We start from the raw sequence: 57671 nt of genomic DNA on the forward strand, positions 1-57671 counted from the left end.
TCCAAAACAGCCAAACAAATTTATACAGCAGAAATTAGAGAACTTATTGAAGCTAGTGGTCTAGGTTTCTCAAAAGTTGTGCTATGAATAAAACAGCTAAATGTCTGGCAGTGATCCCTGCACGGGGGGGATCGAAAGGATTGCTTCGAAAAAATATAAGAATTCTTGGCGGAAATCCGTTAATCAAATATACCATTGAAGCTGCTCTTAAAAGCAGATGTATGGATGGAGTAGTTGTATCCACAGATAACAATGAAATAGCGAGCATAGCGAAGTTGGCTGGGGCTGATGTTCCTTTTCTTCGTCCGGAAGAGCTGGCTACTGACCAAGCAGCGAGTATTGATGTTTTACAACATGCAGTTCATTTTTATGAGCTTAAACTGAATCTTCATTTCCAATATATTATGTTGCTTCAGCCTACCTCTCCGTTACGAAATGATTACGATATCCGTGAGGCCTATAATTTATTTATAACCCAAAAGGCGGATTCATTACAAAGTGTTACGTTAGCCGATACCCATCCCTATCTTTTAAGGGAATGGAATCAGGGAATAATTCAACCTTATTTGAAAGATCAAGTCGAAAACCTTAGAAGGCAGGAGTTGCCTGACCTTTACATGTTAAATGGAGCAATATATATAATTAAAAGAGATCTGCTGATGATTGAAAACTTGATGATAGGTCCAAAGAATATCGGCTATGTCATGCCAAAAGAACGATCTGTAGATATTGATGATGAAATGGATTTAAAGTGGGCAGAATTTCTTATGCAAAATCGAGTGTAATATAATTCATATAACGATGTATCAATTTGATAGAGAGGAAGTATACATGAATGGGCAAATATTTATCAAAAATTAACGCTGGTTCGGTGTATATTATTGCAGAAGTAGGGGTGAATCACAACGGAACTTTGGAACGTGCGCTTCAGTGTGTGGATCAAGCTGCGATATGTGGGGCAGACGCAGTTAAGTTCCAAACGTTTGACAGCAAAAAACTAGTAACTAGGCATGCTCAAAAGGCAGAATACCAAGCTGAAAACACAGGGATTTCAGGCAGCCAATTGGAGATGCTACAAAAATTGGAGTTAAGTCATTCCGAATTTATAGATATCAAAAATTACTGTGACAAGAAAGGAATTGATTTTCTTTCAACCCCTTTTGATGAGGAAAGTGCTCAATTTTTAGATTCTATTGAAGTGGATGCTTTTAAAGTCAGCTCTGGCGATTTAAATAATACTCCCTTTCTCCAGCAACTTAATCAGTATGGCCGACCAATTATACTTTCTACTGGTATGTCTGATATGAATGAGATAAGGGAATCAATAAAAATTTTTACAAAAAGTAATGTTTCTTTGCTCCATTGTACATCAGATTACCCTGCTCCTTTAGAGGACGTTAACCTACTTGCAATGAAAGCAATGGCGGATGAATTTGGCAGAATCATTGGTTACTCCGACCATACAGATGGTATTGAAGTGGCTGTTGCTGCTGTAGCAATGGGTGCAAAGATTATAGAAAAGCACTTTACATTGGATCGTAGCCTTCCTGGCCCGGATCACCTAGCATCTTTGGAACCATCAGAGTTCTCTACTATGATCGAGGCCATTCGAAGAGTGGAAAAGGTACTGGGTAATGGAATTAAGCGTTGTATGCCATCTGAAGAAAACACTAAGGCAGTTGCAAGGAAAAGTCTTGTTGCAGGCCGATCATTACAAGCGGGTGATACACTTCAAGAAAAAGATATTCATATTAAGCGTCCTGGAACAGGAATTGAACCTAAATTTTATACTGAATTTATTGGTAAGAAACTCACCAGGGATATTGTTGAAGATCAATTATTATCATGGGAAGATTTTCGATGAAAAAAATTGTAGTGGTTACCGGAACTCGAGCCGACTATGGCATTTATTATCCTGTTTTAAAAGCGATTAATGCAGAAGAAACCCTTGATCTGCATCTTTTAGTAACGGGCATGCATTTGTCTCCACAGTTTGGTAATACCGTGGAACAGATAAGACAAGATGGATTTCAAATCTCAGCACAGGTGGATTGTCTGCTGCAAGGCTCCTCACATGCCAACATGTCTCGTTCTATAGGATTGGCTATTATCGGAATGACTCAAGCGTTGGAAACCATTCAGCCAGATGTGGTTGTAGTGCTGGGAGATCGGGGAGAAATGCTTGCAGCAGCTATCGTGGCTTCTCATACTAATATTCCCCTCGTCCACCTGCACGGGGGGGAAGTGACAGGCACTATTGATGAATCCGTTCGCCACGCGATCAGTAAATTGGCACATATACATCTGGTCGCTACCGAAAAGAGTGAAGAAAGATTAATTAGACTCGGTGAGGATCCATGGAGAATTCAAGTCGTAGGCGCCCCCAGAATCGAAACGATAATGAATACTGTACTTCCTAACTATGAGCAAACCGCAAATAAATACAATATTCACCTAAAAAGTAAATATGTTTTATTTGCATATCATCCTGTCACTACCCAATCAACAAATTTGCAGATGTTGGCTAGGATGCTGCAGGTGTTGTTGAACCAGGGATACGAGATTATATGTATTATGCCCAACTCAGATGCAGGATCAGATGCACTAGTTGATATTTATAATCAGTTTGTTGGAAATCTTGGTGTGCATCTTATAACCAATTTTGAGCCGTTGGATTATCTGGTGATGCTGAAGCATGCAGAGATTTTAGTAGGGAACTCATCCTCAGGAATCATTGAAGCCGCCTCATTTAATAAACCAGTTATTAACATTGGTGTTCGACAAGGGCACAGAGAACGTTCTTCTAACGTGATTGACATTCAAGAGGACGATATTGAGCTTCAAATGGCACTGGAAAAAGCAATATCACCAGACTTTCAGAAGGATATCTCTGAAACAAAAAATGTATATGCTAAAGAGAATACAAGCAGTCTCATCGTCAATATTCTCAAGAATATTAGTTGGTCTGAACAACTGATTCAGAAAACAATTACGTATTAATTGTGAATGGCACTCCGTGGTATTTGTATTTTAGCATGAATAAGGAGGTCTTTTTCTGGGCTATATTATCTTTGGTGCGGGTGGTCACGGAAAGGTAGTGTTGGATAACCTACATTCATGTGGTGAAAAAATCATTGGAGTTATGGATGATCATATGAGAGGGACTGATTGGAGGGGAATCCCGTTGCTCGGTGGATTAGACCGGCTAGAAAAGATTAACCTTAAGTATCCACAAAGCCTCTATATCATAGCAATTGGGCATAATGCTACAAGAGTCAAACTAGCTAACATTTTTGAACAGAGCAATGTTCAATTTGGAAAAGCGATACACTCAACTGCGATTATAGGATCTAATGTTGTCATAGGCGATGGAGCCGTTATTATGGCTAATACAGTAATTAATGCTGATGCTCACATAGGTAGACATGTTATTGTGAATACGGCTGCTACGGTTGATCACGATTGTCTTATAGGTGATTTCGTCCACTTGTCACCTGGTGTTCATCTGGCTGGTGGTGTGGAGATCGGTTATTCTGCTCATGTTGGGGTTGGTGCGAGTATAGTTCCACAAGTTAAGGTTGGTAGAGGGACTATTGTGGGTGCAGGAGCTGCTGTTATTCAAAGTCTTCCTGAGCAAGTATTGGCTGTAGGGTGCCCAGCGAAAATCAATAAATATTTCAAAAGCAAGGGATGAAAAGCACATGTCAGAGCGTAATCGTATTTATTTGGCCTCTCCCCATATGAGCGGGTTGGAACAACGATATATCAATGAAGCATTTACGAGTAACTGGGTTGCACCGCTCGGACCCAACGTAGATGCTTTTGAACAGGAACTGGCTGATTATGTTGGTAGTGCAGGAGCCGTTGCTTTAAGTTCCGGAACGGCTGCTATCCACCTGGCTTTAGTTCTACTTGATGTACAAGCAGGAGACATTGTTTTTTGTTCTTCTTTGACCTTTATCGCTAGTGCCAATCCAATCTTATACCAAAAAGCAAAACCTGTATTTATTGATTCTGAACCTGATAGCTGGAATATGTCTCCACTTGCTCTGGAGCGTGCCATGAAGGCTTATGCATACAAAGGTCAGAAACCTAAAGCGGTCATTATAGTGAACTTGTATGGGCAGAGCGCAGACTATGATTCACTGAAAAGAATATGCGATGAGTACGAAGTACCCATTATTGAAGATGCTGCGGAATCTCTTGGTGCTACATATAAGGGGCAAATGAGCGGAACCATTGGTAAGTTTGGTGTGTACTCGTTTAATGGTAATAAAATCATAACCACCTCAGGTGGTGGCATGCTTGTTTCAGATGATGTTCAGAGCTTGAATAAAGCAAGATTTTATGCTACTCAAGCAAGGGACATAGCAAAGCATTATCAACACAGTCTGATTGGTTACAATTATCGGTTGAGCAATGTGCTCGCAGGTATTGGACGTGGGCAGCTTCAAGTGCTAAACGAGCGAATTGAACAGAAAAGAGCAATTTTTGACCGATACTTTAGAGAACTCTCTGATATTGGTACTTTTAATTTTATGCCAGAAGCTAGTTATGGAAGCTCAACTCGTTGGTTAACAACAGCTATAGTCCGTAACCATAAAAAAAATGATATTATCGAGTCACTTATTAATCATTTGGAAAAAAACAATATTGAGTCCCGTCCTGTATGGAAGCCGCTTCATTTGCAGCCGATTTTTGAGGGTACCGATTATTATTGTCATTACGATAATGAAGATGTGAGTAAAATGTTATTTAACTATGGGATTTGTCTGCCCTCAGATACCAATATGGGAGAGGAAAATCAACACTTTGTTATAGATCAATTAAAAGAGATAATAATTTAATAACTTTTGAAACGCACAAAAAAAGTTTACTTGAAGTGAGGGGCATTGATGGAGATGAAAAAAGTTGTTTTATTCGGAGCGGGAGATGGGGGCCTACGTGTCAGCTACTCCTTAATTGGGGATTTTGAAGTTATAGCTTTTGTGGATAACGACTCTAATAAACAAGGAGAGACTCTGCTAGGAAAACCGGTATTAAGTCCGGAAAAATTATCGGAAATTGACTATGATTTTATTATAATTGCTAATATTCATGGTGATGCTATCTATGAACAGCTGACCATGGATTTGGGAGTTAAAGCAAGTAAGATCATAGATTATTATAATAATCAAATATTTGATTCAAGATTAGCCGTTTTACGGCAGGTAGCGGATGAAATTTATTATAATAACATTTCTGGAAACGTAGCGGAGCTTGGTGTTTTTCAAGGGGAGTTTGCTAAATATATTAATAAAACTTTTCCTGATCGTAAGCTTTTTTTGTTTGATACATTTAGTGGTTTTGATGAGAGAGATATAGTTGTTGAAAAAACTAAAGGGTTTTCTAATTCCCAGACTGGTGAATTTATAAACTCTGACATTGAAATCATATTAAAAAAAATGACAGTAAAAGAGAATTGTATCTTTAAGAAAGGATACTTTCCTGAATCCGCAATTGGTATTGAAGAAAAATTTGTGTTTGTAAGTATAGATGTTGATTTATACATGCCTATCCTAGAAGGGTTAAAATATTTTTATCCACGTTTAGAAGTGGGTGGATATATATTTGTACACGATTATAACAGCACTCGTTTTTTTGGAGCTAAACAAGCTGTTAGAGAGTTTTGTCTAGAAAATGGGGCGAGATTCGTACCAATAAGTGACCTGTGTGGTAGTGCTGTTATAGTAAAATAATTCATAGGCTCGATGGAGGGGAGAAAAGTCATGAATAAACAGAATATGATTATACTTTCTGATACGAACGTAAATCCACTTATTCGGTTTTTATCAGGAAGTTTCCAAGGTTTGTCTTTAGAAGTGACAGAAGGACCCTATGATCAAGTTTACCAATCCCTCATGGACACATCTCATTCTGTTTGGAATAAACCTGCAAACATGTTATTTTTATGGACCGTTCCTGAAAAAGCAATTCCTTCTTTTAATAAATTAATTGATTTTAGAAGTGAGTTTAATATAAATGATATTTTAAAAGAGGTAGATTTTTTTTGCGAGCTCGTTTTGAAGCAGAAAAACAAATATAAGCATATATTTATTTCCTCTTGGTCCATTCTACCGGATTTAAGATGGATCCAAACACTTACTTGTAAACATAATAGAGGGTTAAGCAATATACTAATGCAAATGAACTTACGTTTAGCAGAAAGATTGGGTGATAGTGATCATATCATCATATTAGATACCCAATATTGGTATGCCTCACTTCAAAAAAAGAGTTATGATGCTAAAATGTATGCTTTAGGAAAAATTCGCTATTCTAGAGATTACTTTGAATTGGCTGGAAAAGAAATTCGTAGTATTATTTCTGGTTTATACGGACAATCTAGAAAGCTCATTATATGTGACTTGGATAATACTCTATGGGGAGGGATAATAGGAGACGACGGTATATCAAACATTAAGTTGGGAGGGATAGACCCTGTTGGAGAAAGCTTCCAACTATTTCAAAAAGAATTACTATTTTTAAAAAGACGTGGAATTATCTTGGCTATATGCAGCAAAAATAGTCAGGAAATTGCTATGGAAATGATAGAGACACATCCTGAAATGATACTTAGGAAAGAGGACTTTGCAGCTCTGAAAATAAATTGGGAAGATAAGGCGGGAAACATTTTAGAAATAGTGAAGGAACTCAATTTAGGCTTACAATCGGTTGTTTTCCTGGATGATAATCCCACAGAACGTGAACGAATAAAGCAAATTTTCCCTGAGGTGCTAGTACCTGAACTTCCGATAGAATTCACTCGTTATCCAGAGTTTATCCAACGTTTAGATTGTTTCGAATCTCAAGTGGTCACCAAGGAGGATCTCATTAGGACTGAGTGGTACGGCCAAGAAAAAGAAAGAGATTTAAATAGATTAAAAGTAGATTCTTTGAATGAATGGTTGCATTCCTTAGAAATCAATTTAACCGTTCATAAGCTTGATGAAACATCACTCAAAAGAGCGGTTCAGCTGTTAAACAAAACGAACCAATTTAATATGGCAACTCATAGGTATTCTGAGAAAGAGTTCTGGACTTGGAGTCTGATACCTGGGAATTTTGTTTTTATTTTTGATGTGAATGATAAATTTGGAAGTTCTGGCTCTACAGGCCTTATCTCTGTTAAACTACAACCCTATAATAAAGTGGAACTTCAGGATTTTGTAATGAGCTGTAGAGTGATGGGGAAAAACATAGAAGAGGCAATGTTGGCATACATTTGTAAGTACTTCAACACTTCAAACATAATAGCAAACTATATAGAAACGCCTAAAAATCAACCGTTTAACATTTTTATTTCTAATTGGCTAGAGATTAATGAAGAAGAACAAAAATTGTTACTTGCCGAATTGAAAATGCCAAATTATATAGCATTAATAGAAGGAGTAAATATAGATGGATAAATTTAATCGTGTACGTGAAATTGTTTCCAAAATACTGGAGGTTCCTATTTCTGAAATAAATATAGATTCTAAAAAAGAAGATTTTGAAAAATGGGACTCCTTGAACCAATTGAATTTAATAATGGAATTAGAAGCAGAATTTGCAGTGTCAATACCGATGGAGGAAATTGCAAATATTAATTCTTTAAAAGCAATATTAGGTGTTATATAAGCATGTAACAAGTGTTTATTATCATTCTGACTAGGACTAATTATAATTTAAGGAAGAAGTGACTGGAATGGAAATTATAAATTATAACGATGCGTGGTATGAAAAATTGGTTTCTTTTCTTAAGGTGAACTGGTCAGAAAAACATGTTATATACAATCAGGAGTTATTTAATTGGCAATATAAAATTCGAAATACTGAAGAATCATCATCATTACTCCTTGTGAATAATGGAATGATCGTTGGATTCCTCGGTGTTATTCCAAGTTTATATGCAGTTAATCAACGCTACGTTAATGGAGCAGGGCTTGCGATGTGGATTGTAGATGAAAAATATAGAAATAGCGGTATAGGAATTTTATTACTAAAGGAAGTAGAGAAAAACAGCTTATTAACGCTGACTTTGGGTTGTAATCTACAAGTAGCGCCTATGTATCAAAGAATGGGCTACTCTTACTCTCCGAATTTAAATAGATATGTGTACCCTCTTAAACTTGAAGGTTATGTCAGTCTGCTGCCGAAAAAAATAGACAATTCAGTCATTTATGAATGGATTCAGGAGAATCTTCTGACCCAATCCGAAATGGTCGAACCCAATGAGTTTAATGATCTGAAGGAGCTTGAAAATCTATATTTAAATAGTATTGCAAAAAAATTTTCTTTATCTCAGGTACGTGATGCTTTATTTTGGAAATGGAGATACTTGGAAAATGAGGGATATAGCTATATCATGTTTGGAGATCCTACACAGGAAGGTCTTATTGTAACTCGTTTAGAAAGTGTATATGCCCCTGAAAATCCAAAACTGGATGATTTGAAAGTATTGAGAGTTATTGAAATAATTCCTTCTTTAAATACTGTGTGGAATGGATATATTGACGAAAAATTAATTAAATTGATAAAGGGAGTATTAATTTGGGCTGAGGGTAAGGGGTGTGTGGCTGCTGATTACCAACTTAGCTCAAATCGACTGGAACATATACTATTAAAAGTAGGATTTCGATTACAAAATGCTGATTATACTCCAACTGAGTGTGGGATAGCCGGACTATTTCAGCCATTTAGAAATCTTGTGAATCCTATTAATCTTGTTTGGAAATGTAACAATGACACGGAGAATTCCATAGATATTAATGATACTTATTTAGTTAAATCGGATGGCGATATGGATCGGCCTAATATATGGCCCTTACCTGAAAGAGGTGCTAAGCTTGAATAATGTGGCCGTTATGTATCATTATGTTCGTGAGCCGGATCATTGGAATGGTATAGTACCTTTATCTCCTAAACATTTTGAGGATCAAATCGATTATATAAGTAGAACTCATAACATTATTTCTGTAAATGATATTAGAAGGAAGCATACCAAACCATGGTGCGTACTAACATTTGATGATGGGACAAAAGATCAATATACATTCGCATTTGATATTTTAAAACGCAAGGGGATTTCTGCATATTTTACAGTTATGTCAGGGCCTGCAATAAGTCAAGATATTCCGCTTGTGCATCTTGTTCACTCAGTTCTGTCATTCATATCGGATGAAGAAATGTGGGAAAGAATAAATAATAAGTTCGATACCCGAGGAGTAGAAGGAGAAAGTCAGATTTACAGCTATGAAAAAAATATTCTTCGTAGATATAACAAATATATGCTTAATTTCAAATTATCTGAGACAGAGGTCGGAATGTTTCTTAAAGATATATTTAATATTCACTTTCTTAGTAAGGAAGAGTTTATTAAGGATTTTTATTTAAATGCTGCAGAAATTAAAGAAATGCATAATGCCGGTATGGAAATTGGAATACACGGCAATCGACATTTACCATATAATCTCGATCCGCAGACGTTTTATCGAGAAGAAATTGATACATGTAAAAAATGGCTATATTCAATCGGTATAGAACCTCGTTGGTATACACCTCCATTCGGTGGAGGTAAGAACTTTCATGATATGAGAAATCAGTTAACTTCGATCTTGATTAGTAACGGTATCAATGGTGCATTTACTACACAGAAGGGTTTTATTTCTGACAATCAGGATTTTTGGATGAATCGTATTGATTGTAACCAAATTAAACAATTAATTTAATTCTACAATTGAGAAAAAAACGATAAATTAATGTTTTATAGTCATGAATTGTAATGTGAAGTATAATACATGCTGGAATAACGGCGCGATCATGTTGTTTGTCAGTAGTCTTCATATACTATGGTGTAAGGTTTTCTTCATCTTGAGTAAAATAAAGACCGTATTTGGCGTCTGGTATCCACAACGAAGTGTGGATGACAGCCAACTAATTTCTTTTTCTTTCAGTTCCCCTACAGGTAATTGATTCTCTTGAGCATCTACATGATCGGTTGGAGTAAATCTCCAATCACAAAATTAAAAGATTGACGGTATAACATAGGAGTCCAATTTAGGCTTTTAAAGTGGGTAAAAGTTCATGAATAACAACCTTTTCCTAATTTGATTTAGTAGTCTGGTTGATATGTTGAAACATCCTTTACCATTACTATCTTGGAGAAATTATTTCAACGGAGACACAAAGAGTGCGGTTATATATTGAAACTATTAAAGACCAATCTGATCTTAAAATGGCTAAAAATAGACTTATCAACCCGCCATTTACCTGATATATTCAAGATATCCCACCTTTCAACACAATCCCCAATTAATCTACAAAAAATTCCAAGAAAACATTTACTTTTCCAATTGACAATGGATAACTTTGGATGGTATTATCTGAATTGTGGGCAGAGGTTAAGGCCGAAAGCTTCACTTCATTTGATGACGAAGGGAATGTTAGTGCATGCAAGGTAAAGTAAAATGGTTCAACGCAGAAAAAGGTTACGGTTTCATTGAGACTGAAGATGGCGGCGACGTATTCGTACATTTCTCCGCAATTCAATCCGAAGGATTCAAAACTTTGGAAGAAGGTCAATCCGTAGAATTCGACATCGTCGAAGGCGCGCGTGGACCGCAAGCAGCTAACGTAATCAAATTATAATCATCCGGACAATCCGACCTACATATATGGTTAGATGGTTACCAAATTGAATTATCGCTAGCATCAGACTCCGGTACTTTCCGGGGTCTTTTTTTGTTTCAATAGATGAGAGATTTGAGAATCATCCGAGGAACATTTTTCTATTGAATTTAATAGATTTAAAAGATAGATTGAAGTTCATTTTACATATTAGATTGAGCTGGCCCAAAAACGGTTAAATACATCATCAAGCGCCTAATAATTCATACCAAGTAAATATTCGATTATGGCTGAATATGATGAAATATCGCGAAATATGGCGTTATGCCTACGTTGGCAGATGTGGCTTGAACAGATGTCATTATTCGGTCACCGGGAGTTTTTACATGGCGCTTACATTCGTGTTATAATGAAGTGGCAAAGGAAAAAGGAGGAGTGCCCTATGAATTTAAGTATTCGAGGTCAACAAATCGAGGTTACTGATGCTTTGAAGGATTATGTCGACAAAAAGTTGAGTAGACTCGAGAAGTATTTCGATGCACCCCTTAACTCTGACGGTGCTGTTACATTGAGCACGACGAGAGGTTTGCATACGGTAGAGGTGACGATCCCTTTGAAAGGCATTGTGCTCCGCGCCGAGGATGAGAGCGACGATATGTACGCATCGATTGACTCCGTGGTGGACAAGCTGGAACGTCAGATCCGCAAACACAAAACAAAAATTAACCGTAAGTTCCGCCAGGAAGGCAGCCTGAAGACACTCTTCGTTGAAGATCCAACAGGTACTGTAGCTACAGCTGAACTGGATGCGGACACGGATGACGATGATCTGGAAGTTGTACGGACGAAACGCTTTATGTTGAAACCAATGGACGTGGAAGAGGCCATCCTCCAAATGAACATGGTTGGTCACAATTTCTTCGTATTCTCCAACATTGACAGTGAAGAAGTTAGCGTTGTTTACAAACGGAACGATGGTAAGTACGGATTGATCGAACAAGGTTAATCTTAACGTACAGGATCATCGGATCGAACTTGCATATGAATATCTAATAATAATGAAGACAGGGACTGTAGTTTCCTGGATTAGACTTAACAAGAGCTTCCATCCCTTAGGGATGGGGCTCTTTTGTGCGTAGAGGAGCTGGGAAATAACCTTTGGAAATAAAATGGTGAAACTATTCCCTATGCTGCTGCGTCTAATAGATAGTAAGAATAATCATAATTGGTACAAGTTTATCACCAGATTCGGATGTTTACGAAAATATTCGTACGCCTACATTCGAGAACTGGATATGAGATTTCCATCCAAATTCACCATCAAAATTCGTTGACAGAGCTGTCTAGCCTGCAAAACGAAACATGACAATCGGACGCTTCCGCTAACGACTATGATTTTTTGCACTTAAACTCCATTTGATATGTCTCATAAGTTCAAAGAAGTGTGCCGTGGCGTGTTGCGGCGGCCCTTACAAACTGTTACAATTTATGCAAAGAGAATCATTGTCCTGATGAGGAATTGTCAACGAATGATCGCTAATCACAATCAATGACAGGCACAGCACCATGAACATGATTCGCAAGGCTCGGGCTTCGGCTAGTTTTTAATAACCGAACCCGTTTGAATACCGAATCAGCTTCATGAGGAACCCTTGGCAAGCCTGGAGTTGATTCATCTATATTACTTTTTATATTGTTTGTCACCCCCGGGCAAGTGGATGCAACATCCATCCGATGGTGTCGCGTGGCGGCAACAGGGGGTCTATTCTGTTTTGCACGAAAGGGGTATACCATGCTAGGACTTGTCAAAAAGATCTTCGGCGACATGAATGAACGTGATGTTAAACGTCTGATGAAGACGGTCGATGTGATCAATAAACTTGAACCACAATTTCAGGCGTTGTCTGATGAACAACTGAAAGGTAAAACGGACGAATACCGTGCTCGTATTGAAAAGGGAGAAACGACAGATGAACTTCTTCCAGAGGCATTTGCAACCGTACGTGAGGCATCACGTCGTGTACTGGGCAAACGTCACTACGATGTACAGATGCTGGGCGGTATCGCTCTGCATGAAGGCCGTATTTCCGAGATGAAAACGGGTGAAGGTAAAACGCTGGTAGGAACACTTCCAGTATATCTGAACGCGTTAATGTCCAAAGGTGTACACGTGGTCACAGTCAATGACTATTTGGCACAACGGGATAGCCAGGAAATGGGACAAATCTATGAGTTCATGGGCATGACGGTTGGGGTTAACCTCAGCGGTATGGACCATGCGTTGAAACAACATGCATATGCATGTGATATTACGTACGGAACGAACAATGAGTTTGGTTTTGACTATCTGCGTGACAACATGGTGCTTTACAAAGAGCAAATGGTACAACGTCCATTGTTCTTCTGTATCATTGATGAAGTAGACTCCATCCTGGTCGATGAGGCGCGTACGCCACTCATTATCTCTGGACAAGCTCAGAAGTCGACGGATATGTACTATGCAGCAGATCGTTTTGTGAAACGTTTGGTGCCGGAAGAAGACTTTACGGTAGACATTAAGGTGAAATCCGTAGCGTTGACTGAGGCGGGCGTGGCAAAAGCAGAGAAAGCATTTGGTATCGAGAACTTGTATGATCATGCCAATGTAACTCTCAACCATCACATTGTACAGGGCTTGAAAGCTAATGCAATCATGCGTCGTGACGTGGATTATGTTGTCAGTGATGAGGAAGTCATGATCGTCGATGAATTCACAGGTCGTCTGATGTCCGGACGTCGTTACAGTGATGGATTGCACCAGGCGATTGAAGCCAAAGAAGGCATTGAAGTACAAAACGAGAGCATGACGCTTGCTACGATTACCTTCCAGAACTATTTCCGGATGTACCGTAAACTTGCGGGTATGACGGGTACAGCGAAAACCGAGGAAGAAGAGTTCAAAAAAATCTACGGTCTCGAAGTACTGCAAATTCCAACCAACCGTCCGAATAAACGCGATGACATGGCAGATGTCGTGTATAAGAGCATCGATGGCAAGTTCAATGCCGTTGTAGAAGAGATCGTGGCACGCCACAGTAAGAATCAACCGATTCTGGTAGGTACAGTGTCCATTGAGAACTCTGAACGCCTGTCTGACATGCTTAAACGCCGTGGTGTCAAACACCAGGTACTGAACGCCAAGTACCACGCGGAAGAAGCAGAGATCATCTCAGGAGCTGGTCAAGCGGGTGCAGTAACGATTGCAACCAACATGGCAGGACGGGGTACAGATATTATCTTGGGTGATGGTGTAGCTGAAGTAGGCGGCCTTCATATCATCGGTACAGAGCGTCACGAATCACGCCGGATTGATAATCAGCTACGTGGCCGTGCGGGACGTCAAGGTGACCCGGGTTCAACACAATTCTACCTGTCACTGGGTGATGAATTGATGAGACGTTTCGGTGCAGACAATGTATTGAACATGATGGAGCGTCTTGGTTTTGAAGAAGACCAACCGATCGAGAGCCGGATGATTACCCGTGCAGTAGAATCAGCGCAGAAGCGTGTTGAAGGTAACAACTTTGACGTGCGTAAAGTCGTTCTCCAATATGATGATGTAATGAACCAACAACGTGAAATTATATATAAACAGCGCCGCGAGGTACTGGAGTCCGAAAATATCAAACAAATCGTTATGGATATGATCAAGCCTTCCATTGAACGTATCGTTGAAGCACATTGTAGTGTCGATATCCCGGAAAACTGGGAGCTTCAGGAAGTTGCTGATTACATGAACAGCAAACTGCTGGACGATGGTTCCATAACTAAAGATGATCTGTGGGGTAAGGAAGCAGAAGAGATCATCGAGTTCCTGTTCACGAAAGTTCAGAACAAGTACAATGCACGTGAAGAGCGAATTGGCGAAGAGATGGTTCGTGAGTTCGAGAAAGTGGTTGTGCTCCGTGCAGTAGACAGCAAGTGGATGGATCATATCGATGCAATGGATCAATTGCGTCAAGGTATCCACCTTCGCGCCTACGGTGGTACAGATCCACTGCGTGAATACCAGTTCGAAGGCTTCGAGATGTTCCATCAGATGATTGCTTCGATCCAGGAAGAAGTAGCGACTTATGTGATGAGAGCACAGATCGAGAGCAATCAGGAGCGTCAAGCGGTTGTTGAGGAAAGTCAGATCTCGACAAGCGGTGAACCTGCTGAGAAACGTCCAGTGAAGGTTTCTGACCAAATCGGACGTAACGATCCATGCCCATGCGGTAGTGGCAAGAAGTTCAAACACTGCCACGGTCAAGAGTAGTTAAAGGGTTCATTTATACACGAATGACATGAATGGCTCCTTGCAGCCGGGTATTCCATAGGATGAAGTGAAGGATGCAAAACCGATTAATGGTGCATAGTTATAATAATATGACCATGATCACGGGGAAGAGATATACTGATACAACAGTATTCTCAACACCAAGGTGACGCATCGGATACTTGATCTGGAGGAATGCCCTGGATGCGGGGAGCTTATCTTAATGAAAAGAGGAATTGCACATGATCGATCCAAACGTGAAGCATGACCTGCGTGAAATAGGCAAGAAACTAACCAACCTTAGGGGGTCTCTTTGACTTAGATCTGAAGCAAGAGATGATCGGCAACTTCGAAGTGAAGATGTCTGCCCCGGATTTCTGGGACGATAGTGACAAGGCGCAATCCGTAATCGCTGAGCTAAATGCGGTGAAGGGATCTGTGGATCAATACACCAAACTCCAACAGGATTATGATGATGCGGTGATGATGGTAGAACTGGCTGACGAGGAAGGCGACGAAGACCTCGCTGCAGAGATCGGTAGAAGCGTCACAGCGATCGTGAGCAAGGTGGCAGAGTTCGAACTTCAGCTGCTCCTGAATCAGCCGTATGATAAGATGGATGCCATTCTAGAGCTTCATCCGGGGGCAGGTGGTACCGAGTCACAGGACTGGGGACAGATGTTACTCCGGATGTACACGCGTTGGTCCGAGAAACGTGGCTTCAAGGTTGAAGTGCTGGATTATCTGCCAGGAGATGAGGCGGGAATCAAGAGCGTCACGCTATCGATCAAGGGGCACAATGCTTATGGTTATCTGAAAGCCGAGAAGGGTGTACACCGACTGGTGCGGATATCTCCTTTTGACTCATCGGGCCGTAGACATACGTCCTTCGTATCATGTGATGTGGTTCCTGAGATTGATGATACGATTGAATTGGACATTCGAACAGAGGATCTCAAGATTGATACCTACCGTGCGAGTGGCGCGGGTGGACAGCATATCAATACCACCGACTCAGCCGTGCGGATTACCCACCTTCCAACAGGTGTAGTTGTAACGTGTCAGAATGAACGTTCACAGATCAAGAACCGTGAGCGGGCGATGAAGATGCTTCGTTCGAAATTGTATGAGCGTAAAATTGAAGAGCAAAAACAACAGCTGGATGAAATCCGAGGAGATCAGTCGGATATTTCATGGGGTAGCCAGATTCGCTCCTATGTGTTCCATCCCTATAGTATGGTAAAGGATCACCGTACAAGCGTGGAGACTGGAAATACAGGGGCAGTAATGGACGGCGACCTCGATGCATTCATCGATGGTTATTTGCGTAGCCAGATTAAAGTAGAAACCGATTAATATAAGTTCCTGTATGGACCCATACGTGTAGGCGTATGCTGGTGTATACAGGAGCTTTTTTTTGAATCATTTTATAAGATATAGAGAATATGAACAAACAACTGATCAGTCACAACAAAGGAGAGCACGAGAACATGCAACAACGATCACAACTTCACAACAGCCGCAAAAAGAGGATAACTAGCCTCATTCCACTCAATGGTCCATGGAGAAACGTCGTGGACACGGTATCTATCATTTTAGGTTCGTTTTTAATTGCAGTGGCCTTTAATTTATTTTTATTACCGAATCAGATCGCTTCAGGTGGGGTGTCCGGGTTATCGATCCTGGGCAAGGAATGGCTTAATTGGGAACCGGCATATACCCAATGGGCGATTAACATCCCACTTCTAATCGCGGGTTTTCTGCTTATTGGTAAGCAGTATGGTATTCGTTCAGTCCTGGGCAGTATTGTCCTGCCGCTCTTAGTCTATCTCACAAAGGATTGGGCCATCCCAACAACGAATCCACTCCTTGGTTCACTGTATGGTGGGATTGGTGTTGGTTTAGGGATTGGAATTGTATACCGAGGTAGAGGATCAACAGGTGGCATGAGCATTCTTGCCCGAATCGTACAGAAATACAGTGGACTGAGTTATTCTCTGTGTGTCGTAATTATGGATGCTACAGTTATTATTATGGCTGCTTTTGTATTGTCATTGGAGCAATCCCTCTATGCGCTGATTGGGTTGTATGTTACCGGTAAAGTGATCGATGCCGTTGAGATGGGGTTGGGTTTCTCCAAGGTGGCTTATATTATCTCCAACCAGACGGAAGCGATTAGCAAAGTGATTCTGGATGATCTGGATCGCGGATTAACGAAGCTGGAAGCCAAAGGCGGTTACACTGACGATCAACGAACAGTACTGATGGTAGTCGTTGGGCAAAATGAGGTGCCAAGACTTAAAGCGTTGATCCGGTCTGTGGACCCAGGAGCTTTTGTCATTATCAGTAACGCGCACGAAGTGCTCGGCGAAGGTTTTAAGCGGGGAGAACATGTGTGAACGGGTTGAAAACTAATGAGTGAGCCGTGTAGGCTCATACGTTCGGAAGTTCAAGACAAGAAAAAAACAGGTACATCTTTCTCCGAAATGACGGGAGAGGATGTGCCTGTTTTTTTACTATAAATATTGACCGCTACAAAATCGGAGATAACAGACGGGAAATGGCTTCTTTGAAGCGGATAATGAGACTACGTTTTTGGTATTCATCGAGCGTCATTTCTCGCGATACATGCAGGTCGTGCTCAAAGGTTTGTACAAGTGCTGTCGCAATCGCTTCATCGTACATAAAAGCATTAACCTCAAAGTTCAACCGGAAACTGCGGTAGTCAATATTGGCGGTTCCCACGGATGCAACCAAACTGTCAATGATAAGTGTTTTGGCATGAATGAAGCCATTATCATATATAAATACTTTGGCGCCAACTTTTAGCAACTCACCAATATAAGATAGCGTAGCCCAATATACAAAGGCGTGGTCGGGTTTATTTGGAATCATAATGCGAACATCTATACCGGACAGACACGCGAGACGAATAGCTTCGAATACACTGGCATCCGGGATAAAATAAGGCGTTTGAATCAGAATCGAATGTTTGGCCCCGTTAATCATCTTAAGGTAACTGTTCTTGATATGCTCGGTCTCTGCATCAGGTCCACTGGAGACAATCTGCATGGCAATCTTTCCTGTGCCCTCGATATGAGGGAAATGCGCCGGAACATAAGGTGTGTCGTGTTGCTTGGACGCTTCATTCCAATCCAGGAGGAACCGGGTCTGCAACGCATGAACGGCATTCCCCTGAATACGCAGATGTGTGTCACGCCAGTAACCGAATTTGGAGTTCAAGCCAAGATACTCATCTCCGACATTAAACCCGCCCGTATACCCAAGGTTACCATCGATGATGACAATCTTACGGTGGTTCCGGTAGTTCATACGCAAGTTGATCAGACTGAATTTGGAGGGGAAAAAGACTTCAACCAAACCGCCTGCTTCGCGCAATTCTTTGAAAAAACGTTTTGATACCCGCCGTGATCCGAGCGCGTCATACAGCAAACGAACTTTGATGCCTTCCCGCGCTTTGCGGATGAGTGCATCCCGAATTCTTTTGCCCAGACGGTCGCTTCTATAAATGTAGTATTGTACGTGCACGTGATCCTGAGCCGCTTCGATGTCATCCAAGAGCCGCTGAAATTTATCTGTTCCATCCGTAATGATCTCGACCGCATTATCTTCCGTCACCAGAGCACCGTTCTGCTTCAGATTCATATAGATCATGTCCTGGCTAGTCTCGGTTGCTTGGTTGCGGAAAGGCGTGCGATTATCGTGCAACTGCGTGAGCTGGGCTTCAATACGTTCCTCTAGCCCGAGCTTCTTACGTTCTTTCCACTGGAAAAGCCGGTATCGGGTCAAGTTTTGACCGGTTAAAAGATAAAGTAAAAAACCAAACACCGGAATAAAGTTCAAAACGAGCAGCCAAGCCCAGGAAGCACTGGCGTCCTTCCGTTCGAAGAAAACGACTGCTGCAGCGAAAATAATATTTAGGCCCAGGAGCACAATAAGTAAAATGGATTCGATATGCACTATAGTCCCCCACGTCTCATAATGACCATCATGAATCTATTCATATGTCCTTGACTAGCAGGTTAGTTATGAATGAGACCCTGATTGTAATGTTTCCTACTAATACGTATTTTAACAGATGTATACCTGTTCGTCCCGGATGTTAAAAAAAGATATGTTCGGATTGGATGGAAATCCATGTGAAATTGATGATAGAGTGTTGTATTTATATAACCAGAGTCGTATAATAATACACAAATATGCATATAAGCGACGGAATTGCTGTGTTCAAGTATCCTTCAGGCAAGGACATAGCACAAGTAGCGCATACATCGAGATTGGGGGAGCGAGAGTGAATAACAAATTAAAAGTAGCAATCGTCGGTTCCACCGGCTACGGCGGGGTGGAGCTGATTCGTTTTTTCCAGAATCATCCGCTGGTTGAAATTACATCGGTGATCTCATCATCGAGCAGTGGTGAGTCCATCGCAGATGGATTTCCGCATTTGACGGGCGTGATTCACAGGCCACTCGACGGTGTAGATCCGGCTGAAATTGCGAGCCGTGCGGATCTGGTATTCACAGCGACCCCGTCCGGCGTAAGTGCTAAGCTCGTACCAAGCCTCCTGGCAGCAGGACTTAAGGTGATTGACCTGTCTGGCGATTTCAGACTTAAGGATGGAACAGTGTACGAAGAGTGGTACAAACATCCGGCGCCTCCAGCTGATTTGCTGGAACAAGCGGTATACGGCATGGCTGAGGTGTATGGCGAAGAAGTGAAGGGGCAGAATTTTATATCCAACCCGGGCTGTTATCCAACGGCTACACTTCTTGGACTGATCCCTGCAGTAGAGGCAGGCTGGATTGATCCTTCTACTATTATTATTGATGCCAAATCAGGCGTATCCGGAGCGGGACGTGGAACAAGTCTGACAAATCATTATGCAGAGATGAATGAGAATCTCAAAGCCTACAAACTGAATAAACATCAACATATTCCCGAGATCGAACAAGTGCTTGGCAGTATAACGGGAACGCCTGTAACGGTTACCTTTACAACACATCTGGTGCCAATGACACGTGGAATCATGAGTACGATGTATGCAAAACTCATTGGGGAACACAGCGATCGGGAGATCGTAGATTTATACCGCAAATATTATGAGAACAGACCTTTCGTACGTGTACGTGAACCGGGCATCTGGCCTTCTACCAAAGAAGTGTACGGATCCAACTATTGTGATATCGGATTTGCGGTAGATCCTCGCACAGGGCGTTTGACCATTATTTCGGTCATCGACAACCTGGTGAAGGGTGCATCCGGGCAAGCGATTCAAAATATGAACCTGATGATGGGATGGGAGGAGAACCTCGGGCTGAACATGACACCGGTATATCCATAAGGGATTGGAATTCAGGAGGAGTACTGGAACATTCAGTGTAAAGTGCTTTCTCGAAGTCATTTATGGAGATTGGATCAGGTTAAGCAGGCGGATCATCGGCATATAGCTGAACGCATACGGGGGATATGATATGGGAACGAATGTGGAGCAACAGAGTTTTACCGTGGTTGAGAACGGAACAATTGTAACCCCTGGGGGATTCACTGCTGGTGGACTTCACTGCGGATTGAAAAAGACATCTCGGAATGACATCGGAGCGATCCGATGTGATGTACCGGCTACAGCTGCTGCTGTATATACAACGAATGTGTTTCAAGCCGCACCACTCAAAGTTACGCGCGAAAGCTTAAACAATGGCCGACTTCAAGCCGTTATCGTTAACAGTGGTAATGCCAATGCATGTACAGGGCAACAAGGTGAAGAAGATGCTTATGCGATGCGCTCGGCCGCTGCGCGTGAGTTGGGTGTGGCAGAAGAGGACGTTGCAGTGGCCTCCACAGGTGTCATTGGGGAATTGCTCAAAATGGATGCTGTACATTCAGGCATCACCGGACTTCCAGCGCATATGGGCAAGGAGTCGAATGAGGCGGAACAATTTTCACAAGCGATTCTGACAACGGATTTGGTGAAAAAGGAAGCTTGCGTCTCCGTTCTGGTTAACGGCAAGACGGTTACGATTGCGGGTGCCGCCAAAGGCTCGGGGATGATTCATCCGAATATGGCGACGATGCTCGCTTTCATGACCTCTGACGCGGTCATTGGTGCAGAAGCGTTGCAGCGCCTGCTGCGCCAGGCAACCAATCACACATTTAACATGATTACCGTCGATGGCGATACAAGTACAAACGACATGCTGGTAGCCATGTCCAGTGGATATGCAGGCAATGAAGAGCTGACAACAGAGCACCCGGATTGGGACGCTTTTGCAGCTGGCTTCACCTATGTATGCCAAGTGCTGGCCAAAGCCATTGCTCGCGATGGTGAAGGAGCAACCAAGCTGGTAGAGGTAGAAGTGACTGGTGCGGTAAGTGATGAATCCGCTCAAGCGATTGCCAAAACCGTCATCGGGTCCAGTCTGGTCAAATCAGCCATGTTTGGCGCTGACGCTAACTGGGGACGGATTATTGCAGCCGTAGGGCGTGCAGGACAACCAGTGAACCCGGATACGGTAAATATTCGGTTGGGAGAGATCTCGGTACTTGAACAATCCCGTCCAGTCGTTTTCGACGAAGAATTGGCACTGGCGTATTTACAGACCGATACAGTTCGCATTGTGGTGGATCTGCACCACGGCGAAGGAACGGCAACAGCCTGGGGCTGTGACCTGACGTATGACTACGTCCGAATTAACGCAGCATACCGTACGTAATAAGCCTTAGCATTTATTCTATTGAAGCTAACAGCTTCCCTATGAGAAGCTGTATGGTAAATATATAGAAAATCTATAAGGATTGAACTTTATTTGGTCTTTGAGATAACTGGCGAAGGCAGTGGAGAAGACGGAATCGATTCTGTAGAAGCGAAGCGTTCGCCTTTGTCTCCGGGTTTCCCCTTTATAAAGGGAATCAAAAAACCTGGAGACAACAGCGATCAAAAGAACGATCCGGATTCGAAACGATCAGCCACCGAATATCTCTTCAATTAAGTGTTAAGCCTTTTAGAATATTTGAACGAAAGGAGCTTGCCCCCATGAATTCAACAATGCCAAACAAGAGTACCGCAACGGAAGCGAGCACAGAGAAACAGATGTTTGTCATGAAATGTGGAGGCAGCACGCTGGCAGCATTGCCTGAGTCCTTCTTTGCGGATCTGCGTGATTTGCAGTCTCAGGGCACGCAGCCAGTAATCGTGCATGGCGGAGGTCCTGCGATCTCGGATAACCTGGCGAAGCTTGGTATCGAAACTGAATTCGTTAATGGCCTGCGCAAAACAACTGAACCTGTGCTGGACGTAGTGGAGATGGTGCTTGCGGGCAGTATCAACAAACAGATCGTGCGCCTGATCCAACGTGTGGGCGGTCGTGCACTAGGCTTGTCTGGCGTGGACGGTGGCCTGATTCAGGCTAAACCTGTTACAAACCACGCAGAGATCGGTTGGGTAGGCGATGTCACGGGTGTGAACGCAGAAATTATCCAAGGCATCGTGAACATGGGTTACATGCCGGTTATCGCGCCAGTTGGTGTGGATGCCACCGGACAACGCTACAACATCAACGCAGATACAGCTGCGGGTGCTGTGGCGTCTCATCTTGGCGTAAGTCGGATGATTGTCGTGACCGACGTTCCTGGCATCATGAAGAACGTAGGCGGCGAGAAAAAAGTACTGCCATCCGTATCTGTACAAGAGATCGAGGATATGATCCAAACCGGAGAAATCTATGGCGGCATGATTCCCAAAGTGCGTGCAGCAATCGCATGTATTCATGGTCAAGTACGTGAGGTCATCATCGTAGACGGAAGCGAACCACAGATCCTGAGCCGAGTGCTTGGTGGAGAAATCATCGGAACAAAAATTATCCGTATGCAATAATTATTCTCAGTGCGCTAGGGTCTTCATGGTTTGATAGTAAATAAAAAATATGTGCACGGCTTTTTTATGTGAAGATTGAACATCACACAATAACGTAGAGGACAGAAATAACCTGAAGAAGCGAAGCGTGCGCCTTTATCCCCGGATTTCCACCTTTAAGGGACAATCAAAAAAATCCGGGGATAACAGCGATCGGAAGGTTGTTCTGTCATCGAAGTGACAAGTGTAAAGTTAAGGTGTTCTCATAATGAGTGTCGTTGCACCAACCAATAGGAGTGATATGGTCATGGCAAAAGGCAACGAACAGCCAGGTTCTGGCACAGCGGTAGCGGGCGCAACAGCAACAAGTGCAGCGGCACAGACGGAAAGCTCGCTTTTCCAAACGTATGCACGTTATCCAATCAGTCTGGTCAAAGGTAAAGGCAGCTGGCTGTGGGATGATCAGGGCAACCGTTATCTCGATTTCATGTGCGGACTCGCTGTAACTAGCCTGGGCCATGCACCGGAGAAAGTTGGAGCCAAGCTGAAAGCTCAGATTGATGAGTTGTGGCATGTGTCCAACCTGTTCCAGATTCCGGGCCAGGAGAAGGCAGCAGCATTGCTGACAGCCAATACATGCGCTGACGCAGTGTTCTTCTGTAACAGTGGTGCCGAAGCGAACGAAGCAGCTATTAAAGTAGCACGTCGTTATCACCAGAAGGTGAAGGGCACAGATCGCTATGAAGTGATCACATTTGCCCAGTCCTTCCATGGACGGACACTCGCTACACTGACAGCAACCGGACAGGATAAGGTGAAAGAAGGATTTTTGCCATTGCCAGCCGGATTTGTAACCGTACCTTTGCATGATATCCCTGCCCTTGAAGCGGCAATTGGACCCAACACAGCAGCGATTATGCTGGAAATGGTTCAGGCCGAGGGTGGTGTATACCCGGTTGAACCAGAATTCGTCAAACATGTACGGAAATTGTGTGACGAGCATGGGTTACTGCTCATTGTTGATGAAGTACAGACCGGAATGGGACGTACAGGTAAGCTGTTTGCACACGAACATTATGGCATTGAGCCGGACGTGTTCACCGTTGCCAAAGGTATCGGTAGTGGTTTCCCTGTAGGCGCGATGCTGGGTAAAGGCTTCCTGCGGGATGCGTTCACGCCAGGTAGCCATGCGACAACATTTGGCGGAACACCACTTGCTTCATCCGTTGTGATTGCTACAATTGAAACGATGCTGGAAGATCGTTTGCCAGAGCGTGCAGCGGAGATGGGTGAATACCTGATGAGCTCCCTGCGGAATCGTTTGGCAGGCAATTCCTTTGTAAAAGAAGTTCGTGGTTTGGGATTGTTGGTCGGCATTGAATGTGCTGAGCCGGTAGGTGATATTGTGCTTGCTGGGCAAAAACGCGGTATCTTGTTTGTCTCTGCAGGACCGAATGTGATTCGTTTGCTTCCGAACCTGTATGTGAGCAAAGAAGAGATCGACGAGGCAGTATCCCTTGTAGCTACATTGATCGAAGAGCACGTAGCGGCGAAAGCCTAACATAAAAATGAGAACCTTTCTGTCTCGGGGCCATTACCGGCCTCGAAGCAGAACGAGATGATGAATCCCTGTAGCCGCGCGGTGAACTCGCAGAAGGTGGAAATGAATACATTTGAGAAGCACGAAGCCAAAGTGTCAATGTTGCTCTCTCTTCTGCCCATGCGGGTGCAGGGAACCGGAAATAAGGAGGACATTATAGATGACAGCACAACAGACGGAAAAGATTCAGAAGATTGATCTGAGAGGCCGGGATTTTATCGAATTCACGGACTACACGGCAGAGGAGATTCGTTATCTGCTTGATCTCGCGATCGAGATTAAAGGCAAGCAAAAAAACGGTGTACCTTTTCAACCGTTGAAGGGTAAAACGATCGGACTTATTTTTGAAAAATCATCCACACGTACGCGTGTATCCTTTGAAGTGGGCATGTTCCAATTGGGCGGACACGCACTCTTCCTGAGCAAAAATGATATCCAGCTGGGTCGCGGGGAAACAACACATGATACAGCCAAAGTGTTGTCCCGTTACCTGGACGGCATCATGATCCGTACCTTTGGACACCATAATGTAACTGAACTGGCAGAGCATGCGGATGTTCCGGTCATTAACGGCCTGAGCGATGCAGCGCATCCTTGTCAGGTTCTGGCAGACTTCCAAACGGTGCTGGAACACAAAGGCAAGCTCGCAGGTCTGAAAATGGCTTACATCGGAGATGGCAACAACATGGCACATTCCCTGATGCTCGGAGCAGCGAAGATGGGTATGCATGTTGCTGTAGCAACGCCAGAAGGTTATGAGCCGGATAGCGCAGTTGTGGAGCAGGCACGCATTATCGCACAAGAGAGCGGTTCTGAAGTGACTGTAACCTACAGTGCACAAGAAGCAGCCAAAGATGCAGATATCGTGTATACGGATGTATGGGCTAGCATGGGCTTTGAGGAAGAGCAGAAGATTCGTGAGCAGGCATTTGCGGCATATCAAGTGGACGAGGAACTGATGAAAGGCGCGAAGCCGGACTACATGTTCCTGCATTGTCTGCCAGCACACCGCGGCGAAGAAGTGAGTGCCGGTGTAATTGACGGGCCAAACTCCCTGATCTTTGATCAGGCGGAGAATCGCTTGCATGCACAGAAAGCATTGATGGCTGCGTTAATGAGCGAATAGCTGCTATTTCATTGAATGGGTTGATTTTAGGCGCAGATTTCGCGATGATAGATTAAAGTTTATAGTAACTGATCTTGGGGAGGACCACTGAACATGGCTAAGGAAAAAATTGTGCTCGCGTATTCAGGCGGGTTGGACACATCTGTAATTTTGAAATGGTTGAAAGAAACATATGATGCTGAGATTATCGCTTTCACTGCGGATATCGGACAAAAGGATGAATTGGATGGCTTGGAGGAAAAAGCACTGGCAACAGGCGCTTCCAAAGTATACATTGACGATCTACGCGATGAATTCGCAAAAGATTTCATCTATCCGATGTTCCAGGCAGGTGCCCTCTATGAAGGACAATACCTGCTTGGCACAAGTATTGCTCGTCCACTGATCGCTAAACGCATGGTGGATATCGCTCGTGCAGAAGGCGCTACAGCCATCGCTCACGGCGCTACGGGTAAAGGAAATGACCAAGTTCGTTTTGAGCTGAACGCGGCTGCGCTGACACCCGACATTAACGTCATTGCACCTTGGCGTCTGGAAGAATTCCGCAACCAGTTCCCGGGACGCGCCGAGATGATTGCTTACGCTGAAAAACATGGCATTCCGGTAACCGCATCTGCGGCTAAACCATACTCCACAGACCGTAACTTGCTGCATATCAGCTATGAGAGCGGTGTGCTAGAAGATCCTTGGTTCGATCCAAGCGCGGACGAGAACAAAGACATGTTCCTGCTGAGCAGTGCACCTGAAGATGCACCAGATCAAGCGGAATATGTTGAGCTTGAATTCGAACAAGGCGACTGTGTTGCTCTGAACGGTGAGCGCTTGAGCCCGCTGCAAGTAATGGAGCAACTGAACGAGCTGGGTGGCAAACATGGCATTGGCCGTGTAGATATGGTTGAGAACCGTTTTGTTGGTATGAAGAGCCGTGGCGTGTACGAAACACCAGGTGGAACAATCTTGTTCACTGCTCATCGCAAAATGGAATCCATCACGATGGACCGTGAAGTGATGAACCTGCGTGATAGCCTGATCACACGTTACAGCACACTGGTATACAACGGTTTCTGGTTCGCACCGGAACGTCTGGCGCTGCAAGCGCTGGTGACTGAAAGCCAGAAGAACGTAACAGGTACCGTTCGTGTGAAATTGTATAAAGGCAACATCATCGGCGCAGGTGTGAAAAGTCCTGTCAGCCTCTACAATCCGGACATCGCAACGATGGAAGCTGATCCAACGCAAGCTTACGATCAAGGCGATGCAACAGGCTTTATCCGCCTGAATGCACTGCGTTTGAAAGTAAACTCCGGTGTGGAGCAAAACAAAAACTAACTTCAACCCGCATACTAGAGCGACACTAATATAATTGACAAGACAGGCCGTTCTTGCACATCTGGCAGGAGCGGCTTTGTCCATGAGCGAAAGGGGAGTACTCACTGTGAGCAAGCTGTGGGGAGGACGTTTTACGAAACAAACCAATCATTTGGTTGAGGAATATACGGCATCGATTAACTTTGACAAAGCTTTGGCTGAGGAAGACATTCAAGGAAGTCTGGCCCATGTGACGATGCTGGGCAAATGTGGTATTCTTCCGGCGGAAGATGTAGAGACCATCAAAGAAGGACTGATCACCGTTCTGCACAAAATCCGTGCGGGTGAAGTGGAATTCTCCGTATCGGACGAAGACATCCACATGAATATTGAGAAAAACCTGATCGAGACGATTGGCCCTGTAGGTGGCAAGTTACATACAGGCCGTAGCCGGAACGACCAAGTTGCAACGGATATGCACCTATACTTGCGTGAGCGCGTGGTTGGATTTGTAGGCATGCTGCATTCCTTACAGGAAGCACTGATTGGACAAGCAAAAGATAACCTCGATACCATTGTACCGGGTTATACGCATCTTCAACGGGCACAGCCGATTCTGTTCGCCCATCACCTGATGGCGTATGTCTCCATGTTCCAACGGGATGCGGAGCGTCTGATGGACAGCTACAAACGCATTAACATCCTGCCACTGGGCGCAGGTGCGCTTGCAGGCACAACATTCCCGATTGACCGTCATTTTGTGGCGGAACAACTGGGCTTTGATGGCGTGTACGAGAACAGTCTGGACGCAGTAAGTGACCGTGACTTTATCGTTGAGTTCCTGGCAGCCGCTTCCCTCATCATGACTCACTTGTCCCGTCTGAGTGAAGAGCTGGTGCTGTGGAGCAGCACGGAGTTTGGATTCGTTGAACTGGACGATGCGTTCTGCACAGGCAGCAGCATTATGCCTCAGAAGAAAAACCCGGATGTTCCTGAACTCGTTCGTGGTAAAACAGGACGTGTGTACGGCAACCTGATCGGTTTGCTGACGGTATTGAAATCTCTTCCACTGGCATACAACAAAGACATGCAGGAAGACAAAGAAGGCATGTTTGACACAGTGGCGACGCTGGAGGGTGCGCTGCAACTGTTTGCTCCAATGATCGCGACAATGACCGTGAACAAGGATCGGATGCGTCAAGCGGTCAACCAGGATTTCTCCAACGCTACGGATATTGCCGACTTCCTCGTGGGCGAAGGCTTGCCTTTCCGTCAGGCACATGAAGTGATTGGTAAAACGGTACTGTACTGCATCCAGAACAGCAAGTATTTGCTGGATCTGACGATTGATGAATTCCGTCAGTTCTCACCACTGTTTGATGAACGCATCTATGACGTACTGCAACCAGAAGCTGTTGTGAACGCTCGTAATGTTTACGGCGGAACAGCTTCGGGTCAAGTTGCTGAAGCGATTGGACGCAGTGAGAAGGTACTGGAGATCACCGAGGAATGGATTACGAACCGCGGTTAATACCACCGCTACTATAAGGAACCCTTACAGATACAACAGTATAACAAAGAAGCAGGCCAGAGAACTTTGTTCTCAACGGCCTGCTTTTTTGTGTTTTACAGCGATGTGCTCTAGATATATTGAACTCAACCGCGAACGGAAGGTAGGTTGTTCTACTATCGGAGTACCAGTTTAGTTATTCGCGGTAGCTCCATTGCAATTCTCCACTAATCGCGCTTTTGTAAAGGCAACCATTTCAATACATCCTGAATCTTGGTATCCCAGTAGCCCCACTCATGTTCGCCAGGCCCTTCCTCGTATGTTACTTCGAAGTTCGTTTGTTCACAGGCATGCCGGAAATTTTGATTATCCTCATATAGAAAATCTTCCGTTCCGCAACATTGGTAGAGCAGAGGTCGAGGACTTTCGCTAGATTGATTTTCTTTTAACAGATGAATCAGATCATTCTCAGTGCCTGCCACCTCTGGTCCAAAAATCCGTTGTAACTCAGCCTGTTGCAATGCTGAGGATGCGTTTCTATCCATATGTGCAGACATATCGAGTGCTCCGGACAAACTTGCAGCTGCCGCGTATTGATCCGGTTTACGAAGGGCCAGCTTGAATGCGCCATAACCACCCATGGATAATCCAGCAACGAAGTTATCTTCACGCTTTGGTGATAGAGGGAAGAAAGAACGAGCAAGTGAGGGCAGTTCTTCGCTGATAAACGTCCAGTATTGTCCGCCTTCGACCATATCTGTATAGAAGCTGCGATGTACCTGCGGCATTACAACGGCGATTCCAAGGTTCGCTACATAACGTTCAATCGATGTGCGGCGCAGCCAGATGGAATCATCATCCGATAGACCGTGTAACAGGTACAGGGTTGGATGAAGTCCTTTGCCTGTCACGTTCTCCATACCGATCTGATTGTGGGTTTGTTGCGGCAGAATGACATGCATGCTGGTACTCAGCCCAAGTGTATCGGAGTAAAAATCACATTTAATAAGTGCCATGAGTATAAGAAACCCCTTTCATAAGTTCGTTAACCACGTGTTTTTGACTTGAGAGGATGAGCCGGGATTGCTCCCTATTAGCTTTTAAGTGTCCATATTTAACAGGTTATACGCATTGCTCGTGCAATGCAATAACAAGATGCACATTAAAAAATCATGCAGAAGTATCTCTAAATTGTAAGGTTTCAACAGGCTAAGTTAGATGAGTGGAATGGAGGGAAGATCAACATTGTTACGACGTTGTTTACAACGTAACAATGTTATGTTACACTCATTTCAATAAAAAGGGGGACCATATATGACGGAAGATTTGATCTCCAAGAAAGAATTGTTGGACCTGACAGGAATCTCATACGGCCAGTTATACCGTTGGAAGCGGAAAAATCTCATTCCGGAAGAATGGTTCATTCGGAAGTCGTCCTACACCGGACAAGAGACCTTTTTTCCAAAACAACAGATTTTACTGCGCATTGACAAGATTCTCAATATGAAAGACGGATTATCGCTGGATGAGCTGGCAGACGTGTTCTCACCTACGTTGGGTGAAGTAGAGATGTCTGCACAGCATCTGTTAGAGCGAAACATTGTTTCACAGATCTCGCTAGATCTGTTAAAAGAAGCAGGTCGAGAACAACCACTGTATGCTTTGGAGCAGATTATGATGCTCTACGTCCTTGATAAGCTGTTAATGAGCGGAGATATTACTCGGCAAGAGGGTGCGTTGCTGATCGATGTGATGTCTGAACATTATTATCGTTTTACAGGCAAACCCAGCGAACTCGTGCTTATTCGTAAGATGGGTGTTCCTTCATTCATGCTGGTAACAGCAGGAACGGAGTTTTATTTTGACAATGGTGTGAAAGTGGTTCTTAGGCAGCCGATGGGAACATTTATGGAAGAATTAAAACTCAAATTGGGATAAGGAGAGGATCATCTATGGAAGAGCGGAATAAGCGGAATGATCTGAATGTGGCGGGCATAAGTCAAACGGCAGGCGGGAATTTTCACCGTGTATCTATTGATGGCATGGCTAAGGTGAACGGTAACCTGGACTGCACCTCTATGGAAGTGAATGGAACATTGAAGATGCACGGCGCTTTAAGCTCCGAGAGTGCAACGATTAACGGCATGTGCACGTTGAACGGCCCCTTGACCAGTTCGCGTGTTCGTGTGGATGGTATGACAACAATTAACGGAGATCTTCATAGCCTTGAGCTTGAAGTGAACGGGAAATGCACCATACGGGGAAGAGTGGATGGGGAACGTATTGATATTGGCGGTGTGATTGATATTGAAGGGGATGTGCAATGCGAGTCCCTGAATGTACGAGGCAATATTAAGATCAGTGGCTTTTTGAATGCAGGAACGGTGGAGATCCGACTTCACACATCTTCTTCGGCTAAAGAGATTGGCGGAGAGCGTATCGATATTCGTCGCAAGGAACAACAGAATGGATTTTGGAAAAGTATTGGCCTGGGCGGGACTCCATCGTTTAAGACATCCTTAATTGAAGGTGATGAGATTGTGCTGGAAGATACCGAAGCTGATATTGTTCGGGGGAGTAACATTTTTATCGGTCGCGGCTGTAACATTAGGCTGGTCGAGTATTCAGGTGAACTTGAGGTAGATCAGGATGCCAAGGTGGGCAGCAGTCAGCGAATTTAAATTTTGGATATGGAGAGAAAGGGATGGGATCGACATGAATAACAATCCTGGGCGTTCTTTGGACAAAAAAATGGATATCAGCATCGTTGGTGATGGCAGTTCTGCTGGGGGCGTGTACGGCAAGGTCAAGGTCGTAGGGGATGCAACCTTCAACGACAATCTATCTTGTGATCGCTTCAAATGTACGGGTACATCGGTCATATACGGATCGCTTGAATCCACAGATATTAAAATTACCGGAACCCTGACTCTAACAGAGCGAGAGACCAGCAACGATGGTGAGGATGGAATCCAGGCATCTGGCCTGCATGCCAAAGCTGAGCATATAAAAGTGGTAGGTGAACTTCATCTGTCCGGGGATTGTCAGGCGGAAACTATCAAGCTGAACGGACGGTTGACGATAGCGGGGATGCTCAGCGCAGAACACATGACACTCAAAATCATGGGTCCATCCGAGGTCAAGGAAATGGGCGGTTCCAACATCTCGGTGAAGAGCGGCCGGTTGAATGACTTGTTTTCGGGGAATAAGTCAATTCTCAAGGCACAGATTATCGAAGGTGATGATATTGAATTAGAAAATACGGAGGCCGAGATTGTGCGTGGCGATAAAATAAAAATCGGTCCTGGCTGCCGGATGGGTACAGTGGAATACCGTTCATCTCTGCAAATTCATCCGCAATCGGAAGTTTTGCTGCAAAGCAATCGGTCCTTGGACTGATTAACGTAAACTTCTTTTCGGATATACTAATGCAGTCATATGAATAGAGCGTGAATGGAGAGATTGAGTACAATGGTTGCACGTAAAAACAGTATTGGATTGGTGCTGGCAGGGTTACTGCTCAGCATACTAATGGCTTCGATGGATAATACCATCGTGGCAACAGCTATGGGGGATATTGTCGGGAAACTGGGTGGGCTCGACAAGTTCGTCTGGGTTACCTCCGCGTACATGGTGGCTGAGATGGCAGGGATGCCGATCTTCGGTAAGTTATCCGATATGTATGGACGGAAGAAGTTTTTTGTATTTGGTATTATTGTGTTTATGCTCGGCTCAGCACTGTGCGGAACGGCAACGTCTATTGTGGAATTGACGATGTACAGAGCGATTCAGGGTATTGGTGCGGGTGCCTTGGTGCCGATTGCCTTTACGATTATGTTTGATGTCGTTGCACCAGAATCTCGTGGTAAATTGGGTGGGTTGTTTGGAGCGGTCTTTGGTCTGTCCAGCGTCTTTGGACCATTGCTTGGTGCTTATATTACTCAGTATGCGACATGGGAATGGGTATTCTATATCAACCTGCCACTCGGCTTGATTGCATTTGTGTTTATTGCATTCTTCTACAAAGAGTCTCATCAGCATCAATCCCAACAGATCGACTGGCTGGGTGCTGTAACGCTGATCGGTGCTGTTGTGTGCCTGATCTTTGGTCTGGAACTGGGCGGCAAAACGTTTGCCTGGGGTTCCTGGCAGATTCTTGGCTTGTTTGCCGGATTTGTAGCATTAGCGCTGCTTTTCCTGTTTGCAGAAACAAAAGCCAAAGAACCAATCATCTCCTTCAACATGTTCCGCAACCGGGTCTACTGGTCCAGTAACGTTATTGGTATGTTCAGTGGTGCGGCGTTCATTACAGCATCCGTGTACATTCCGATCTTTATACAGGGGGTACTTGGTGGTAAAGCGACCAACTCCGGTCTCGTACTTTTACCGATGATGCTGGGGTCCGTTGTGACGGCGTCCCTGGGCGGTGTGCTCATGACCAAAATCAAATATCGCAATATCATGATTCCTACGTTGGCCTTACTTGTCATTGGACTCGGATTGCTGACTACGTTGGATGAGAGTTCTTCCCTCTGGACGATACGTATTTACATGGTGATGGTTGGTCTGGGTGTCGGGGCTTCGTTCTCGGTACTCAGCAATGCAGCCATGAACGCATTTGAACCGCGAAGACGCGGAGCGGCAAGCTCCACGCTTAACTTTTTGCGGTCCCTCGGAATGACGATGGGTATTACGATCTTTGGTATCGTGCAGAGCCAGGTATTTACGCGTAAAATGAATGACGCTCTCGCTGGATCAGCTGCGGAGACAGGTGGTGCTTCCGCGGGTGGTATGCCTCAGGGAATGGATCTGACCGATCCACATGCGTTGCTCTCACCAGAACTCAGACAGGCGATTCCGCCTCAGGTGCTGGATAGCATCACACATGCTCTATCTTCTTCCATCGTGCAGTTATTTGCCTGGGCTGTGATTCCGGCTGCACTCGCGTTGGTCGCTTCCTTCTTCATGGGAAAAGAGAAGATGGTTGTAGGCGAAGAGCAAGGCGAATACACCGGCGGTCACTAAACCGTAATGCAGTAAATCGTGAGTTACGGTAGTAAAGTTAATCTTAGATTGGTAAAACTCGATTAACTTATCTTGAAAATGTAGAGACACACTTCTCGCTTATCCTCAAAAGGGACGTGAAGTGTGTCTTTTTGTTTTCGTGTGATCAGCTTATGCTTATCCATGAATTACGGCAGGACCTTGTTTGTACCATTCCGTGATCTGTAAGTTGTCGGTTGCTTTGAACAAAATTAAGGCTGCTTCGTATCGCTGATCCCGTCCTCGACCACAGAAGGCCCTTGCGGGTCAGGTAGGCTGCTATGACCGGAGCGGGCAATGAGGCGATTCTGAGCTTTGTACGTGTCCCGTGTAATCGTTTTGGATTCGACCACTTTGCCGTCCAGCCTCTTGGTTCTTACCGTCTCCACAATATATCCAGGCTGTCCGTCTTGCAGCACCTGCTGTGCACCATCAGGCAGTACCGTACTAGACACATATTTTACTGGAACACTTAATGTTTCAATGGTCCGAGATTCAAGTGCATAGCTGACGTTCTCCGGGAAGGTGCCGAAAAATTTCACCATCAATTGGTGATTCTTCACCTCTGCATGAATGAGTAAGGATTTTCCAGTATTATTTTTGAAGCGAAAGTTGATGGCTCCCGACGCAAAGGTGGCATCCAGTCCTTTGGGCAAATATTTGACCGGCAGGGAATGGTTGCGACGCTCAATAATATCAAGACCCGTCAATAGCGCTGCATTATACACTGTACTTGATACCTGGCAGATTCCCCCGCCAATTCCGGGGGTTAGTCTTCCATTGACAATGACCGGGGCCTCACGAAACCCATAATCTTTTTCAGCCTTACGGATGACTTTCTCATAATCGAATGTGGCATCCGGTGGTAAAATCATGCCGTTAATCGCTTCCGCCGCTGCGCTGACATTATGTATGCGGCCTTCACTACTATTACCCAGACCCGTGGAGAACTGGATGATCTTTCGGTCAATGCCTTCCTGGCGCAGCGAATCAAGGGTTACTTCAGGCTTCAGCGTATACAGTGGTACATGTATTAGCAATGGGGCAGGTTTCTCATCCGGGTTCAGTACACTGAAATCCCTGTGCAGCTTCGTTTGTATGAGATTTGTGAGTGTATTCCAATCAATGCGGCGGACGCCCTTTTCCGGGATATACTGGACTTTGTCACTTGTGGTAATGCGGCGAACAGCGTCCGCAGGTGTACCGAAGGTTTCTTTTTCCCAGGCAGGGCTGAGATGTTCTTGGAGTGGTCTGGAGTCGTAGTTCATATCGAGAGAGAACTCTTTCGAAAAATGATAACGTGCATAAGCGCGTTCCCACAGGTTACCTTCCTCCAGCTGCTGTATCGCGGTTTTCAAGCTGTTAACGTTGTAGCTCACCCCCACCTGAGCTGCGGTATACGACATCGTCTGGGGGGTGGGTTCAGTCACTTCAAAGGTGACAGGCCAGTCCTCCAGCTTTTGGATCTGTTCATCCAATTCATGCAATACGTTCTTGCGATTCTTCCCCTCCACCAGCATGCCGCCAACATGAACATCTTTGGGCAGGGCAGGTTGATTCACGTACATATACAGCAATCCATAAGACGCGGAGCCGATCAAGAGGATGGAGAATAGAACAATGACCGTCAAATGTATTTTTTTCATAACCGTACGCTCCTTTATACTTCAGTTGTTCCCGACTTTGTAACACTTTCTATATATATGATCCAATGCAGGAAAACTTTCGGGTACTCAATAGGTAACAAATTTGTTACAATAAACTTCATATGAATCCATGCTTCACCATTGAAACAGGAACGAAGTGGATTTTTCCCTGATGAAATTCAGGTCTTTTTAAAGGAAATGCCGGGATTGTGTCGAAATGATAATGGCTAACTATGCGAGCAGGAAGTGATGATGTGATAGAAATGCAGGACGTGTGGAAGACCTACGCCAATGGGACCCACGCATTACAAGGGGTGTCGGTGAAGATCGACCGCAATGAATTTGTCTATATCGTCGGTCCGTCCGGCGCAGGTAAATCGACATTTATGAAATTGATGTACAGAGAAGAAGTTCCGACAAAAGGACAAATATCCATTAACGGATTTAATATTGGTAAGTTGAAGCCAAGAAAGATTCCTTATGTGCGTCGTAACATCGGCGTTGTGTTCCAGGATTTTCGTCTGCTGCCACGGATGACAGCATTTGAGAATGTGGCATTTGCGATGGAAGTTATTGAAGCGCCGAAACGTCATATCAAAAAACGGGTGATGGAAGTGCTCGACTTGGTGGGACTGCGGAGTAAGGCAAATCGCGAACCTTCACAGCTCTCGGGTGGAGAACAGCAGCGTATTGCCATTGCACGGGCTATCGTCAATAACCCGTCGGTTATTATCGCGGACGAGCCTACAGGGAACCTCGATCCGGAGACGTCATGGGGGATTATGCAACTGCTGGATGAGATTAATTTTCGGGGGACAACCATTGTTATGGCGACCCACAACAAAGATATCGTAAACACGATGCGTAAACGGGTAATCGCCATTGAACGTGGACAGATTGTACGGGATCAGATGAGAGGGGAATACGGTTATGAATTTTAGTACTCTCTTGCGCCATCTGCGGGAGGGATTCAAAAACGTATTCCGCAACGGCTGGATGTCTGTGGCCTCCATCATGTCCATCATTGTGTCGCTATTGATTCTTGGTGTGTTTATGCTACTGGTGCTCAATGTGAACTCCATGGCGAATCAGGTTGATAGCCAAGTGGAGATCAGCACGTTCCTCGAGCTGAATGTGGACGAGAACCTGCGTAACACACTGGAGCAAGAAATCAGCGCGATGCCTGAAGTAAGTGAGATTCGTTTTGTTTCCAAGGAAGAAGGACTCAAGGAGTTCCGTGAGCGTCTTGGAGAGAGTGCAGATAACGTGCTTAGCGGTTTCGATGTGGACAACAACCCACTGCCGGAGACCATTGAAGTTGAGGTCATTGAACCGGAAACCGTCACTTTTGTGGCGCAAAAAATCGAAGCTTTGAACGAAAAACACCCGGAGAAGCCGATCATGAAAGTGAACTACGGCAAGGAAACGGTGGAAGTGTTGTTCAAATTTACGAAACTTGTTCGTAACATCGGATTTATTTTTGTCGGGGGACTGGGTCTGATGTCCATGTTCCTGATCTCGAATACGATTCGCGTAACGATTCTGGCACGTCGCCGGGAGATCGGAATTATGAAGCTTGTTGGCGCAACCAATACCTTTATTCGCTGGCCTTTCTTTATTGAAGGTGCACTCATTGGATTTATTGGATCGGTCATTACGGTTGGGGTGCTGTTTGTTGGATACAGTCAGTTGATGAAGACGATTGGTCAGGATGTCTTCATGCAGATGCTTAACTTGATTCCGCTCGGCGAAATCTGGTTGCTGTTTGGAACACTGTTGATTGGACTCGGTGTGCTGGTAGGTATTTTGGGAAGTACACTGTCCATTCGGAAATCACTCAATGTTTAATTTTGTTTCAACGGTCGAATTGCAGAATATGTCGAAAAGAATGGTAAAGCAGGTTCATTAATGGACGCTGTTTGACGATATGTAGGAAAGACGGAGTCTTTTAAGATTGAAGAAAGCAAAGAACATGCTGTTCACCACCTGTGCAGGTTGCTTTCTTGTGAAATCATAGGATGGGGGATCATCATTTTGAAAAAAACCGCTTCGCTGCTGGCCTTTACGTTATTGGCCAGTTTGACGCTTCAACCTTCTGACGGATATGCCAAGAGTAGCATCAGCGATATTGACCAACAGATTCAGCAACTGGAGAGCAAGGCGGCTTCTGCCAAGCAGGAGCAAAAAAAAGCGGCTTCCAACAAAAAGGAAGCACAGCATTACAAGAACAAAACCAACGCTTATCTGAAGGTTGTCATGGAACAGATCAATGTCGTTAGTGATGAACTGGCGAGTGTATCCTTGCAGATCGAGAACACGGAGGAAGATCTCCGTACAACGAAAAAAGATCTGCAAGCGGCAGAAGAACGCATTGTTGCAAGGGAAAAATTGTTGGAGTCACGCGTGCGCCTGATGTATACGGACGGTGCTGTATCCTATCTGGATGTATTGTTGTCCTCTACTAGCTTCACTGACTTCCTGACCCGTGCGGATTCACTCAAAACGATTGTGGATCAGGATCAGCATCTGCTGGATGAGCACAAAGCGGACAAGCAACTGGTCGTGGACAAAAAGGCAGAATTGGATGTGCAATATGCGGAAGCCAAGAGCCTGTATGCACAGAAGAAACAGCGCAAGTCCCAATTGAATGAAAAAGAAGCGGAAAAGCAAGTGCTTCTCGCTTCATATGATGCTAAAATTGAAGAGTCAGAAGAGCTGACACAAGAGCAGGAAGATGTGTTAATGCAGATTGCCAGCAAACGTTCGGCCCTTCTTCAAGAGAAAAATAAATTGCGTGAACAGCAGGCAGCCGCAGCGGCTAAAGCAAAAGCCGCAGCTGCTGCCCGGGCGAAAGCTGCAGCCAAGGCACCAACCAGAGTAAGCTCGGATAGCAGCAGTGAGGTTACCTATTCATCCGGTAATGGTATCTTCTCAAAACCAGTATCTGGAGGACGTATTTCTTCTGGATTCGGCCCCCGTACCCATCCAATTACGGGCGTAGTGGGTAAGATGCATGCAGGTGTCGATTTTGCTGTTCCTCAGGGAACTTCGGTTCACGCTGCTTCTGGCGGAATCGTGATCATGGCTGAATGGTATAGCGGTTATGGTTATACGGTTATTGTGGACCACGGCGGTGGACTATGGACGTTATATGGTCACTTGCGCGAAGGTGGATTCAAAGTCAGCAAGGGAGACACAGTAAGCAAAGGGGATACCATTGCTGAGTCAGGAAATACAGGGAACTCTACTGGACCTCACTTGCACTTTGAAGTGAGAGATAACGGTACCGCTGTAAATCCGATGAACTATTTGTAATTATTGCTCCATCGTTCGAATGGAAAAAACATATTCCGTACAAGCTAGACATATAATAAGCTGGCATGTTCAGGGAATGGATTCTGGCAACAATGGAATCGGACACGCTTCAAAACTAAAGGCGGTGACAAACGGATGATGAAGAAAAGATCGGCGCTACTGCTTGTCATTGTGGGTCTCCTGGGTGGTAGTTTGCTAACCCTGGTACTAATGACTTACCCGGGAATAGCAAACCAAACCACAGCTGGCGAAGGTTTGCTGGCTAGTGTAACCGGCAATACACAGCAGAAGAACGATTTGAAAAAGATTGAAACTGCGATGGATTTGATCTCAAGCAACTATTATAAAGACGTGGATCAGACCAAATTGATTGACGGTGCGATCAACGGCATGATGGAATCGCTTGGTGATCCGTACTCCAACTATATGGGGCAGGAAACGGCTGCTCAGTTTGAAGAGTCGATCGAAGGTTCATTTACCGGTATTGGTGCAGAGGTATCCTCACAGGATGGAAACGTTGTTGTTGTTTCCCCAATCAAAGGATCACCTGCCGAGAAAGCGGGTATTCGTGCCAAAGACATGATTATGTCAGTCAACGGCGAATCCCTGCAAGGTTTGGAACTGAACAAGGCTGTCAACAAAATCAGAGGTCCCAAGGGCAGTGAAGCGAAGGTACAGGTCAAACGTGCCGGATCTTCCGAGCTGATTGAATTTGTGATTGTACGGGATGACATTGATCTGGAAACCGTATATGCTCACATGGAAGATGGCGGAATTGGCGTTATTGCCATTACTCAATTCTCTTTGAATACAGGCGATCGCTTCAAGGAAGAGTTGGCGAAGCTCGAGAAGCAGAACATGAAAGGTCTGGTCATCGACGTACGGAATGACCCAGGCGGTGTATTGCAAGTCGTTATTGATATTGCTGAACAGTTTGTTCCTAAAGGCAAGGTTATTGTGCAAGTTGAAGACAAGAACGGCAAAAAGGAACAAAGTAAATCCAATGGATCAGCTAAAGCTTATCCAGTCACAGTCCTGATGAACAAAGGTAGCGCGAGTGCGTCGGAGATTCTGGCCGGTGCATTACAACAGTCAGCAGGTGCGAAGTTGATTGGTGAAAACTCCTTTGGTAAAGGAACCGTGCAGACGAGTTATGACAAGCAAATGGGTGACGGCAGCTTGCTGAAGATCACCATTGCCAAATGGCTCACTCCGAACGGAGACTGGATTCATGAAAAAGGAATCAAACCGGATATTGCGGTAGACCAGCCGGATTATTTCTCGGTGGCACCGATTAACAAAGAGAAGTTACCACTTAAATATGACAGCAATAGCACGGATGTGAAAAGTGCGCAGACGATGCTGAGAGGACTCGATTTCAAACCGGATCGTGTGGATGGATACTACGACCAGAAGACAGAAGAAGCGGTCAAGGCATTCCAGAAGCAAAAAGGCATTCAGGCTACAGGCCAGATTGACGAGAAAACCGCTGAATCACTGGAAGCGGCTCTGATTGAACGTATTGCCAATCCTCAATATGATGCACAGCTGAAACGCGCGATCGAAAATGTCTCAAAGGATATTTCGTCCGCTGTGTCGAAGCCATAAAGAAGGCTGATTTTCAGCCTTCTTTTTTTCTGAACCGGCTGAAAGAGAGGGGTGACCGACCACAATGGAATGGGTATGGCCGTGGTTAACTACATTAGGGGAAGCTTTGTTGCAGTTGTTTATTCAGCCGTTTTATTATATTGCGGTGATCCTGATTGCGCTGATCTATCATCGTCAGTTACTGCAGGAGCGTAAATTGTTTCATGTCCGTTTGCAAAGCTCGATAACACAGACGATTCGTGCGGTGCTCGGAGGCATACTCATCGGTACCATTGTCTCGATCTTGTCCCTATTCCTTGGTGCACATCTTACACTGGGAAGTCTCATATGCATATGGGCTGCAACATTAATTCTATCCTTGTTCCGTATCCGGTATCTGTGCTTTGCCTACGCGGCCGGGTTGCTGGGTGTGGTGCAATTTGGTTTGAATCTGGCTTCAGGCTGGCAACCATCCGGTTGGATGGGCACTATCACGGAAACGCTTCGTGCCCTGGATATGCCTGCACTGCTTGTCCTGGCGGCGCTTCTACATATGGGTGAAGCCCTGTTGGTACGCATGCAGGGGGTATCGATGGCATCACCACTTCTCTTCGAGGGGAAACGTGGGAAACTGGTTGGTGGATATCAACTGCAACAGTTCTGGGCCATTCCTCTACTGATTCTTGTTCCCGTCACAGGAGGTGGCGCGGAGCTGGCATGGAATCCACTGATGAATGCAGGACATAGTTATATGCTGGTTGCATTGCCCATCATGCTCGGATTTGGTGAGATAACGCAGAGTATGCTTCCGGGACAAAAGGTGCAGATCTCATCAAAGCGGTTGATGATATACGGGGCAACTTTGCTCGTGTTCAGTTTACTTGCTGCATGGTGGTCTCCACTCATGGTGGTTGCTGCAATGATCGCTTTTATTGGACATGAATTTCTGGTATGGTACAGCGCGTTTGAAGAGCAAAACCGGAGTCCGGTATTTGTCCATCCGCAGCATGGGCTAAAGGTATTGGCTGTTATTCCGGAGAGTCCTGCTGCAGATTTGGGGATTGAAGCAGGAGAGACCTTGTACAAGGTGAACGGTAAGTTGGTTCATTCACCAGAAGAGTTACATCGTGCCCTGCGGATGAACCCGGCTTTTTGCAAACTTGAGGTGCGAAATCACCAAGGAGAAAGCAAGTTCATGCAACGAGCGATCTATGAAGGGGAGCATCATCAGCTTGGGGTCATTATGGCACCGGACAATCACGAGGTCTGGGCGATTCGGTTACGTCCACTGACGCTGTTCCATATCATCAATCTCAAATTGTTTGCCCGTCTGAAAAAACCACAAAGGGACGAAGCCCCATTGGCGTTACCGCCAGCCCCTGTGGCCAGTGATAAAGGATCCATAGAGATGTAACTAAGCATACGTGATGAAGTATGTTGCATACATCAAGCAATGAAAAAGGTATTTCCTAACGCCGTCACTGGCAAGGGAAATACCTTTTTTGTTATTGTTTTAGCATAAAGATGGCGATTTGAGTCCGATCACGCAAGCTCAGCTTACCGAGAATATCCGTGACATAGTTCTTGATCGTGCCTTCACTGAGGAACAGTTTGGCGGCAATTTCCTTATTGGATAGCCCCTCCGATATGGCTTCGGCAACCGCCAGCTCCATACGTGTCAGTCCATAGGCTTCGATTGGATTCTGTGTCAGGGGAGTCGTAGCAGGACGAAGAAGTCCTGTTAGCTTGCGAGCAATATCCGGATGAATTAACATATCACCATTATGTACGGTCTTGATGCCTTGAATGATCCGCTCGGGTGGAACATTTTTGAGCAAATAACCGCTTGCTCCATCCTGTAATGCCTGAATAATATACTCATCGTCGTCAAACGTAGTCAGCATGAGCACCTGGATTTCAGGAAAACGTGACTTGATGCGTTTGGTACCTTCAACTCCATCACATTCCGGCATCCGAATATCCATTAAAACCACGTCCGCAGGCGTCCCTGCTTCAAGCAATTCCAACGCTTCCTGTCCATTTGAGGCTGTACCTGTAACGCGAATGCCGGAGTCCAGTCCGAGCAGCACTTTCAGGCTCTCACGAATGAAGTAATCATCGTCTGCGAGAATCAGCCGAATAAGTGGGAGCTGGCCTGAATCATTCTTGTTGTTCACATCATTACGTTCGGACATGAGAACATTCACTTCCTTTTTTCAGAGTATATCCATCTGGTTCGTTAATGGAATGCGTGTAATCACTGTATACGGATAAGCATATTGAATCTCCAAGACTCCTCCCACCATTTGTGTGCGCAGAAGCATGCCTTCCTGTCCTATGCCATTTCGCTTGGAAGAATGGGGATTGATTTTGCCATCATTACTTACACTCATACAGACTTCCTGATCCCCGAATACCAACTCCACAGTGATCGAAGAAGCATTTCCGTGTCGCAGGGCATTGGTCAAGGCTTCTTTGGCATTTTTGAACAGAACGATTTGTATGCTGGGATACAGCACATGGGATGGGCCATGAACTTCATAATTTGTCTTCACGCCAGTATCTCTACCCACTTCCTCGAGAAGACGATCCAGGGCGTAGGCTTCGGATGCATAGGAATTCGGTTGCAGTTTGTGTAGTGTGTTGCGCATATCATCCATACTATCGGCCAATTGATCGCGAATCTGTCTCACCATTTCCGTTCCTTGTTCCATATCGAGAGGGAGGGTCAGCAGGGCGGCATCCGACATCATTTTGGTGCGAATCAGTCGATGCCCGATATCGTCATGAAGCTGTCTGGAGATACGGGTACGTTCCTCTGCCTGAGCCACTCCTTCAAGTTGCTTTGTAAATAACAGCAGCTGCGCACGCGCTTCTTGGAGCTCGTAATGTTTGCTGCGAAGTTCGTCATAGACTTGTTCCAGTTGTCCGCGGCTGCTCGCCGTTCTTGATCCCTGCCAGGACAGAGCCGCTGTGATAAGTAGAAGCAGGTTGCCAAGAACCATCGCAGTTGTCTCTGTGGAGAGTAAGGTAATGTCGGTTGTATTTAGTGTGGTTAACCCTGGCTGTGGCGCCTGTGAGTCAGAATAATGCCAATGCAAAGCGACATTGTTAGCGACAAGCTGAATGGCAAACATCAACCATCTCCGATTTCCCTCCAGTCTGTATATATACACGTAGAGCACGGAGAGAGAGAGGAAAAACATAAATGGTCCATATGAAGCAATCAGCCAGCAGCTCCAGAGTATTTCGGCCAGAAGCAACAGCCATTGCTGTGTACTTGAACGGTTGAAATCTTTCCACACGGAGAGTCCAAGCGCGATGATGATATACAGGGTGTAGACGGCTTCGTTTTCCAAGGGCAGCATCAACAGGTACAGTACGGCTGGAACGATAATTAATCCGTATTGCAGAAACCGCATTGGCATATGTAAATGACATCCTTTATATAAAAAAATGGAGTTAGAAAATCTCTCGGTAATGCGCCCTTGATTATACCATAAGCAGCATTCGAATCAGGAGATGACTTAAGTCACCTTCGATTCATGACTTTTCGTACCTTCGCTACAGAGTGCGATCCGTTACAATAAAATTATGAAATCCAGCGGCGAAGGCCGAAACGGAAAAGGGGCGTAAAAGGGATGGGCATACTTGAAGTAGATCATGTAGTAAAACGATACGGCAGCAAGCTGTCCGTGGATCATTTGAACCTTAGTGTTGGCAAAGGCGAAATTTTTGGATTGCTTGGTCCCAATGGAGCAGGAAAAAGTACCACCATCAGCATGATTGCAGGGCTCCTGAATATGGATCAGGGTGAAATCAGATTAGATGGGATATCGGTCAAGGAGCGACCGCTTGAAGTAAAGCGCAAGATCGGACTCGTTCCGCAGGATCTGGCTTTATACGAAACCATGTCTGCTGCGGAGAATGTGACTTTTTTTGCCAGACTGTATGGACTGCGTGGAAAATTGCTTAAGGAAAGAGTGCAGGAGTCTCTTGAATTTGTAGGGTTGCAGGATAAAGCAAAGGATGCCCCCTCGACCTTCTCTGGCGGTATGAAACGCAGGTTAAACATCGCATGTGCGATTACACATCGCCCGGATCTCATTATCATGGATGAACCGACAGTTGGCATTGATCCGCAATCTCGAAATCATATTCTTGAATCGGTACGGACACTTAACAAGATGGGTTCAACGATCATATATACAAGTCATTACATGGAGGAAGTGGCGGCGATTAGTCACCGGGTTGCGATTATGGATCAGGGGCGAATTATTGCCTGTGGGACTGAAGCAGAGCTGAGAGAACGAGTAGCATCGGAGGAAAAAGTAGTGCTCTCCACTTCCGGTATCGGTCCCGACGTCGTGGAAGAACTGAAACTTCACCCCCGTGTGCGGATGGTAGACGTTTCAGAGAATACACTGACCATTACGCTGCCTTCGGCACAGCAGGATCTCCAGGATATGCTCTTCATTTGCAGCAAACATGAAGTATCCATTCAGTCGCTCAAGGTCGAAGAGCCGGATCTGGAAACGTTGTTCCTCAATCTGACCGGGCGTACGCTTCGGGACTAGGGGGGAGCAAGAGATGAATATATGGCATATTTGCATCTTTGAATTAAGGCGTATTCTTAAGATTCGATCTGTAGTGTTGAACCTGTTCATTCTGCCGTTGTTACTGATTTTTATATTGGGCACGGCACTTTCCAGTACGATGGGTACGGCGGAGGATGTTATTCCGAATACTGTACGTGTGGGAATCATCCATTTGAGCACTGAATCTGGTGGAGGATCAAGTACGGTTAATCAAGCGCTAGATACATTCGTTGCATCCCCGGAAGTGGCTGAGATGGTCAAGGTGCAGAACTTTACGACTGAAGAAGAGGCCGTTCATGCGCTGCGTACCGGTAAGCTGGACTTTGCTGTAATGATTCCTTCGGATTTTGAGCAAAACGTGATGATGGGGAAAGAGGCCAGGTTACAGTGGATACGAGGAAAGGACAACACACTTAATACCTTGGGTGAAACTTTGTTTACACGTTTTACGGATGAATGGAACCGACAGATGGCGATTACCAAAGTGTTCGGTCCGCAAGTCATTGCTGCCATGGCCTCTGTTTCGGAGTCTGGTACGGCGAATTCTACCTCCATTACTGTCACTAATCCCGGTAAGACAGGTACGGCGTATAGTGCCTCCCAATACTATGCAGCTTCCATGCTGGCGATGTTCATGTTGTACTCAGGCATGACAACCAGCACCAGCCTTTTTGGAGAACGGGATAACCGAACGTTAATCCGCCTTCAGGCTGCGCCGATAGGTAACGGAGTCATTTTCGCTGGCAAAATTGCAGGCAATAGTCTGCTCGCTTTTTTACAAGCAACAACGATTATCCTTATGACATATTGGCTCTACGGTGTGGATTGGGGAACCCATCCTTGGTATATTGTGCTGACTTGTGTATGCATCACATTGGCATCCATGACTCTTGGCGTAATCGTGGCATTGGTATGCAAAAGCACGGCATCGGCCAGCGCAACCTTACAAGGTATCATCGTTGCCATGACATTCATCAGCGGTGGGTTCATGCCTATTCCGATTGATTTTGTACAACGGCTTAGCCAATTTACGGTTAACCACTGGGCGCTCCAAAGTTTTCTGAGAATGATGCTGGCCGCACCTGTAGCAGAGATTGTGTATAACATTCTAATGCTAGGCGCAGTATGCGCTGTATTACTGCTTATCTCAGGAATGATCTATAGAAAGGCAGGATACCGATATGAATAGTCTACACATCGCCTGGTTGATGATTAGACGTACACTTGGCCGTAAAATGGGCTTCATTACGTTTCTGCTTCTGCCTTGCCTGGTGGTTACAGGAGCGGTTGCTCTCTTTGGAAGCGAGCAGAGTACACGGACGGTCATTCCCTACGTCAATGAGGATACAGGGGTAGCAGGAGCATGGATGATTCAAGAACTTGCTGGCAACGAGCAGTACCTGCTCAAGCCGATGACAAATGAAGCAGAAGTGAAGGAATCCATCGCTCAGCAAAAAGGAAGTTCTGGCATCATTATTCCGGCACATTATACGGAAGATCTGTTAAAAGGAAAGCCAACCGAGATCCAATTGGTGGAGCTGCGGATAAGCGAAGCTTCCTACACACTGCGAGCAGCAGTTGAAGGTTTGACGAGCGGATTGTTACAATCTGCTTCAGCTGTTAAGGTGGCGGCAGGTCCTGTCTCAAGTGAGACTGACATACTATCGAGTATACAGAAGCCCTTTGAACAGCTTTTACAGGAGATAGGAGAACATCAGGTTGCTGGTGAAGTCACCGATCTGCAGATCTATCCCAAGCCAGGCCTGAACAATGTGACTGGATTTACAATCATGTTTATGATGGGACTGCTGACCAGTGCAGTGGCTGTGATCATGGAAGATCGCAGGAAACGTACGATGGCCAGGGTATATACGGCACCCGTCCGTGCATATGAGATTGCGCTTGGTAATTTCCTCGGAAGCTTTGTCATTGGCATGATTCAAATTGTTATGGTTTTGGGAGTCAGCAGGTGGCTGCTGCATTATGATGCCGGTATTCCTTTTGGCATTCATTTCATCATCTTGGCCGCATTCATGCTGGTCTCCATGGGGATCGCAAGTACCGTGGCCGGATTAATCCGTAATCCCAAAAATGCCAACATGCTGAATTCACTTGTCATTATGCCAACTTGCATGATAGGTGGTTGTTTCTGGCCGATCTCGTTGATGCCGGATTATATGCAAAAGCTCGCCAACTTTGTTCCACAGAAATGGGCAATTCGGGCGGTGGAAACGATCTCTGCTGGTGGTACATTGTCGGATATCACATTGCCACTATTGATTTTGTTTGGCATGGCTGCCATTTTGCTGACTGTTGGCTCTGCGATTCTGCGCCCTAGCCAGCCAGGAGTAGAGGCATAGGGTAAATACTAATTTTGAAGAAGCCGAATGCATAAGGGGGCATTCGGTTCTTTTATATTAAGGGCTCAGTGAAACAGATGATTTGACTGAATTTATTTATACACTAGACTTGTACTTCATTGTATGGAGTTATACCTATGTTCTGTTGCTTTAAATCTATGGTAGATTATTTGTGTAGGGCTGAACTAGACAGGTTACGATCTGTCACGTATGATATGTTGCAGTCGGCGCATAACAGCGCGTGGTCTCTTCTATAGCAAGTGTAGATGTTAAACAGAAAGAGGGTTAGAAGCTTTATGACAATAATAGGAATAGATCTTGGAACAACAAATAGTTTGGTATCATGCTGGGTCAACGGGGAATCCGTTATTATCCCGAATGCTCTTGGGAATCGTTTGACACCTTCAGTGGTGAGTGTGGACGACAATGGGGAAATTTTAGTAGGGGAGATTGCCAAAGAGCGATTAATCACGCATCCAGAAAAAACAGCATCTGTATTTAAAAGATACATGGGAACAAACAGAACGTTTAGTTTGGGTACATATCAATTTTTGCCTGAAGAGTTATCCTCCTTTGTCTTGAAATCTTTGAAAGCGGATGCCGAAGCCTATTTAGGTGTTGAAGTAACAGAGGCTGTTATCAGTGTGCCAGCATATTTCAATGATACTCAGCGAAAATCGACCAAACGTGCTGGACAACTGGCAGGAATTAAAGTGGATCGACTGCTCAGTGAACCAACCGCCGCAGCGATTGCGTATGGCCTGCATCAACAGAAACCAGAGACAAAATTCCTCATTATTGACCTTGGAGGTGGAACCTTTGATGTATCCATCCTGGAATTGTTTGACGGAATTATGGAAGTGAAGTCAGTAGCAGGGGATAACTTTCTGGGAGGGGAGGATTTTACCGAACTGATTACGCATTGGTTTTTGAATCATCACCAAATTCAGCAGAATGATCTGTCTGACAAGACACAGATGGCGCTTTGGAAACAGGCAGAGCTATGCAAGCAGGCATTGAGCGAAGGGCGTGAAGGAACGATAACCTTGACACTTGAAGATGGTGTGAAAGAGGTGAGCATTGATCGCACCCAATTTGAACAGTTAGCGAAGCCGCTGCTTGCCAGGTTGCAAAAGCCTGTGGAACGTGCGCTCCGTGATGCTGCCGTGCAACTCGATGAATTGGATGCCGTTATTCTTGTTGGAGGAGCAACCCGCATGCCTGTAATCTACTCGTTTACGGGTAAATTATTTGGCAGACTGCCAGCAAATTACTTGCATCCGGATGAAGCCATCGCCATTGGCGTGGGAATTCAAGCTGCTATGAAAGCTCGCCATGCGGATGTGCAGGAAGTTATTCTGACAGATGTATGTCCATATACTTTAGGGATTTCCATCTCGAAACCTTTAGGTGAAGGTCGATATGAATCGGGTATTTTTGACCCAATCATCGAACGGAATACGGTTGTTCCGGTAAGCAGGGTTCAACGTTACTGTACATTAAGGCACAATCAAACTAAAATTACAGCTGATGTGTATCAAGGCGAAAGTCGCCTGGTCGAAAACAATATTAAACTTGGTGAACTGACGATTAATGTACCACCTGCACCGGAGGGGGAACAGGCTATAGATGTTCGCTTTACTTACGATATTAATGGCATCTTGGAAGTGGAAGTGTCTTCCGTGGATACGGGTGAAAAGAAAGTGGCGATCATAGAAGAGAAAGAAAGCGGTTTGTCCCACGAAGAGATTGCCCAACGTTTCAAAGAGTTGGAGTCTATCAAAATACATCCTCGTGAGCGGATGGAAAACCGGCATTTAGTGGCGCGTGGAGAACGCTTATACGAAGAATCTCTGGCAGAGAAACGTTTGGTAATCTTAGATGCCATGTTGAAGTTTGAAGAGAAGTTAAAACAGCAAGAAGATCGTGAAATTAAGAAGGAAGCAGAAAAATTGAAAGTGACGTTGGATGAGATTGAAAACAGTCACCGATTATGGTGAGAAGTGTAACATCATAACGAAAAGCACGGTCTTGTTCGAAGAGGAACAGAGATCGTGCTTTTTCGATAGTTATAAAAGATGAGATAACATTAGACCATTTTAAGAAGTGAAGATTAAGGTTGGAGTTGACGCAAGACAGTTATTTCGACCCGACGGTTCTTTTGTCTTCCGGCCGCTGTGGTGTTGTCACCCGTTGGGCGAGTATCCGCATATCCGGCATACTGGAAGCCGTCCGGGTTAAGCTTCTCTGTATCCAGAAAAAATCGTAATACAGACAGTGCACGTTCCCCAGAAAGCTGCCAGTTATCGGTATAGGCGGAGTTTGCTCCGACAGGAACGTTATCGGTATGACCCTCAATGCTGACAACGGTATTTAGATCACGGAACAAGCTGGCAAGCTTACTGAGTGTTGGTGCTGCACCGTCCTTTAGAGCGGCCTGTCCCTGGTCAAACAGGAAGCGGTCACTAAGTGTAATGGATAGGCCCTGTGGCTTGTCCGCAACAAAAATCTGATTTTCCAGTTTATTATCCTCGATATATTGGGTAATCACATTGAACAGATTTTGCAATTCCTGCTCCTGCGATCTGAACTGTTCTTCCCGTTCTGTGAGGGGCTTGTTGTCATCATCTGGTGTTACAGTCCCGGAGTCTTCACCCTGCACCTCGGATGGTGGAGTCTCTGTAATCGTTTGACCGGGTTTCTCACCGAGTCCCTCACCAAGCTCAAGGACAGAGTCGGACGCATTAAATGTATTTTGTAACGATTGAGTAACGACGTCATATTTACCGGAATCCAGATTGCTCATGGCATACATGATGACAAAAAAGATCAAAAGCAGCGTTATGAGATCGGCATAAGTAATCATCCAGCGATCCCGATGATCGATTGTTTCACGTTTTCCGCGCCGTTTACTGCGCCGACTCATCCAATCCCTCCTTTGCTAGGGGGCGTATAGACTGACGATGCGTAAGGGTGAAGGACTCCAGTCTTTTGCGTACAAGCTGGGGATTCTCACCGTTCTGAATGGCAAGTACACCTTCAAGAAGCATTTCCATGGTCTGCACTTCGTCGGCACCTCTGGATTTGATCTTGGAGGCAATGGGCAAAAAGATAAGATTGGCACTGGCGACCCCATACAGGGTTGCGGTAAAGGCAACAGCAATGGCAGGTCCGAGTCCGGTTGGATCGGTTAAACTGCCAAGTACCTGAATAAGTCCCATCACGGTTCCGATAATGCCCATGGTTGGGGCGTAACCACCAGCAGATTCGAATATTTTGGCGTAGCCCTCATGTTTTTGTTCAATTGAATCAATCTCCATCTCCAGGATCTGGCGAACCACATCCTGATCGGTACCATCAACAACCATCTGAATACCGTCTTGCAAAAATGGATGCGGATGATCCATAACCTTGCGTTCCAATGCAAGTACACCTGAGCGGCGTGCGATAGAAGACATCTCCACCAATTCTTCAACCCACAAGCCTGATTCGTTATTGTTACGTCCAAAAGCCATACGCAGGGCAGCTGGAATCGTACGAAGGCGATGCGCCGGGAAACTGGCAACCACAGCAGCAATCGTTCCACCGAATACAATTAAAGCAGCCGTTTTTTGCAGGAGACCAGACAATTGACCGCCTTCCCACAAAAAACCGCTAATGACTGCGGCAATTCCGGCAATAATACCGATAAGTGTCGCAATATCCATAAATTAACCCACTCCTATCTTCATTTCACGTTTGCATCACTAAAACGAACGAGGTATAATTAAACGGGAACAAATATTCCTATTACTATAAGTTTTCCCATATGAAAATTCGGGGAACTTCGACAATATATAGTGACTATTATTTTAGACGATAGGGTGAGATACGGCAATGAGCGATATTATAATGAGCGACAAAACGTTCGAAATCGAGTCAGAGTTTTCTCCCCAAGGTGATCAGCCTGCAGCCATTAAAGAATTGGTGAAGGGTGTTCAGGAGGGGAAGAGGTACCAGACACTGCTGGGTGCAACGGGTACGGGTAAGACGTTTACGATCGCCCAGACGATAGCCCAACTGCAACGTCCGACGCTGATTATTGCACACAACAAAACGTTGGCAGCGCAGCTTGCAAGTGAGTTCAAAGATTTTTTTCCGAATAACATGGTTGAGTATTTCGTCAGTTATTACGATTATTTTCAGCCAGAAGCATATATCCCGTCCTCCGATACGTATATCGAGAAGGATTCAAGTATTAATGAAGAGATCGACAAACTGCGGCACGCAGCGACAAGTTCGTTGTTTGAGCGCAGGGACGTTATCATTGTAGCGAGTGTTTCCTGCATTTATGGCTTGGGTTCACCGCACTCGTATTCAAGCATGTTGCTGTCACTTCGGGTAGGCATGGAGAAACCCCGCAATCAGATTTTGTCCCGTCTGGTAGAGATCCAGTATCAGCGGAACGATATTAACTTTGTGCGGGGGACGTTCCGTGTTCGTGGGGATGTTGTTGAGATTTTCCCAGCTTCCAAGGGTGAACATGCAATTCGGGTTGAATTGTTCGGTGATGAGATCGAGAAAATTACGGAGATTGATGTGTTAACCGGAGAACTGATTGGCGAACGTGAACATATTGCCATCTTCCCGGCGTCTCACTTCGTAACGCAAGAAGAGACAATGAAGGTTGCGCTGGTGAACATTGAGCGTGAACTGGAGGAGCGTCTAGAAGTGTTGCGTGAACAGGGAAAACTGCTGGAGGCTCAGCGACTGGAGCAGCGCACACGGTACGATATCGAGATGATGAAGGAAGTTGGATTCTGTTCGGGAATTGAGAACTATTCCGGTCCGCTGACTTTCCGCGAACGCGGCGATACCCCATATACACTGATGGATTACTTCCCGGATGATATGTTGATTGTGGTCGATGAGTCTCACGTGACACTCCCACAGATCCGTGCGATGTACAATGGTGACCAAGCACGGAAGACGGTATTGGTTGAGCATGGTTTCCGCCTGCCGTCAGCGCTGGATAATCGTCCGCTCAAATTCGAAGAGTTCGAAGGCAAGATGGATCAGATTATTTATGTATCAGCCACACCGGGTCCGTATGAGATTGAGCATACCGATACGATGGTGCAACAGATTATCCGTCCAACCGGTCTGCTTGATCCAATTATTGAACTGCGTCCAACCAAGGGGCAGATTGATGACTTGATCGGTGAGATTAACGACCGGATTGCCAAAGACGAGCGTGTATTGATTACAACATTAACGAAGAAGATGTCTGAGGACCTGACGGATTATCTGAAGGAAGTTGGAATCAAGGTTCGTTATCTGCACTCCGAGATCAAAACATTGGAACGGATGGCGATTTTACGTGATTTAAGGTTGGGCGTTTTCCATGTCCTGATCGGAATCAACTTGCTCCGGGAAGGTCTCGATTTGCCCGAAGTATCCTTGGTAGCCATATTGGATGCCGATAAGGAAGGATTCCTGCGTTCCGAACGCTCACTGATCCAAACGATTGGTCGTGCAGCACGGAACAGCGAGGGTCGTGTTATTCTATACGGTGACAAAGTGACGGATTCGATGGATAAGGCGATAAAGGAAACAGAACGCCGTCGTGCAATTCAGATCGAGTACAACGAGAAGCATGGAATTACACCACAGACAATTCGCAAAAAAGTGCGTGATGTGATTGAGGCAACCAAAGTTGCCGAATCCAAGAAAGACTATCTCACAGGCGCAGCCGAGAAGATGTCGAAGAAAGATCGCCAGGCGCTTATTCAGCGCTTAGAGGTAGAGATGAAAGATGCAGCCAAAAACCTGCAGTTCGAGCGTGCCGCCGAGCTTCGTGATGCGTTGCTGGAACTTCGCGCTGAATAAGATACTGCTCATTCATATGCTCCAGTAAAGATGGATCTGTAACAAGAGAACGGCCAATTGGCCGTTCTCTTGTTGAGTAAGGAAATCGTTGATATCTACCGATAATAAGAGATGTTGAAATCTTGAAATCAAGTCTATACTGATAGAAATGTTGAAATTGGTTAAAAGGTTTATAGGAAAGCAATTGGGAGTCGTGTCCCCCTGAGAGCCAAGAAGCGCCTGGTAGACCTTGGAGCCGAGCCCAAAGGCAATGGCGACCTGTCGCGACCAAGGCGAAGCCGAGAGCGTCCCGCTCTTGATCTTGGAGCCGAGCCAAAGGCAATGACGACCTTGTCGCGACCAAGGCGAAGCCGAGAGCGTCCCGCTCTTGATCTTGGAGCCGAGCCAAAGGCAATGGCGACCTTGTCGCGATCAAGGCGAAGCGGAGAGCGTCCCCTCGCAGTAGAGTGGTCTGATAAGGTTCCGGCAATAGGCTGGAACCTTATCAGAAACCGCGGGCACACGACAACCCTTCACATAGCAAGACCCGACCCCTCACCGTTGCACCGCTTGTTTCGGGTGTCCAGAGGGCTGCGCCCTCTGGGGCCCTCCCTTGGAAGGGAGGGTTTGGGAGGGATCGAAAAGCCTTTTAAAAGGTTGGATAGTAAATTTGAGAGGATGAATACTATTGGCGAGCGATAACATTGTCATTAAAGGCGCACGAGCACATAACCTGAAAAATATCGACATTACCATCCCGCGTGACCGCTTTGTTGTATTGACCGGCCTGAGTGGCTCAGGCAAGTCCTCGCTGGCTTTTGACACGATCTATGCCGAAGGACAGCGCCGGTATGTAGAATCATTGTCAGCTTACGCAAGGCAGTTTCTTGGACAGATGGAGAAACCCGATGTGGATTCGATCGAAGGATTATCTCCTGCCATTTCAATAGATCAGAAAACAACAAGCCGTAACCCACGTTCCACGGTTGGAACCGTGACCGAAATCTATGATTATCTGCGTCTGTTATTTGCACGTGTGGGCCATCCGCATTGTCCGGATCATGGCGTGGAGATCAGCTCCCAGACCGTAGAACAAATGGTTGACCGCATTATGCAATATCAAGAGCGTACCCGGTTGCAGATTTTGGCACCCATTATCTCGGGTCGTAAGGGTGAGCACAAGAGTGTGTTTGCTGATGTGTCCAAGCAGGGCTTTGTCCGTGTACGGGTGAACGGGGAACTTCGTGACCTCTCAGAAGATATTCAACTGGAGAAAAATAAAAAGCATACGATTGAAGTCGTTGTTGACCGGATCGTTGTTAAGGATGATGTACAGGCACGTCTGGCCGACTCTATTGAAACAGCACTTAATTTGTCCGGTGGACAACTCCTGGTGGACATTATGGGTGAAGAAGAGCTGCGCTTCAGTTCCAACTTTGCCTGCCCGGTGTGTGGATTCAGTATTGAAGAGCTTGCACCACGGATGTTCTCATTTAACAGTCCCTTCGGCGCTTGCCCGGATTGTGATGGGTTAGGTGTCAAAATGATCGTTGACCCTGATCTGCTCGTACCGGATCGGACTAAGACCATCGAAGATGGAGCTTTTGATGCCTGGACAGGTGGCACATCCACCTATTATCCACAGTTCCTGAAGTCAGTATGTGAGCACTTCAACATTCCGCAAAATGTACCTGTCGAAGATCTGCCAGCTGAGCAGATGAACAAGTTGTTGCAGGGTACAGGTACGGAGAAAATCCGTTTCCGCTATGAGAACGATTTTGGACAACGTAAGGAAGCACTGGTTACCTTTGAAGGTATCGTGAATAACTTAGAGCGTAGATATCGTGATACAGCATCTGAAGGTATCCGTGAATTTATTGAGGGTTACATGAGTGCGAAGCCTTGTGGTACATGCAAAGGTCAGCGTCTGAAACGCGAGAGTCTTGCGGTTACGATTAATGATCACAACATGGCCTATGTGACTAGTTTGTCCATTGGTGAAGCTGGCCGGTTCTTCGATACATTGGAATTGTCGGAGAAGGAGCAGACGATTGCCAAACTGATTTTGAAAGAAATCAACAGCCGCCTCGGCTTCCTGGTGAATGTTGGTCTGGATTACCTTACACTGAGTCGTGCTGCCGGAACATTGTCCGGTGGGGAAGCGCAGCGGATCAGACTGGCTACACAGATCGGTTCCAGCCTGATGGGTGTGCTGTATATTCTGGATGAGCCGAGTATCGGTCTGCATCAACGGGATAATGACCGTCTGATCTCAACACTTGCGCATATGCGAGATATTGGTAACACGTTGATCGTGGTTGAACATGATGAGGATACCATGATGGCTGCCGACTATATTATTGATATTGGCCCAGGTGCAGGTATCCACGGAGGTACCATCATGTCACAGGGTACACCGGAGGAGATCATGAACGATGAGAACTCCTTAACCGGTCAATATCTGAGTGGACGAAAATTCATTCCGATTCGTACAGAACGTAGAAGTGTAGGAGACCGTTGGTTGGAAGTACGTGGAGCCAAAGAAAATAACCTGAAGAATCTCAATGTGAAGATCCCTGTAGGTGTATTTACTGCGGTAACGGGCGTGTCCGGATCAGGTAAATCCACATTGATCAATGAGATCCTGTACAAAACGCTGGCTCGTGATCTGAACCGTGCTCGGGTACGTCCGGGTCAGCATAAAGAAATTCGTGGTCTGGAGCATATCGATAAAGTTATCGATATTGACCAATCACCGATCGGGCGGACACCACGTTCCAACCCGGCTACGTATACAGGAGTCTTTGATGATATCCGGGATCTGTTTGCTCAGACGAATGAAGCCAAAGTCCGTGGATACAAGAAAGGCCGGTTCAGCTTTAATATCAAAGGTGGACGTTGTGAAGCCTGCCGTGGAGACGGTATTATCAAAATCGAGATGCACTTCTTGCCGGACGTTTATGTTCCTTGTGAAGTCTGCAAAGGCAAACGATACAACCGGGAAACGCTTGAAGTGAAATATAAAAACAGAAATATTTCCGATGTGCTGGAAATGACGGTTGAAGATGCTACCCAATTCTTCGAGAACATTCCGAAGATCCATCGTAAAATGCAGACACTGATGGATGTGGGTCTGGGTTATATCAATCTGGGACAACCTGCAACCACATTGTCTGGTGGTGAAGCCCAGCGTGTGAAGCTTGCTTCCGAGCTGTATCGCCGCAGTACAGGGAAGACCATCTACATCCTCGATGAGCCGACTACCGGTTTGCATGTCGATGATATCGACCGTTTGCTGAACGTATTACACCGTCTGGTTGATTCTGGGGAGTCGGTGTTAGTGATTGAGCATAACCTGGATGTGATCAAAACGGCAGACTATGTTGTTGATCTGGGTCCAGAAGGTGGTAGCGGTGGAGGTACCATTGTTGCAACCGGGACACCTGAGGATATCGTTAAAGTGGAAGCTTCCTATACCGGCAAGTACTTGAAGCCGGTTCTGGAGCGGGATACCGAGCGTAGCAAGGCACTGCAATTAGTGGACTAAGATCCTCTAAACCAGTAGTTATATCAATATGAAGTGGCAATATAGGCCCTTCCTTTCGAAAAGGTTGAGACGTTGGATTATGATCTGATGTGCTCTGCTTCCGAGAAGAAGGGCTTTTCATTATGAATTATGCACGGTGTTTCTTTCGGACTAAGGTTATTTCGTGAAAGTGTTTACATATGCATTATGACGAGCGTTACAGGAATATTCGGCCAAATTGGATTTTTTTCATTTTTATGGATGATAGGGCTTGCATTACAAGCAGGGTACAGATAACATAGAGGAAGATATTAGGGTATGCGTTAGCTGTTCAACTATGGTAAGGAGGTCTGTCTATCCATGCTGTTTGCAGAAGCTGCCACGGCGAGTACGTCGAATTTTAATGCATTTGATATTTTTGTCATCTTATTTACGATCCTGATTTTCATCGGAGTTGTTCGGCTTCTTCGGGCACCGAAAAAGAATCTGTTTGCGATCGGATTTGCAGTAGTCAGCCTACTGGTATTTCTGATGACAGACTATGCGATGATAACGGGTTGGTTTGCTCAGTAGGAATGCCACTGAAGTGAATGGAATTTAAGCCAAAAGAGGTACAGACGAACACTTTCCAGAGAGACATGGAGGGTGTTTTTTTCATTTATACTGAAACGATTGAACAAGATTCTACCTTCTCTACTAAAATAGGACTTAAAACAATTGTATATCCAGATTCTGTATGATACATTGAGGGATACCGGAATTGCAGATGAGAGAAAGAGCGAATAGATTCAGCGATGAATCCGATGTCGAGTCGCGCAAGAAGGATGTATAGAGAGGGTCAGGTGAGAATATGAGCGTGTTGGGTAAAAAGGGGATAGCCATACTGATGGCTGCTGTACTCTCGATTAGTGTAGCGGCAACGGCCGGTGCAGCTGAATCCAAAGCGGCAATGCAAGCGAAAGTGGTAGACGGTCAAGTCTATGTGAACACTAAAGATTTGCTCAAGGCAGTTGGTGGAAGTGGACAATATGATGCAAAATCCGGAACGTACACGTACAAGGGAAGTGAAGCCATTCCCAAAGTGATCGAAAAGGTATCTCCTTCGGTCGTAGGCATTATTGGGAAATCTACCGAAGTGCAGGACGGTGCAACATCAGACGACCGTTATAATCTTGCACATGGTACAGGTGTCATTATCCGGTCGAACGGATGGATCGTAACAAATGCACATGTGGTCGACGGATTAACGAATCCGGTTGTCGTAACGACGGATGGCAATACATACAAAATTACGAAAACATACAGTGATGCACTCAGTGATCTGGCGCTAATCAAAATCAATGCCAAATCACTCAAACCGGCGAGCTTTGCCAAAGCCTCACAAACTACTG

48 protein-coding genes (2 of these 48 cut by a window edge) are annotated in these 57671 nt (G+C 45.2%); 41 read left to right on the forward strand and 7 right to left on the reverse strand.

Features of this window, described 5'->3' with window-relative positions; all coding sequences use genetic code 11:
• The 16 genes from IFU39_RS23035 to IFU39_RS23110 form a co-directional block, all read left to right on the forward strand.
• Nucleotides 1-87, forward strand: partial view of a UDP-N-acetylglucosamine 4,6-dehydratase family protein gene (locus IFU39_RS23035; RefSeq protein WP_192135042.1) — the end only. The gene continues 933 nt to the left of window position 1, outside the view; only the last 87 of its 1020 coding nucleotides appear in the window; the start codon falls outside the window, past its left edge; the stop codon is at nucleotides 85-87.
• Nucleotides 84-785 (forward strand): acylneuraminate cytidylyltransferase family protein, encoded by a 702-nt coding sequence (locus IFU39_RS23040; RefSeq protein WP_192135044.1) that lies wholly within the window; start codon nucleotides 84-86, stop codon nucleotides 783-785. The genes IFU39_RS23035 and IFU39_RS23040 overlap by 4 nt, the downstream gene beginning before the upstream one ends.
• 50 nt (nucleotides 786-835) lie before the next feature.
• On the forward strand, nucleotides 836-1864 hold the full coding sequence (gene neuB, locus IFU39_RS23045; protein WP_192135046.1) for an N-acetylneuraminate synthase: 1029 nt from the start codon (nucleotides 836-838) through the stop codon (nucleotides 1862-1864).
• Nucleotides 1861-3000 carry a UDP-N-acetylglucosamine 2-epimerase gene (gene neuC / locus IFU39_RS23050; protein ID WP_192135048.1) on the forward strand — a complete coding sequence of 380 codons (1140 nt, stop codon included), beginning with the start codon at nucleotides 1861-1863 and terminating at the stop codon, nucleotides 2998-3000. Before neuB ends, neuC begins: the two co-directional genes overlap by 4 nt.
• A gap of 67 nt (nucleotides 3001-3067) precedes the next feature.
• Nucleotides 3068-3694 carry an acetyltransferase gene (locus IFU39_RS23055; protein WP_342345679.1) on the forward strand — a complete coding sequence of 209 codons (627 nt, stop codon included), beginning with the start codon at nucleotides 3068-3070 and terminating at the stop codon, nucleotides 3692-3694.
• Between the two features lie 7 nt (nucleotides 3695-3701).
• Nucleotides 3702-4847: a DegT/DnrJ/EryC1/StrS family aminotransferase gene (locus tag IFU39_RS23060; protein WP_192135050.1), complete on the forward strand. Its 1146-nt coding sequence runs from the start codon at nucleotides 3702-3704 to the stop codon at nucleotides 4845-4847.
• 48 nt (nucleotides 4848-4895) lie between these two features.
• Nucleotides 4896-5738 (forward strand): TylF/MycF/NovP-related O-methyltransferase, encoded by an 843-nt coding sequence (locus IFU39_RS23065; protein ID WP_244661078.1) that lies wholly within the window; start codon nucleotides 4896-4898, stop codon nucleotides 5736-5738.
• A gap of 30 nt (nucleotides 5739-5768) precedes the next feature.
• The gene (locus tag IFU39_RS23070) at nucleotides 5769-7448 is read left to right on the forward strand and encodes an HAD-IIIC family phosphatase (RefSeq protein WP_192135054.1); all 1680 of its coding nucleotides are present in this window, start codon (nucleotides 5769-5771) and stop codon (nucleotides 7446-7448) included.
• The gene (locus IFU39_RS23075; protein WP_192135057.1) at nucleotides 7441-7659 is read left to right on the forward strand and encodes an acyl carrier protein; all 219 of its coding nucleotides are present in this window, start codon (nucleotides 7441-7443) and stop codon (nucleotides 7657-7659) included. Before IFU39_RS23070 ends, IFU39_RS23075 begins: the two co-directional genes overlap by 8 nt.
• 67 nt (nucleotides 7660-7726) lie before the next feature.
• A complete protein-coding gene (locus IFU39_RS23080) occupies nucleotides 7727-8875 on the forward strand; it encodes a GNAT family N-acetyltransferase (RefSeq protein WP_192135059.1) in 1149 nt (382 codons plus the stop codon).
• A 1-nt stretch (nucleotide 8876) separates the two neighbouring features.
• Nucleotides 8877-9749: a polysaccharide deacetylase family protein gene (locus IFU39_RS23085; RefSeq protein WP_261313691.1), complete on the forward strand. Its 873-nt coding sequence runs from the start codon at nucleotides 8877-8879 to the stop codon at nucleotides 9747-9749.
• Between the two features lie 721 nt (nucleotides 9750-10470).
• Entirely contained in the window at nucleotides 10471-10668 is a 198-nt protein-coding gene (locus IFU39_RS23090) for a cold shock domain-containing protein (protein WP_024631599.1), read from the forward strand.
• Between the two features lie 421 nt (nucleotides 10669-11089).
• On the forward strand, nucleotides 11090-11653 hold the full coding sequence (gene hpf, locus IFU39_RS23095) for a ribosome hibernation-promoting factor, HPF/YfiA family (protein WP_047840659.1): 564 nt from the start codon (nucleotides 11090-11092) through the stop codon (nucleotides 11651-11653).
• A gap of 786 nt (nucleotides 11654-12439) precedes the next feature.
• The gene (gene secA, locus IFU39_RS23100; RefSeq protein ID WP_192135063.1) at nucleotides 12440-14944 is read left to right on the forward strand and encodes a preprotein translocase subunit SecA; all 2505 of its coding nucleotides are present in this window, start codon (nucleotides 12440-12442) and stop codon (nucleotides 14942-14944) included.
• A gap of 242 nt (nucleotides 14945-15186) precedes the next feature.
• A protein-coding gene (gene prfB, locus IFU39_RS23105) for a peptide chain release factor 2 (RefSeq protein WP_101313559.1) occupies nucleotides 15187-16300 on the forward strand; the annotation gives its coding sequence in 2 pieces (ribosomal slippage) (nucleotides 15187-15258 and nucleotides 15260-16300; 1113 coding nt in all).
• A 134-nt stretch (nucleotides 16301-16434) separates the two neighbouring features.
• Nucleotides 16435-17343: a YitT family protein gene (locus IFU39_RS23110; RefSeq protein ID WP_091013287.1), complete on the forward strand. Its 909-nt coding sequence runs from the start codon at nucleotides 16435-16437 to the stop codon at nucleotides 17341-17343.
• Nucleotides 17344-17476: 133 nt separating this feature from the next.
• Here IFU39_RS23110 and cls read toward each other — a convergent pair whose 3' ends face one another.
• Nucleotides 17477-18925: a cardiolipin synthase gene (cls, locus tag IFU39_RS23115; protein ID WP_192135065.1), complete on the reverse strand. Its 1449-nt coding sequence runs from the start codon at nucleotides 18923-18925 to the stop codon at nucleotides 17477-17479.
• A gap of 331 nt (nucleotides 18926-19256) precedes the next feature.
• Between cls and argC the strand changes: the two genes are divergently transcribed.
• From argC to argH, 8 genes are all read left to right on the forward strand, one after another.
• Nucleotides 19257-20306, forward strand: coding sequence for an N-acetyl-gamma-glutamyl-phosphate reductase (gene argC / locus IFU39_RS23120; protein WP_192135067.1), 1050 nt, complete (start codon nucleotides 19257-19259; stop codon nucleotides 20304-20306).
• Nucleotides 20307-20436: 130 nt separating this feature from the next.
• Nucleotides 20437-21675: a bifunctional glutamate N-acetyltransferase/amino-acid acetyltransferase ArgJ gene (argJ, locus tag IFU39_RS23125; protein ID WP_192135069.1), complete on the forward strand. Its 1239-nt coding sequence runs from the start codon at nucleotides 20437-20439 to the stop codon at nucleotides 21673-21675.
• 93 nt (nucleotides 21676-21768) lie between these two features.
• Nucleotides 21769-21951: a hypothetical protein gene (locus IFU39_RS23130; protein WP_192135071.1), complete on the forward strand. Its 183-nt coding sequence runs from the start codon at nucleotides 21769-21771 to the stop codon at nucleotides 21949-21951.
• A gap of 44 nt (nucleotides 21952-21995) precedes the next feature.
• Nucleotides 21996-22835 (forward strand): acetylglutamate kinase, encoded by an 840-nt coding sequence (gene argB, locus IFU39_RS23135; RefSeq protein WP_091013051.1) that lies wholly within the window; start codon nucleotides 21996-21998, stop codon nucleotides 22833-22835.
• Between the two features lie 286 nt (nucleotides 22836-23121).
• Nucleotides 23122-24375, forward strand: a complete 1254-nt coding sequence (locus tag IFU39_RS23140; protein ID WP_091013054.1) for an aspartate aminotransferase family protein — start codon at nucleotides 23122-23124, stop codon at nucleotides 24373-24375.
• 199 nt (nucleotides 24376-24574) lie between these two features.
• Nucleotides 24575-25540, forward strand: a complete 966-nt coding sequence (gene argF, locus IFU39_RS23150; protein ID WP_091013055.1) for an ornithine carbamoyltransferase — start codon at nucleotides 24575-24577, stop codon at nucleotides 25538-25540.
• Between the two features lie 93 nt (nucleotides 25541-25633).
• Nucleotides 25634-26869 (forward strand): argininosuccinate synthase, encoded by a 1236-nt coding sequence (locus IFU39_RS23155; protein ID WP_017692004.1) that lies wholly within the window; start codon nucleotides 25634-25636, stop codon nucleotides 26867-26869.
• A 106-nt stretch (nucleotides 26870-26975) separates the two neighbouring features.
• On the forward strand, nucleotides 26976-28379 hold the full coding sequence (gene argH, locus IFU39_RS23160; RefSeq protein ID WP_192135140.1) for an argininosuccinate lyase: 1404 nt from the start codon (nucleotides 26976-26978) through the stop codon (nucleotides 28377-28379).
• A 206-nt stretch (nucleotides 28380-28585) separates the two neighbouring features.
• Here the strand turns inward: argH and IFU39_RS23165 are convergent, their stop codons facing one another.
• Nucleotides 28586-29374 carry an alpha/beta hydrolase gene (locus tag IFU39_RS23165; protein ID WP_192135076.1) on the reverse strand — a complete coding sequence of 263 codons (789 nt, stop codon included), beginning with the start codon at nucleotides 29372-29374 and terminating at the stop codon, nucleotides 28586-28588.
• A 298-nt stretch (nucleotides 29375-29672) separates the two neighbouring features.
• Here IFU39_RS23165 and IFU39_RS23170 point away from each other — a divergent pair, with 298 nt between their 5' ends.
• From IFU39_RS23170 to IFU39_RS23185, 4 genes are all read left to right on the forward strand, one after another.
• Nucleotides 29673-30296 (forward strand): YhbD family protein, encoded by a 624-nt coding sequence (locus IFU39_RS23170; protein WP_192135078.1) that lies wholly within the window; start codon nucleotides 29673-29675, stop codon nucleotides 30294-30296.
• Nucleotides 30297-30310: 14 nt separating this feature from the next.
• Nucleotides 30311-31039 (forward strand): polymer-forming cytoskeletal protein, encoded by a 729-nt coding sequence (locus IFU39_RS23175; protein ID WP_192135080.1) that lies wholly within the window; start codon nucleotides 30311-30313, stop codon nucleotides 31037-31039.
• Between the two features lie 34 nt (nucleotides 31040-31073).
• Entirely contained in the window at nucleotides 31074-31757 is a 684-nt protein-coding gene (locus tag IFU39_RS23180) for a hypothetical protein (RefSeq protein WP_192135082.1), read from the forward strand.
• Between the two features lie 72 nt (nucleotides 31758-31829).
• Nucleotides 31830-33383: an MDR family MFS transporter gene (locus IFU39_RS23185; RefSeq protein WP_091013073.1), complete on the forward strand. Its 1554-nt coding sequence runs from the start codon at nucleotides 31830-31832 to the stop codon at nucleotides 33381-33383.
• Nucleotides 33384-33613: 230 nt separating this feature from the next.
• On the opposite strand, the gene IFU39_RS23190 is transcribed toward IFU39_RS23185, so the two are convergent.
• Nucleotides 33614-35047, reverse strand: coding sequence for a VanW family protein (locus IFU39_RS23190; protein WP_192135084.1), 1434 nt, complete (start codon nucleotides 35045-35047; stop codon nucleotides 33614-33616).
• A gap of 254 nt (nucleotides 35048-35301) precedes the next feature.
• Here IFU39_RS23190 and ftsE point away from each other — a divergent pair, with 254 nt between their 5' ends.
• The 5 genes from ftsE (at nucleotide 35302) to IFU39_RS23215 (ending at nucleotide 41363) form a co-directional block, all read left to right on the forward strand.
• Nucleotides 35302-35988 (forward strand): cell division ATP-binding protein FtsE, encoded by a 687-nt coding sequence (gene ftsE / locus IFU39_RS23195; protein WP_024631580.1) that lies wholly within the window; start codon nucleotides 35302-35304, stop codon nucleotides 35986-35988.
• Complete coding sequence (ftsX, locus tag IFU39_RS23200) at nucleotides 35978-36895, forward strand: permease-like cell division protein FtsX (protein ID WP_091013078.1); 918 nt, start codon at nucleotides 35978-35980, stop codon at nucleotides 36893-36895. Before ftsE ends, ftsX begins: the two co-directional genes overlap by 11 nt.
• A 186-nt stretch (nucleotides 36896-37081) precedes the next feature.
• The gene (locus tag IFU39_RS23205; RefSeq protein ID WP_091013080.1) at nucleotides 37082-38362 is read left to right on the forward strand and encodes a murein hydrolase activator EnvC family protein; all 1281 of its coding nucleotides are present in this window, start codon (nucleotides 37082-37084) and stop codon (nucleotides 38360-38362) included.
• Between the two features lie 135 nt (nucleotides 38363-38497).
• The gene (locus IFU39_RS23210) at nucleotides 38498-39970 is read left to right on the forward strand and encodes a S41 family peptidase (RefSeq protein WP_074096593.1); all 1473 of its coding nucleotides are present in this window, start codon (nucleotides 38498-38500) and stop codon (nucleotides 39968-39970) included.
• A gap of 64 nt (nucleotides 39971-40034) precedes the next feature.
• Nucleotides 40035-41363 carry a PDZ domain-containing protein gene (locus IFU39_RS23215; RefSeq protein ID WP_192135086.1) on the forward strand — a complete coding sequence of 443 codons (1329 nt, stop codon included), beginning with the start codon at nucleotides 40035-40037 and terminating at the stop codon, nucleotides 41361-41363.
• Nucleotides 41364-41454: 91 nt separating this feature from the next.
• Here IFU39_RS23215 and IFU39_RS23220 read toward each other — a convergent pair whose 3' ends face one another.
• On the reverse strand, nucleotides 41455-42144 hold the full coding sequence (locus tag IFU39_RS23220; RefSeq protein WP_192135088.1) for a response regulator transcription factor: 690 nt from the start codon (nucleotides 42142-42144) through the stop codon (nucleotides 41455-41457).
• A gap of 21 nt (nucleotides 42145-42165) precedes the next feature.
• Nucleotides 42166-43377 carry a sensor histidine kinase gene (locus IFU39_RS23225; protein WP_192135090.1) on the reverse strand — a complete coding sequence of 404 codons (1212 nt, stop codon included), beginning with the start codon at nucleotides 43375-43377 and terminating at the stop codon, nucleotides 42166-42168.
• A gap of 213 nt (nucleotides 43378-43590) precedes the next feature.
• On the opposite strand from IFU39_RS23225, the gene IFU39_RS23230 reads away from it, so the two are divergent.
• From IFU39_RS23230 to IFU39_RS23245, 4 genes are all read left to right on the forward strand, one after another.
• Nucleotides 43591-44526: an ABC transporter ATP-binding protein gene (locus IFU39_RS23230; protein WP_197997881.1), complete on the forward strand. Its 936-nt coding sequence runs from the start codon at nucleotides 43591-43593 to the stop codon at nucleotides 44524-44526.
• 13 nt (nucleotides 44527-44539) lie between these two features.
• On the forward strand, nucleotides 44540-45736 hold the full coding sequence (locus IFU39_RS23235; RefSeq protein WP_192135092.1) for an ABC transporter permease: 1197 nt from the start codon (nucleotides 44540-44542) through the stop codon (nucleotides 45734-45736).
• Complete coding sequence (locus IFU39_RS23240; protein ID WP_192135094.1) at nucleotides 45729-46907, forward strand: ABC transporter permease; 1179 nt, start codon at nucleotides 45729-45731, stop codon at nucleotides 46905-46907. Before IFU39_RS23235 ends, IFU39_RS23240 begins: the two co-directional genes overlap by 8 nt.
• A 296-nt stretch (nucleotides 46908-47203) precedes the next feature.
• A complete protein-coding gene (locus IFU39_RS23245; protein WP_192135096.1) occupies nucleotides 47204-48907 on the forward strand; it encodes a molecular chaperone HscC in 1704 nt (567 codons plus the stop codon).
• Nucleotides 48908-49020: 113 nt separating this feature from the next.
• On the opposite strand, the gene IFU39_RS23250 is transcribed toward IFU39_RS23245, so the two are convergent.
• Both IFU39_RS23250 and IFU39_RS23255 read right to left on the reverse strand, forming a co-directional pair.
• Nucleotides 49021-49833 carry a flagellar motor protein MotB gene (locus IFU39_RS23250; protein ID WP_192135099.1) on the reverse strand — a complete coding sequence of 271 codons (813 nt, stop codon included), beginning with the start codon at nucleotides 49831-49833 and terminating at the stop codon, nucleotides 49021-49023.
• Nucleotides 49817-50614, reverse strand: a complete 798-nt coding sequence (locus tag IFU39_RS23255; RefSeq protein WP_091013100.1) for a flagellar motor protein — start codon at nucleotides 50612-50614, stop codon at nucleotides 49817-49819. The genes IFU39_RS23250 and IFU39_RS23255 overlap by 17 nt, the downstream gene beginning before the upstream one ends.
• Nucleotides 50615-50783: 169 nt before the next feature.
• On the opposite strand from IFU39_RS23255, the gene uvrB reads away from it, so the two are divergent.
• The 4 genes from uvrB to IFU39_RS23275 all read left to right on the forward strand — a co-directional run.
• Nucleotides 50784-52775 (forward strand): excinuclease ABC subunit UvrB, encoded by a 1992-nt coding sequence (gene uvrB / locus IFU39_RS23260; RefSeq protein WP_091013102.1) that lies wholly within the window; start codon nucleotides 50784-50786, stop codon nucleotides 52773-52775.
• A gap of 667 nt (nucleotides 52776-53442) precedes the next feature.
• A complete protein-coding gene (gene uvrA, locus IFU39_RS23265) occupies nucleotides 53443-56301 on the forward strand; it encodes an excinuclease ABC subunit UvrA (RefSeq protein WP_192135101.1) in 2859 nt (952 codons plus the stop codon).
• A gap of 339 nt (nucleotides 56302-56640) precedes the next feature.
• A complete protein-coding gene (locus IFU39_RS23270) occupies nucleotides 56641-56853 on the forward strand; it encodes a hypothetical protein (protein WP_017692026.1) in 213 nt (70 codons plus the stop codon).
• A 277-nt stretch (nucleotides 56854-57130) separates the two neighbouring features.
• Nucleotides 57131-57671, forward strand: partial view of a S1C family serine protease gene (locus tag IFU39_RS23275; protein WP_244661079.1) — the 5' end (the start) only. 629 nt of this gene lie beyond the right edge of the window; only the first 541 of its 1170 coding nucleotides appear in the window; the start codon lies at nucleotides 57131-57133; its stop codon lies beyond the right edge, outside the window.

The sequence above is a fragment of the Paenibacillus sp. CFBP 13594 genome, assembly GCF_014842675.1.
GTDB classification, from domain to species: Bacteria; Bacillota; Bacilli; order Paenibacillales; family Paenibacillaceae; genus Paenibacillus; species Paenibacillus amylolyticus_B.

Coding starts and splice junctions, on each gene's coding strand:
- IFU39_RS23075 (WP_192135057.1), top strand. CDS start 7,441: ATGGATAAATTTAATCGTGTACGTGAAATTGTTTCCAAAATACTGGAG.
- IFU39_RS23065 (WP_244661078.1), top strand. CDS start 4,896: ATGGAGATGAAAAAAGTTGTTTTATTCGGAGCGGGAGATGGGGGCCTA.
- argJ (WP_192135069.1), top strand. CDS start 20,437: ATGGGAACGAATGTGGAGCAACAGAGTTTTACCGTGGTTGAGAACGGA.
- neuB (WP_192135046.1), top strand. CDS start 836: ATGGGCAAATATTTATCAAAAATTAACGCTGGTTCGGTGTATATTATT.
- IFU39_RS23240 (WP_192135094.1), top strand. CDS start 45,729: ATGAATAGTCTACACATCGCCTGGTTGATGATTAGACGTACACTTGGC.
- IFU39_RS23250 (WP_192135099.1), bottom strand. CDS start 49,833: ATGAGTCGGCGCAGTAAACGGCGCGGAAAACGTGAAACAATCGATCAT.
- IFU39_RS23080 (WP_192135059.1), top strand. CDS start 7,727: ATGGAAATTATAAATTATAACGATGCGTGGTATGAAAAATTGGTTTCT.
- IFU39_RS23225 (WP_192135090.1), bottom strand. CDS start 43,377: ATGCCAATGCGGTTTCTGCAATACGGATTAATTATCGTTCCAGCCGTA.
- IFU39_RS23220 (WP_192135088.1), bottom strand. CDS start 42,144: ATGTCCGAACGTAATGATGTGAACAACAAGAATGATTCAGGCCAGCTC.
- hpf (WP_047840659.1), top strand. CDS start 11,090: ATGAATTTAAGTATTCGAGGTCAACAAATCGAGGTTACTGATGCTTTG.
- IFU39_RS23070 (WP_192135054.1), top strand. CDS start 5,769: ATGAATAAACAGAATATGATTATACTTTCTGATACGAACGTAAATCCA.
- IFU39_RS23140 (WP_091013054.1), top strand. CDS start 23,122: ATGGCAAAAGGCAACGAACAGCCAGGTTCTGGCACAGCGGTAGCGGGC.
- IFU39_RS23255 (WP_091013100.1), bottom strand. CDS start 50,614: ATGGATATTGCGACACTTATCGGTATTATTGCCGGAATTGCCGCAGTC.
- secA (WP_192135063.1), top strand. CDS start 12,440: ATGCTAGGACTTGTCAAAAAGATCTTCGGCGACATGAATGAACGTGAT.
- IFU39_RS23190 (WP_192135084.1), bottom strand. CDS start 35,047: ATGAAAAAAATACATTTGACGGTCATTGTTCTATTCTCCATCCTCTTG.
- IFU39_RS23060 (WP_192135050.1), top strand. CDS start 3,702: ATGTCAGAGCGTAATCGTATTTATTTGGCCTCTCCCCATATGAGCGGG.
- IFU39_RS23090 (WP_024631599.1), top strand. CDS start 10,471: ATGCAAGGTAAAGTAAAATGGTTCAACGCAGAAAAAGGTTACGGTTTC.
- IFU39_RS23270 (WP_017692026.1), top strand. CDS start 56,641: ATGCTGTTTGCAGAAGCTGCCACGGCGAGTACGTCGAATTTTAATGCA.
- IFU39_RS23245 (WP_192135096.1), top strand. CDS start 47,204: ATGACAATAATAGGAATAGATCTTGGAACAACAAATAGTTTGGTATCA.
- IFU39_RS23210 (WP_074096593.1), top strand. CDS start 38,498: ATGATGAAGAAAAGATCGGCGCTACTGCTTGTCATTGTGGGTCTCCTG.
- IFU39_RS23185 (WP_091013073.1), top strand. CDS start 31,830: ATGGTTGCACGTAAAAACAGTATTGGATTGGTGCTGGCAGGGTTACTG.
- IFU39_RS23110 (WP_091013287.1), top strand. CDS start 16,435: ATGCAACAACGATCACAACTTCACAACAGCCGCAAAAAGAGGATAACT.
- ftsX (WP_091013078.1), top strand. CDS start 35,978: ATGAATTTTAGTACTCTCTTGCGCCATCTGCGGGAGGGATTCAAAAAC.
- IFU39_RS23165 (WP_192135076.1), bottom strand. CDS start 29,374: ATGGCACTTATTAAATGTGATTTTTACTCCGATACACTTGGGCTGAGT.
- IFU39_RS23215 (WP_192135086.1), top strand. CDS start 40,035: ATGGAATGGGTATGGCCGTGGTTAACTACATTAGGGGAAGCTTTGTTG.
- neuC (WP_192135048.1), top strand. CDS start 1,861: ATGAAAAAAATTGTAGTGGTTACCGGAACTCGAGCCGACTATGGCATT.
- IFU39_RS23175 (WP_192135080.1), top strand. CDS start 30,311: ATGGAAGAGCGGAATAAGCGGAATGATCTGAATGTGGCGGGCATAAGT.
- IFU39_RS23170 (WP_192135078.1), top strand. CDS start 29,673: ATGACGGAAGATTTGATCTCCAAGAAAGAATTGTTGGACCTGACAGGA.
- IFU39_RS23040 (WP_192135044.1), top strand. CDS start 84: ATGAATAAAACAGCTAAATGTCTGGCAGTGATCCCTGCACGGGGGGGA.
- argB (WP_091013051.1), top strand. CDS start 21,996: ATGAATTCAACAATGCCAAACAAGAGTACCGCAACGGAAGCGAGCACA.
- IFU39_RS23235 (WP_192135092.1), top strand. CDS start 44,540: ATGAATATATGGCATATTTGCATCTTTGAATTAAGGCGTATTCTTAAG.
- IFU39_RS23155 (WP_017692004.1), top strand. CDS start 25,634: ATGGCTAAGGAAAAAATTGTGCTCGCGTATTCAGGCGGGTTGGACACA.
- uvrB (WP_091013102.1), top strand. CDS start 50,784: ATGAGCGATATTATAATGAGCGACAAAACGTTCGAAATCGAGTCAGAG.
- IFU39_RS23230 (WP_197997881.1), top strand. CDS start 43,591: ATGGGCATACTTGAAGTAGATCATGTAGTAAAACGATACGGCAGCAAG.
- argF (WP_091013055.1), top strand. CDS start 24,575: ATGACAGCACAACAGACGGAAAAGATTCAGAAGATTGATCTGAGAGGC.
- IFU39_RS23180 (WP_192135082.1), top strand. CDS start 31,074: ATGAATAACAATCCTGGGCGTTCTTTGGACAAAAAAATGGATATCAGC.